Origin of the sequence: Uliginosibacterium sp. H1, assembly GCF_036017065.1 — a bacterium.
GTDB lineage: Bacteria > Pseudomonadota > Gammaproteobacteria > Burkholderiales > Rhodocyclaceae > Uliginosibacterium.
In genome coordinates, this window is the sequence record NZ_JAYXHR010000002.1 from 1,406,633 (window position 1) to 1,460,536 (window position 53,904).

At 66.6% G+C, this 53,904-nt stretch carries 60 protein-coding genes (2 of these 60 only partly in view); 30 read left to right on the forward strand and 30 right to left on the reverse strand.

Annotated elements, in window-relative coordinates:
* Positions 1–869: the 5' portion of a tyrosine--tRNA ligase gene (gene tyrS, locus VVD47_RS16010; protein ID WP_327604489.1), read on the reverse strand. The gene continues 340 nt to the left of window position 1, outside the view; only the first 869 of its 1,209 coding nucleotides appear in the window; its start codon is at positions 867–869; the stop codon falls past the left edge of the window.
* Positions 870–1,023: 154 nt separating this feature from the next.
* Between tyrS and VVD47_RS16015 the strand changes: the two genes are divergently transcribed.
* Together VVD47_RS16015 and VVD47_RS16020 are read left to right on the forward strand one after the other, a co-directional pair.
* Positions 1,024–2,253, forward strand: coding sequence for a M23 family metallopeptidase (locus VVD47_RS16015; protein ID WP_327604490.1), 1,230 nt, complete (start codon positions 1,024–1,026; stop codon positions 2,251–2,253).
* A complete protein-coding gene (locus VVD47_RS16020) occupies positions 2,250–3,344 on the forward strand; it encodes an anhydro-N-acetylmuramic acid kinase (protein WP_327604491.1) in 1,095 nt (364 codons plus the stop codon). The genes VVD47_RS16015 and VVD47_RS16020 overlap by 4 nt, the downstream gene beginning before the upstream one ends.
* A 70-nt stretch (positions 3,345–3,414) precedes the next feature.
* Here VVD47_RS16020 and erpA read toward each other — a convergent pair whose 3' ends face one another.
* From erpA to rpsP, 5 genes are all read right to left on the reverse strand, one after another.
* Positions 3,415–3,786 carry an iron-sulfur cluster insertion protein ErpA gene (gene erpA, locus VVD47_RS16025; RefSeq protein ID WP_443080992.1) on the reverse strand — a complete coding sequence of 124 codons (372 nt, stop codon included), beginning with the start codon at positions 3,784–3,786 and terminating at the stop codon, positions 3,415–3,417.
* Between the two features lie 172 nt (positions 3,787–3,958).
* The gene (gene rplS / locus VVD47_RS16030; RefSeq protein ID WP_327604492.1) at positions 3,959–4,363 is read right to left on the reverse strand and encodes a 50S ribosomal protein L19; all 405 of its coding nucleotides are present in this window, start codon (positions 4,361–4,363) and stop codon (positions 3,959–3,961) included.
* A 95-nt stretch (positions 4,364–4,458) separates the two neighbouring features.
* Entirely contained in the window at positions 4,459–5,283 is an 825-nt protein-coding gene (trmD, locus tag VVD47_RS16035; RefSeq protein WP_443080993.1) for a tRNA (guanosine(37)-N1)-methyltransferase TrmD, read from the reverse strand.
* A complete protein-coding gene (rimM, locus tag VVD47_RS16040; RefSeq protein WP_327604494.1) occupies positions 5,231–5,752 on the reverse strand; it encodes a ribosome maturation factor RimM in 522 nt (173 codons plus the stop codon). Before rimM ends, trmD begins: the two co-directional genes overlap by 53 nt.
* A 34-nt stretch (positions 5,753–5,786) precedes the next feature.
* Positions 5,787–6,044, reverse strand: coding sequence for a 30S ribosomal protein S16 (gene rpsP / locus VVD47_RS16045; protein ID WP_327604495.1), 258 nt, complete (start codon positions 6,042–6,044; stop codon positions 5,787–5,789).
* 170 nt (positions 6,045–6,214) lie between these two features.
* On the opposite strand from rpsP, the gene VVD47_RS16050 reads away from it, so the two are divergent.
* Positions 6,215–7,702: a hypothetical protein gene (locus VVD47_RS16050; protein ID WP_327604496.1), complete on the forward strand. Its 1,488-nt coding sequence runs from the start codon at positions 6,215–6,217 to the stop codon at positions 7,700–7,702.
* On the opposite strand, the gene VVD47_RS16055 is transcribed toward VVD47_RS16050, so the two are convergent.
* Positions 7,690–8,898: a YihY family inner membrane protein gene (locus tag VVD47_RS16055; protein WP_327604497.1), complete on the reverse strand. Its 1,209-nt coding sequence runs from the start codon at positions 8,896–8,898 to the stop codon at positions 7,690–7,692. The genes VVD47_RS16050 and VVD47_RS16055 overlap by 13 nt on opposite strands.
* A 57-nt stretch (positions 8,899–8,955) precedes the next feature.
* On the opposite strand from VVD47_RS16055, the gene wrbA reads away from it, so the two are divergent.
* Genes wrbA through VVD47_RS16070 form a run of 3 tightly spaced genes read left to right on the forward strand, consistent with a single transcriptional unit; the run spans position 8,956 to position 10,354 of the window.
* Positions 8,956–9,570, forward strand: a complete 615-nt coding sequence (wrbA, locus tag VVD47_RS16060) for an NAD(P)H:quinone oxidoreductase (RefSeq protein ID WP_327604498.1) — start codon at positions 8,956–8,958, stop codon at positions 9,568–9,570.
* The gene (locus VVD47_RS16065) at positions 9,567–9,923 is read left to right on the forward strand and encodes a DUF2069 domain-containing protein (RefSeq protein ID WP_327604499.1); all 357 of its coding nucleotides are present in this window, start codon (positions 9,567–9,569) and stop codon (positions 9,921–9,923) included. The genes wrbA and VVD47_RS16065 overlap by 4 nt, the downstream gene beginning before the upstream one ends.
* A complete protein-coding gene (locus tag VVD47_RS16070) occupies positions 9,920–10,354 on the forward strand; it encodes a GNAT family N-acetyltransferase (RefSeq protein ID WP_327604500.1) in 435 nt (144 codons plus the stop codon). The genes VVD47_RS16065 and VVD47_RS16070 overlap by 4 nt, the downstream gene beginning before the upstream one ends.
* An 18-nt stretch (positions 10,355–10,372) precedes the next feature.
* Here VVD47_RS16070 and VVD47_RS16075 read toward each other — a convergent pair whose 3' ends face one another.
* The 7 genes from VVD47_RS16075 to VVD47_RS16105 form a co-directional block, all read right to left on the reverse strand.
* The gene (locus VVD47_RS16075) at positions 10,373–10,714 is read right to left on the reverse strand and encodes a cupin domain-containing protein (RefSeq protein ID WP_327604501.1); all 342 of its coding nucleotides are present in this window, start codon (positions 10,712–10,714) and stop codon (positions 10,373–10,375) included.
* Complete coding sequence (locus VVD47_RS16080) at positions 10,714–12,258, reverse strand: 2-isopropylmalate synthase (protein ID WP_327604502.1); 1,545 nt, start codon at positions 12,256–12,258, stop codon at positions 10,714–10,716. Before VVD47_RS16080 ends, VVD47_RS16075 begins: the two co-directional genes overlap by 1 nt.
* Before the next feature lie 13 nt (positions 12,259–12,271).
* On the reverse strand, positions 12,272–13,042 hold the full coding sequence (gene pssA, locus VVD47_RS16085) for a CDP-diacylglycerol--serine O-phosphatidyltransferase (RefSeq protein ID WP_327604503.1): 771 nt from the start codon (positions 13,040–13,042) through the stop codon (positions 12,272–12,274).
* A gap of 202 nt (positions 13,043–13,244) precedes the next feature.
* Positions 13,245–13,784: a GNAT family N-acetyltransferase gene (locus VVD47_RS16090; RefSeq protein ID WP_327604504.1), complete on the reverse strand. Its 540-nt coding sequence runs from the start codon at positions 13,782–13,784 to the stop codon at positions 13,245–13,247.
* 107 nt (positions 13,785–13,891) lie between these two features.
* Positions 13,892–14,908 (reverse strand): ketol-acid reductoisomerase, encoded by a 1,017-nt coding sequence (ilvC, locus tag VVD47_RS16095; protein ID WP_327604505.1) that lies wholly within the window; start codon positions 14,906–14,908, stop codon positions 13,892–13,894.
* Positions 14,909–14,960: 52 nt separating this feature from the next.
* Entirely contained in the window at positions 14,961–15,452 is a 492-nt protein-coding gene (gene ilvN / locus VVD47_RS16100) for an acetolactate synthase small subunit (RefSeq protein WP_327604506.1), read from the reverse strand.
* A 10-nt stretch (positions 15,453–15,462) separates the two neighbouring features.
* On the reverse strand, positions 15,463–17,172 hold the full coding sequence (locus VVD47_RS16105) for an acetolactate synthase 3 catalytic subunit (RefSeq protein WP_327604507.1): 1,710 nt from the start codon (positions 17,170–17,172) through the stop codon (positions 15,463–15,465).
* Positions 17,173–17,290: 118 nt separating this feature from the next.
* On the opposite strand from VVD47_RS16105, the gene VVD47_RS16110 reads away from it, so the two are divergent.
* From VVD47_RS16110 to VVD47_RS16125, 4 genes are read left to right on the forward strand one after another with little or no spacing between them, the layout of a single operon-like run.
* On the forward strand, positions 17,291–17,857 hold the full coding sequence (locus VVD47_RS16110) for an RNA polymerase sigma factor (protein ID WP_327604659.1): 567 nt from the start codon (positions 17,291–17,293) through the stop codon (positions 17,855–17,857).
* Positions 17,854–18,282: a DUF3619 family protein gene (locus VVD47_RS16115; RefSeq protein ID WP_327604508.1), complete on the forward strand. Its 429-nt coding sequence runs from the start codon at positions 17,854–17,856 to the stop codon at positions 18,280–18,282. Before VVD47_RS16110 ends, VVD47_RS16115 begins: the two co-directional genes overlap by 4 nt.
* Positions 18,249–19,007 (forward strand): DUF3106 domain-containing protein, encoded by a 759-nt coding sequence (locus VVD47_RS16120; protein WP_327604509.1) that lies wholly within the window; start codon positions 18,249–18,251, stop codon positions 19,005–19,007. The genes VVD47_RS16115 and VVD47_RS16120 overlap by 34 nt, the downstream gene beginning before the upstream one ends.
* Entirely contained in the window at positions 19,004–19,486 is a 483-nt protein-coding gene (locus VVD47_RS16125) for an RDD family protein (RefSeq protein ID WP_327604510.1), read from the forward strand. Before VVD47_RS16120 ends, VVD47_RS16125 begins: the two co-directional genes overlap by 4 nt.
* Before the next feature lie 43 nt (positions 19,487–19,529).
* On the opposite strand, the gene lptG is transcribed toward VVD47_RS16125, so the two are convergent.
* Both lptG and lptF read right to left on the reverse strand, forming a co-directional pair.
* Entirely contained in the window at positions 19,530–20,603 is a 1,074-nt protein-coding gene (lptG, locus tag VVD47_RS16130; RefSeq protein ID WP_327604511.1) for an LPS export ABC transporter permease LptG, read from the reverse strand.
* Complete coding sequence (gene lptF / locus VVD47_RS16135; protein ID WP_327604512.1) at positions 20,600–21,697, reverse strand: LPS export ABC transporter permease LptF; 1,098 nt, start codon at positions 21,695–21,697, stop codon at positions 20,600–20,602. Before lptF ends, lptG begins: the two co-directional genes overlap by 4 nt.
* A gap of 87 nt (positions 21,698–21,784) precedes the next feature.
* Here lptF and VVD47_RS16140 point away from each other — a divergent pair, with 87 nt between their 5' ends.
* The 5 genes from VVD47_RS16140 (at position 21,785) to VVD47_RS16160 (ending at position 27,944) form a co-directional block, all read left to right on the forward strand.
* A complete protein-coding gene (locus tag VVD47_RS16140; protein WP_327604513.1) occupies positions 21,785–23,266 on the forward strand; it encodes a leucyl aminopeptidase in 1,482 nt (493 codons plus the stop codon).
* Positions 23,259–23,723: a DNA polymerase III subunit chi gene (locus VVD47_RS16145; RefSeq protein WP_327604514.1), complete on the forward strand. Its 465-nt coding sequence runs from the start codon at positions 23,259–23,261 to the stop codon at positions 23,721–23,723. Before VVD47_RS16140 ends, VVD47_RS16145 begins: the two co-directional genes overlap by 8 nt.
* On the forward strand, positions 23,720–24,541 hold the full coding sequence (locus tag VVD47_RS16150; RefSeq protein ID WP_327604515.1) for a hypothetical protein: 822 nt from the start codon (positions 23,720–23,722) through the stop codon (positions 24,539–24,541). Before VVD47_RS16145 ends, VVD47_RS16150 begins: the two co-directional genes overlap by 4 nt.
* Positions 24,542–24,629: 88 nt before the next feature.
* Positions 24,630–27,452 carry a valine--tRNA ligase gene (locus VVD47_RS16155; protein WP_327604516.1) on the forward strand — a complete coding sequence of 941 codons (2,823 nt, stop codon included), beginning with the start codon at positions 24,630–24,632 and terminating at the stop codon, positions 27,450–27,452.
* Between the two features lie 174 nt (positions 27,453–27,626).
* Complete coding sequence (locus VVD47_RS16160; protein ID WP_327604517.1) at positions 27,627–27,944, forward strand: c-type cytochrome; 318 nt, start codon at positions 27,627–27,629, stop codon at positions 27,942–27,944.
* 59 nt (positions 27,945–28,003) lie between these two features.
* Here VVD47_RS16160 and VVD47_RS16165 read toward each other — a convergent pair whose 3' ends face one another.
* The 6 genes from VVD47_RS16165 to VVD47_RS16190 form a co-directional block, all read right to left on the reverse strand.
* Positions 28,004–28,507, reverse strand: a complete 504-nt coding sequence (locus VVD47_RS16165) for a DNA-deoxyinosine glycosylase (protein WP_327604518.1) — start codon at positions 28,505–28,507, stop codon at positions 28,004–28,006.
* A gap of 10 nt (positions 28,508–28,517) precedes the next feature.
* Positions 28,518–29,423 carry a permease-like cell division protein FtsX gene (gene ftsX / locus VVD47_RS16170; RefSeq protein ID WP_327604519.1) on the reverse strand — a complete coding sequence of 302 codons (906 nt, stop codon included), beginning with the start codon at positions 29,421–29,423 and terminating at the stop codon, positions 28,518–28,520.
* Positions 29,420–30,073 carry a cell division ATP-binding protein FtsE gene (locus VVD47_RS16175; protein ID WP_327604520.1) on the reverse strand — a complete coding sequence of 218 codons (654 nt, stop codon included), beginning with the start codon at positions 30,071–30,073 and terminating at the stop codon, positions 29,420–29,422. The genes ftsX and VVD47_RS16175 overlap by 4 nt, the downstream gene beginning before the upstream one ends.
* A gap of 30 nt (positions 30,074–30,103) precedes the next feature.
* Entirely contained in the window at positions 30,104–30,319 is a 216-nt protein-coding gene (locus VVD47_RS16180; RefSeq protein WP_327604521.1) for a hypothetical protein, read from the reverse strand.
* 62 nt (positions 30,320–30,381) lie between these two features.
* Positions 30,382–31,521 carry an EAL and HDOD domain-containing protein gene (locus VVD47_RS16185; protein ID WP_327604522.1) on the reverse strand — a complete coding sequence of 380 codons (1,140 nt, stop codon included), beginning with the start codon at positions 31,519–31,521 and terminating at the stop codon, positions 30,382–30,384.
* Between the two features lie 45 nt (positions 31,522–31,566).
* Positions 31,567–32,580, reverse strand: a complete 1,014-nt coding sequence (locus tag VVD47_RS16190; RefSeq protein WP_327604523.1) for a CDP-6-deoxy-delta-3,4-glucoseen reductase — start codon at positions 32,578–32,580, stop codon at positions 31,567–31,569.
* Positions 32,581–32,776: 196 nt separating this feature from the next.
* On the opposite strand from VVD47_RS16190, the gene VVD47_RS16195 reads away from it, so the two are divergent.
* From VVD47_RS16195 to VVD47_RS16220, 6 genes are all read left to right on the forward strand, one after another.
* Positions 32,777–33,697, forward strand: coding sequence for an NAD-dependent epimerase/dehydratase family protein (locus VVD47_RS16195; protein ID WP_327604524.1), 921 nt, complete (start codon positions 32,777–32,779; stop codon positions 33,695–33,697).
* Positions 33,698–33,699: 2 nt separating this feature from the next.
* Positions 33,700–34,062, forward strand: coding sequence for a hypothetical protein (locus tag VVD47_RS16200; protein ID WP_327604525.1), 363 nt, complete (start codon positions 33,700–33,702; stop codon positions 34,060–34,062).
* A gap of 46 nt (positions 34,063–34,108) precedes the next feature.
* Positions 34,109–34,549 (forward strand): CopD family protein, encoded by a 441-nt coding sequence (locus VVD47_RS16205; protein WP_327604526.1) that lies wholly within the window; start codon positions 34,109–34,111, stop codon positions 34,547–34,549.
* Positions 34,550–34,655: 106 nt separating this feature from the next.
* The gene (locus tag VVD47_RS16210) at positions 34,656–35,798 is read left to right on the forward strand and encodes a THUMP domain-containing class I SAM-dependent RNA methyltransferase (protein WP_327604527.1); all 1,143 of its coding nucleotides are present in this window, start codon (positions 34,656–34,658) and stop codon (positions 35,796–35,798) included.
* Between the two features lie 151 nt (positions 35,799–35,949).
* Positions 35,950–36,378, forward strand: coding sequence for a hypothetical protein (locus VVD47_RS16215; protein WP_327604528.1), 429 nt, complete (start codon positions 35,950–35,952; stop codon positions 36,376–36,378).
* A gap of 142 nt (positions 36,379–36,520) precedes the next feature.
* The gene (locus VVD47_RS16220; RefSeq protein ID WP_327604529.1) at positions 36,521–38,902 is read left to right on the forward strand and encodes a Tex family protein; all 2,382 of its coding nucleotides are present in this window, start codon (positions 36,521–36,523) and stop codon (positions 38,900–38,902) included.
* 96 nt (positions 38,903–38,998) lie between these two features.
* Here the strand turns inward: VVD47_RS16220 and pelA are convergent, their stop codons facing one another.
* The gene (gene pelA / locus VVD47_RS16225; RefSeq protein ID WP_327604530.1) at positions 38,999–40,177 is read right to left on the reverse strand and encodes a pectate lyase; all 1,179 of its coding nucleotides are present in this window, start codon (positions 40,175–40,177) and stop codon (positions 38,999–39,001) included.
* 222 nt (positions 40,178–40,399) lie between these two features.
* Between pelA and VVD47_RS16230 the strand changes: the two genes are divergently transcribed.
* The gene (locus VVD47_RS16230; protein ID WP_327604531.1) at positions 40,400–41,398 is read left to right on the forward strand and encodes a 2-hydroxyacid dehydrogenase; all 999 of its coding nucleotides are present in this window, start codon (positions 40,400–40,402) and stop codon (positions 41,396–41,398) included.
* Between the two features lie 68 nt (positions 41,399–41,466).
* On the opposite strand, the gene VVD47_RS16235 is transcribed toward VVD47_RS16230, so the two are convergent.
* Together VVD47_RS16235 and VVD47_RS16240 are read right to left on the reverse strand one after the other, a co-directional pair.
* Positions 41,467–42,600, reverse strand: coding sequence for a PilT/PilU family type 4a pilus ATPase (locus tag VVD47_RS16235; protein ID WP_327604532.1), 1,134 nt, complete (start codon positions 42,598–42,600; stop codon positions 41,467–41,469).
* A 78-nt stretch (positions 42,601–42,678) separates the two neighbouring features.
* Positions 42,679–43,728, reverse strand: a complete 1,050-nt coding sequence (locus VVD47_RS16240; RefSeq protein ID WP_327604533.1) for a type IV pilus twitching motility protein PilT — start codon at positions 43,726–43,728, stop codon at positions 42,679–42,681.
* A 115-nt stretch (positions 43,729–43,843) separates the two neighbouring features.
* On the opposite strand from VVD47_RS16240, the gene VVD47_RS16245 reads away from it, so the two are divergent.
* From VVD47_RS16245 to VVD47_RS16280, 8 genes are all read left to right on the forward strand, one after another.
* A complete protein-coding gene (locus VVD47_RS16245; RefSeq protein ID WP_327604534.1) occupies positions 43,844–44,545 on the forward strand; it encodes a YggS family pyridoxal phosphate-dependent enzyme in 702 nt (233 codons plus the stop codon).
* A gap of 94 nt (positions 44,546–44,639) precedes the next feature.
* Positions 44,640–45,464 (forward strand): pyrroline-5-carboxylate reductase, encoded by an 825-nt coding sequence (gene proC / locus VVD47_RS16250; RefSeq protein ID WP_327604535.1) that lies wholly within the window; start codon positions 44,640–44,642, stop codon positions 45,462–45,464.
* Positions 45,465–45,483: 19 nt separating this feature from the next.
* Positions 45,484–46,059 (forward strand): YggT family protein, encoded by a 576-nt coding sequence (locus VVD47_RS16255; protein ID WP_327604536.1) that lies wholly within the window; start codon positions 45,484–45,486, stop codon positions 46,057–46,059.
* Positions 46,056–46,358, forward strand: coding sequence for a DUF167 domain-containing protein (locus tag VVD47_RS16260; protein WP_327604537.1), 303 nt, complete (start codon positions 46,056–46,058; stop codon positions 46,356–46,358). Before VVD47_RS16255 ends, VVD47_RS16260 begins: the two co-directional genes overlap by 4 nt.
* A gap of 88 nt (positions 46,359–46,446) precedes the next feature.
* Complete coding sequence (locus tag VVD47_RS16265) at positions 46,447–46,791, forward strand: YbjQ family protein (protein ID WP_327604538.1); 345 nt, start codon at positions 46,447–46,449, stop codon at positions 46,789–46,791.
* 4 nt (positions 46,792–46,795) lie between these two features.
* Entirely contained in the window at positions 46,796–47,281 is a 486-nt protein-coding gene (locus VVD47_RS16270) for a YbjQ family protein (RefSeq protein WP_327604539.1), read from the forward strand.
* Positions 47,282–47,288: 7 nt separating this feature from the next.
* Positions 47,289–48,140, forward strand: coding sequence for a M48 family metallopeptidase (locus VVD47_RS16275; protein ID WP_327604540.1), 852 nt, complete (start codon positions 47,289–47,291; stop codon positions 48,138–48,140).
* A 12-nt stretch (positions 48,141–48,152) separates the two neighbouring features.
* Complete coding sequence (locus VVD47_RS16280; RefSeq protein ID WP_327604541.1) at positions 48,153–48,632, forward strand: GNAT family N-acetyltransferase; 480 nt, start codon at positions 48,153–48,155, stop codon at positions 48,630–48,632.
* On the opposite strand, the gene VVD47_RS16285 is transcribed toward VVD47_RS16280, so the two are convergent.
* The 5 genes from VVD47_RS16285 to VVD47_RS16305 all read right to left on the reverse strand — a co-directional run.
* The gene (locus VVD47_RS16285; protein WP_327604542.1) at positions 48,596–49,690 is read right to left on the reverse strand and encodes an FIST signal transduction protein; all 1,095 of its coding nucleotides are present in this window, start codon (positions 49,688–49,690) and stop codon (positions 48,596–48,598) included. The genes VVD47_RS16280 and VVD47_RS16285 overlap by 37 nt on opposite strands.
* On the reverse strand, positions 49,687–50,100 hold the full coding sequence (locus tag VVD47_RS16290; protein ID WP_327604543.1) for a PhaM family polyhydroxyalkanoate granule multifunctional regulatory protein: 414 nt from the start codon (positions 50,098–50,100) through the stop codon (positions 49,687–49,689). The genes VVD47_RS16285 and VVD47_RS16290 overlap by 4 nt, the downstream gene beginning before the upstream one ends.
* Before the next feature lie 82 nt (positions 50,101–50,182).
* Positions 50,183–52,099 carry a hybrid sensor histidine kinase/response regulator gene (locus VVD47_RS16295; RefSeq protein ID WP_327604544.1) on the reverse strand — a complete coding sequence of 639 codons (1,917 nt, stop codon included), beginning with the start codon at positions 52,097–52,099 and terminating at the stop codon, positions 50,183–50,185.
* Entirely contained in the window at positions 52,096–53,025 is a 930-nt protein-coding gene (locus VVD47_RS16300) for an ABC transporter substrate-binding protein (protein ID WP_327604545.1), read from the reverse strand. The genes VVD47_RS16295 and VVD47_RS16300 overlap by 4 nt, the downstream gene beginning before the upstream one ends.
* Positions 53,026–53,035: 10 nt before the next feature.
* Positions 53,036–53,904: the 3' portion of a TonB-dependent receptor plug domain-containing protein gene (locus VVD47_RS16305; RefSeq protein ID WP_327604546.1), read on the reverse strand. 1,081 nt of this gene lie beyond the right edge of the window; the window shows 869 of its 1,950 coding nt (coding positions 1,082–1,950); the start codon falls outside the window, past its right edge; the stop codon is at positions 53,036–53,038.

A 53,904-nucleotide genomic window follows, 5' to 3' on the forward strand; every position in this document is an offset into this window, starting at 1 on the left:
TCGCGCGGGTTGCGCCCCGCCGCGATTTCCGCCTTGAAGCCGGCGATCTCGGCGGCCGGGCGGAAGGACAGCAGGTCGTAGTAGCGCCACATCAGCGTGTCCGAGATCGACATCAGCTTGCCGAACATGTCGTTGGCCGGGTCGGTGATGCCGACGTAGTTGCCCAGCGACTTGGACATCTTGTTAACACCGTCCAGACCTTCCAGCAACGGCATGGTCAGGATGGTCTGCGGCACCTGGCCGGCCTGTTGCTGCAGGTGGCGACCGACCAGCAGGTTGAATTTCTGGTCGGTACCGCCCAGCTCGACGTCTGCCTTCAGGGCCACCGAGTCGTAGCCCTGGGCCAGGGGGTACAGGAATTCGTGGATCGCGATCGGTTGGTTGCCGGCGAAACGCTTGGCAAAGTCATCCCGCTCCAGCATGCGCGCCACGGTGTACTGCGAGGCCAGGCGGATCATGCCCGCCGAGCCCAGTTCGTTCATCCAGGTGGAGTTGAAGACCACTTCGGTACGCGCCGGGTCGAGGATCTTGAACACCTGGTCCGCGTAGGTCTGCGCATTGGCCCGCACCTGCTCGGCGGTGAGCGGCGGGCGGGTGGCGTTCTTGCCGGACGGGTCGCCGATCTGCGCGGTGAAATCCCCGATCAGGAACAGCACCTGGTGCCCCAAGTCCTGGAAGTGGCGCAGCTTGTTCATCACGACCGTGTGGCCGAGGTGAAGGTCGGGGGCGGTCGGGTCCATACCGAGCTTGACCCGCAGCGGCTGGCCCTTCTTCAGCTTGTCGACCAGCTCGGACTCGACCAGCAGCTCCTCGCACCCGCGTTTGATGAGGGTCAGGGCTTCGTTACAGTCGCTTACGACTTCAGACATACGGCGTCCTGTGTAACTCACGAATTTTGTTAAACTTTCGCGCCTGCCAGCCGATAGCTGACCGATGCATTCTCAAGAAAAGCCCCGAATTCTAGCCTACCTCCGCAGTGCCTTCAGCGCCGCACACCCGGGCCGCCTGGCTCTGGTGGCAGGCGTGTCGCTGAGCGCCGCGGTGGTGGCCGTCGCCGTGCCGGGCACTGCGCCGACCCCGTTCCAGGTCAATCTGCTCGAGCAGTTGCCGATGCCGGCCATCGAGTACCTGGACGGCATGGACCAGCCCTTTGTGCGTGAAGGTAGCGTCGAGCGCGGCGATACCCTGGCCAGCCTGCTGGCACGTCTCGGCGTACAGGACCAGGACCTGAACCAGTTCGTGGCCGCTCATCCGGAAGCCCGGGCGCTGCTGCGCGCGCTGCGTCCCGGCGTGGCGGTCACCGTTACGACCACCCGTCTTGGCCGTCTGCTGTCGGTCTCGCTGCCGCAAAGCGGCGCGGACGGCCGCCTGCTGATCAGCCGCCAGGCCGGGCAGTTCGTGGTCAGCGATCAGCCGGCGCAACTGGAGTCGCGCGTGCGCATGGCCAGCGGCGAGATCCGTAGTTCGCTGTTCGCGGCGACGGACGGAATCGGCCTGCCGGACAGCGTGGCGACTTCGCTGGCCGACATCTTCGGCGCCAACATCGATTTCCATTCCGACCTGCGCCGTGGCGACCGCTTCAGCGTGGTGTACGAAATGCTCTACCACCAGGGTGCTGCGGTCCGTACGGGCCGCATCCTGGCCGCCGAGTTCGTCAACGACGGTCGTCGTTACAGCGCGGTGTGGTTCGTCGGTGCCGATGGCCGCGGCGAGTACTACAGCGCGGACGGCCGTCCGCTGCGCCAGGGCTTCCTGCGCTCGCCGCTTGAATTCTCGCGCGTGAGCTCCGGCTTCTCGATGCGTTTCCACCCGATCCTCAAGCAGTGGCGCGCTCACCGGGGCGTCGACTATGCCGCCCCCACCGGTACGCGTATCCGTGCCACCGCCGACGGCGTGGTGGACTTCATCGGCCGGCAGAACGGTTACGGCAATTTCATCGTGTTGCGTCACCAGGGCTCCTACACCACCGCCTACGCGCACATGAACGGGTTTGCCAAGGGCCTGCAACGTGGCAGTCGGGTGAGCCAGGGCGAGCTGATCGGCTACGTCGGTTCGACCGGTTGGGCCACCGGGCCGCACCTGCACTACGAATTCCGCGTGAATGGCGAGCAGAAGGACCCGATGCGCGTCGCGCTGCCGCAGTCTGCTCCGCTGATCGGTTCCCAATTGAGCGCTTTCCGCGAGCGTTCCGCCGGTGTCCTGGCCCAGCTTGCGCTGGCCGGCGCGCCGCAAGCCGTCGCTCTCCGCGATTGATCCCTGGCGAGCACTACATCGGCCTGATGTCCGGCACCAGTCTGGACGCGGTCGATGCCGTGCTCGCTGACTTTTCTGCCACACCCCGTCTCGTCGCCAGTCATTCGCTGGCAATTCCACCGTCTCTGCGCGAACGCCTGCTGGCACTGAACGCACCTGCGCATGACGAGCTGCGTGCTGCCATGGAGTCCAGCGTCGCGCTCGCCGACCTCTATGCGGAGGCCGTTCGCGGCTTGCTGGATGTGTCGGGCTTTACGGTGGATCGCATCGCCGCGATCGGCTGTCATGGTCAGACGGTGCGACACCGGCCGGAGGCCGGTTACACCCTGCAGCTGAACCAGCCTGCGCGGCTGGCCGAGCGTAGCGGCATCACCGTGGTGGCGGACTTCCGTAGCCGTGACGTGGCCGCTGGCGGACAAGGCGCGCCGCTCGTGCCGGCTTTCCATGATCGCGTGCTGCGCTCGCCGGACGAATCGCGCGTCATCCTGAATCTCGGCGGCATCGCCAACCTGACGCGACTTGCGCCCGGAGAGCCGGTCCTCGGTTTCGATACCGGACCCGCCAATGCCTTGCTCGACGGCTGGGCCGCCTGCCATCTGGGTCGCCCCTTCGATGCCGATGGCGACTGGGCTGCCGGCGGGCAGGTCGATGCCGCCTTGCTGGAGCGGCTGCTGGCACATCCCTTTTTTGTCGCGCCGGCACCCAAGAGCTGTGGGCGCGAAGAGTTTTCGCTGGACTGGGTGAAGGCGTCGTTGCGTGGCGCAGAGGCGCCGCAGGATGTACAGGCCACGCTGGCGGAATTGACCGCACGTTCGGTCGCGGAAGGAATTCGCCAGGCCGGGCCTTTGCCCGATCGCGTGCTGGTTTGCGGCGGTGGCGCACGCAACGCCGACCTCATGCGCCGTCTGGCTGCTGTGCTGCAACCTGCGGTGGTCACGACGACCGATTCGGTGGGCGTGCCCGGTGCCTGGCTGGAGGCTTTCGCCTTTGCATGGTTGGCGCGGCGCTGTCTGCATGGCGAGGCAGGCAACCTTCCTGCCGTGACGGGCGCGCGCGGACCGCGCGCGTTGGGCGCGATCTACCCGGCCTGAGCGAGATGGAGCACGTGGGTAAACGAAAACGGGGCGCCAGGGCGCCCCGTTCTTTTGCGGCTTCGTCGTCTCAGACGGAGAAGGACGATCCGCAGCCGCAGGTCGTGCTGGCGTTCGGGTTCCGGATCACGAACTGCGAGCCTTCCAGGCCATCGGTGTAGTCGATCTCTGCGCCGACCAGGTACTGGTAGCTCATCGCGTCGATCAGCAACGAGACACCGTTCTTTTCCATCACGGTGTCGTCTTCGTTGGCGATCTCGTCGAAGGTGAAGCCGTACTGGAAGCCGGAGCAGCCACCACCGGACACGAAGACGCGCAGCTTCAGGTCGGGGTTGCCTTCCTCGGCGATCAGTTCGGCCACCTTGCCGGCTGCGCTATCGGTAAACAGCAGCGGGAGCGGCATGGAAGTATCGGCGGTTACGGTTTCGGTCACGGCATTCATAGTGGTAACTCCTTGGACTTGCCTCGGCCAACATCAAAGCACTGGCCAAGGCTAGCGTCAACGCATTGCACAAATTGGACGGCGCTATCGGCACAAAGTTCGCCAGTCGCCCCGACCCTGGCCCCAAACGGCAACGCCCCGCAGAGCGGGGCGTTGCAGGGACCGGTAAGGCTTATTCCTGGGTTTCGGCAGCCGCCGCGGCCGGAGCGCTCTTGGCGCCACGGGCGGTAAGCTTTTCCTTGATACGGGCCGACTTGCCGGAACGCTCGCGCAGGTAGTACAGCTTGGCGCGGCGCACGTCACCACGGCGCTTCACCTCAATGCTGGCAACCAGCGGGGAATAGGTCTGGAAAGTACGTTCCACGCCTTCGCCCGACGAGATCTTGCGGACGATGAAGCTGGAGTTCAGGCCGCGGTTGCGCTTGGCAATCACCACGCCTTCGTAGGCCTGCAGACGTTCGCGGTTACCTTCCTTGACCTTCACCTGGACGATCACGGTGTCGCCGGGTGCGAAGTCGGGGATGGTCTTGCCCAGGCGGGCGATTTCTTCCTGTTCCAGTTGGGCGATCAGGTTCATGTGCGTTACTCCTTCATCAAAGTTTGGCCGGGTAAGCCCCGGACTTGCATGCCGAGCAGGTCGCCACCTGGGTGCATGCGTTTGTCACGCGAAGACTAGCTGCCGCCTTCGCCATTCTCCTGCCTGAACGCGTCAAGCAGTCTTGCTTCTTCCTTCGTCAGCGTCCGGCCTGCCAGCAGGTCCGGGCGCTTCTGCCAGGTTCTTCCCAGTGCCTGCTTCAGGCGCCAGCGGCGGATTTCCGCGTGGTTGCCCGACATCAGCACGGCTGGCACGGCGTCGCCGTCCCAGTCTTCCGGTCGCGTATAGTGCGGACAGTCCAGCAAGCCGGCGACGAAGGAATCCTCCACCGCCGAGTCCGCATCATTCAGTGCGCCCGGCAACAATCTCACCAGCGCATCGATCAGCAGCATGGCCGGCAGCTCGCCGCCGGACACCACGAAATCACCGATCGACACTTCTTCATCCACGCAGCGGTCGATGAGGCGTTGATCCACCCCCTCGTACCGCCCGCACAACAGCACCAGGCCGTCATGCTTCGCCAGTCGCGTCACGCCAGCGTGATCCAGCGGTGCGCCTTGCGGCGACAGATACACCACGCGAGGCGTAGCACCTTCCTGCAACTGCGCTGCCTTCGCCGCGGTGATCGACTGCGCCAGCGGTTCGCCCAGCATCACCATGCCAGGACCGCCACCGTAAGGCCGGTCATCCACCGTGCGATGCGGGTCGCTGGTGAAGTCGCGCGGATTCCAGCAGCGCAGCTTCCACAGGCCGCGCTCATGGGCGCGCCGGGAGATGCCGTGATCGCGGATCGCCGCGAACATCTCCGGGAACAGCGTGATCGCGTCGATGCGCAGGCTCACGGCCGTCCTACCAGTCCAGTTCCCACTCGACGACGATGCGCCGGCCGGCGATATCGACATCTTTCACATACGCGCCGACGAAGGGGATCAGGCGTTCCTGCCTGTTCTCGCCTTCACCGGCCACGATTTCCATCACGGCATGCGCGCCGGTTTCCACCAGGCTTGCCACCGTCCCCAGGGATTCTCCCTTGGGATTCTCGACGTTCAGGCCAACGAGATCGGCCCAGTAATACTCGTCCTTGTCCGGCGCTGGCAGGGCTTCACGCGGTGCGGCCACGTACTGGCCGGTCAGGGCCTCGGCGCCGTTGCGGTCTTCGATGCCATCGAAGGCCACCACCAGTCCCTTGCCATGCGCACGGCAGCCGCGCAGCTTGTGCGCCTGCCAGCCTGATGCCTCGGTCGCGGAATCGTCCGCTGAGAGCCACCAGATCGGCATCTTCCGCCAGGACAGCGGGTCGTCCCCGAAGGGATGAACCTTTACCCAGCCCTGAATGCCGAAAGGGGCGACGATGCGCCCCAGAACAATCATTGCCGGCTTGTACTGCTCAGATCGCGACTGCAGCTCAGGCCGCAGCGGCGCTCTTGGCTTGTTGCTTGACCAGACGCTCGACCGTCGGGGAGAGCTTGGCGCCGTTCTGTTGCCAGTAGCTCAGACGTTCGGCGTTCACCGACAGCGTGACTTCGGCGCCAGCGGCGACCGGGTTGTAGAAACCCACGCGCTCGATGAAGCGGCCGTCACGACGGTTGCGCGAATCAGCGGCGACGATGTTGTAGAACGGACGCTTCTTAGCGCCGCCACGAGCGAGACGAATGACAACCATGTCAGTATCCTGAGTCGGAATACGAAAAGCCCAGCATTCTATCGGGGGAGGACGTCAATAGCAAGCCTCCTTGAAAACCCGTCCCGGTGGCTGCCGGACGGGCTGCGCAGAATCGGGCGCATGAAATAGAATCGGCCCTCGACCCCCACCCCCATACCCCAAGCGCCCCCATGTCAGTCACCTCCACCAGGAATGATGTCGTCGGCGACGTCATCGACTGGCTTACCTCGCAGCCCACGCCCGACCTCGATGCCGAGTCGCGGGCGCTTGCTGCCAAGCTGGCGGCGCTGGCCACGCCAGGGGTGACCAGCGCGCAGTTCCATCGCTGTATCGAACTCTTCTACAGCCGGGCCTTGCAACTGTCCGGCGAAGTGCGGCGCGAGTTGCGCACCGAGAAGCTCCCGCTTGAAACGGATCGCCTGCAATCGGTCCGTCTCCTCGCCGATTCGTTGTTCCGCGTCGCGGTGGGTTTCGTCCGCGTCCTGTCGGACGCACGCCAGGGGGCGATCCGCAGCCAGCGCCGCCTGAACGAGACGGCTTCCGCGCGTGCCCTGCGCATCCTCACCGAACATTTCCTCGTCATCAATCTGGCGGGGACCGAGCCGGCTCCCGAGATGTGGGCGACGGCTTACCAGCTCTACCTGCTGTCGCGCATGGAGGCGGACCCCAGCCTGCCCCCGGGCAGCCCCGCCGAAACCGCGTTGTTCGCCTACAAGCGCCTGCTGGCGCTGCCGACCGTGGCGCCGCGCAGCCTGTCGCCGGCCGAGCTGGACTGGGCGGCGGAATATCTCACCCGCATAAGCGGCCAGGCGCACGTGCAGGCCGAAAAGCCGCAGTCGCTGGAAGGCGGCTGGTACTGGATCGATCCGGACGAAGGCGCCGAGCCGCAAGCGTGTTCGCGTCGCGAGCCGCCTTCGCGCAACGGCCTGTTGTTCTTCTCCACGCAGCCACTGGCCCGTCGTGCCGCGGAAGCGCTGGCTCGCCACGAAGGTGGGCGCGGCGGCCCGGAGCTGGAGCCGAGCGAACTGTATCCGGGCGTGCAGCCGGTTTCGCTGTTGCAGCGCCTGCGCCAGCGCTGGTCGGCGCCGGCCAAGCGCGAGCAGCCGCGCCGTCGGCAGGAGTATGAAGTCGACGTGTGCGTCGGCCTGCAGGCGATCTGGGAAGTGCTGCGCGGCCGTCGCGACCCGGCCGAGGTGATGTCGCACTGGAAGGTGCAGAACGAAAGCCCGGGCGGTATCGCCATCCTGCATGTCAGCGGCTTGACCGGCGGCATCATGGCGGGCTCGGTGCTGTGCCTGCGTGCGTCGCCGGGCGAGGCCTGGAGCCTGTGCCTGGTGCGCTGGATGCGCACCGACAAGCCTGGCCATGTGGAGCTGGGCCTGCAGATCGTGTCCAAGGGCGCGATCCCCGTGCAGGTCGGTTTCCGTGGCAACGACCGGCAGAACCCGATGGTGGATGCGCTGGTGCTGCCGGTGCTGCCGGCCTTGCGCAAGCACCAGGCGGTGCTCGCTCCGTCCGGCACGTACACCTCGCGCCGCTTCCTGCTGATCTCGGATGTCGACCGGCTCTACGTCGCGCAGGGACGCCTGCTCAGCCTGGACATGCAGACCTCCAGCGTCGAGCTGTTCCAGTTCGAGATCGATCCCTACCCGATCTGAGCTTCGTCGAGCTGGACCACCGGGACGTCCAGCGCGCCGCGCAGGCGCAGTACGAGCGGATCGTCGAGCATGTCGCGCGGCTCCGCCTCCAGCAGGAAGTAACTCGTCAGTTCTCCCAGCGTGAGGCGGTCCCCCGCCGCGCACAGCAGCCAGTCGCCGTCCTCGGTGCGGGTGGCGACCCCGCCTTCGGCAAGCCGCAACAGCATGCCTTCCACGCTGCCCACCGTCTGGCCACAGGCAGTGGCGAGCGCATCCAGCGTGGACGTCTTGCCGGCATGCTGGGCACGGGTCAGCGCGCGTACCAGCAGGAGCCCGGCGCGGAAACGTCCCAGCGGCGTGTCCGGCAGCAGGCGGCGGCGCGCCAGGAAGTCCGGCAGGCTGGCGGCCACGGTGGCGCCGAGCAGGATTGCGCACCATGAGGCATACAACCACAGCAGGAAGATCGGCAGGACCGAGAAGGTGCCGTAGATCAGCGTGAAGTTGGGCAGGCGCGCGAGATACAGGCCGAACAGGCGCTGGACCAGCATCGTGCCCAGGCCCGCGATCAGGCCGCCGGCGATGCTGTGCCAGAGGTTGAGGCGCCGGTTCGGCACCGCGTGGAAGAGGTAGGCAAACAGCGCCGACATCAGGCCGGCCGTGCCGAGGGTGAATGCGAAGCCGCGCACCCAGCTGGGCCCGTCGATGGCGCCGACCGAGGCCTTCACCACGTACACCATGGCGAACACGCCGAGCGCGAACACCAGTGGTCCCAGCGTCAGCACCACCCAGTAGGTCGGCAGGGTCACGTACCAGCGGCGTGGCTGCGGAATGTTCCAGATGGCATTGAGCGTGCGGTCCACCGTCTGCAGCAGCATGACCGCGGTGATCAGCAACAGCGCGGTGCCGAGCACGGTCAGGTTCGAGGCCTTCTGGCTGAACTGCAGCGCATAGGTGGTGATGACCTTGCCGGCGCGGTCGGGCAGCAGGTTGCGCACGAGGAAGTTGCGCGCCTCCACGCCGATGCTGGAGAAGCCGTCGAACTGGCTGGTCACCAGCAGCACCACCGTCACCAGCGGCACCAGCGACAGCAGCGTGGTGAACGTCAGGCTGCCGGCGATCTGCATGCCGCGCGTGTCGCGGAAACGCGCCAGCACCATCTGCACGAATTCGAGGACGGTGTGTTGGCGCCAATGCTGGGCACGCGCAGACAGGTTCATGAACGGCGGGGCAAGTAGAATGGCCGCCTATTCTACTGGCCGGGGCGCGTCCCACCGATGCAGGCAAATACGCAGGACATCCTTGTTCTCTACTACAGCCACCGGGGCTCGGTGCGGGCGCTGGCCGAACAGGTGGCGCGTGGCATCGACAGCGTGCGGGGCGCGGCGGCGCGGGTGCGCACGGTGCCGCGCGTGTCGACGGTGTGTGAAGCGGTGGAAGAGGACATTCCCGCCGACGGCCCGCCCTATGTCGAATTGCGTGACCTCGAAGAATGCGTCGGCCTCGCGCTGGGCTCGCCGACGCGCTTCGGCAACATGGCCTCGGCCATGAAGTACTTTCTGGACGGCACGGCCAGCCAGTGGTTGGCCGGGGCGCTGGCGGGCAAGCCGGCCTGCGTGTTCACGTCCACCTCGTCCATGCACGGCGGGCAGGAAACCACCTTGCTGTCGATGATGCTGCCCTTGTTCCACCACGGCATGCTGGTGATGGGCCTGCCCTATACGGAGCCCGGCCTCAACGCCACGCGCAGCGGGGGTACCCCCTACGGCGCCAGTCATCTCGCCGGCATTTCATCCGACCCCCTGCTCACCGAGGACGAGCGCGCACTGGCTTTTGCGCAGGGCAAGCGCCTGGCCGAAGTGGCTTTGCGCCTGGCCACGGAGTCCGCATGAGGCCGGCTTCATGGCAGTGGTTCGGCGTGGGTTGCCTGCTCGCACTCATTGCGCTCGGCGTGGCCTGGGAAATGTGGCTGGCGCCCTTGAAGCCCGGCGGCACCTGGTGGGTGTTGAAAGTCCTGCCGCTGCTCGCTGCCTTGCGCGGCATGCTGCATGGCCGCCGCTATACCTTCCAGTGGATGAGTCTTGCGGTGTGGCTGTACTTCACCGAAGGTATCGTGCGTGCGACCAGCGACAGCGGTGTATCGACGACACTGGGCTGGGCGCAGACCGTCCTGTCGGTCGGCCTCTTCGTGGCGTGTGCGGTGTATGCGAAGCGCACGGCACCGTCGAGGCAGGTGCAGGCATGACCGAGGTACGCCACGCGACCGGAGACGACCTCGCCGCAGTGCTGGAGCTGTACGACGACTACGATCGTGCACCGGAGCCACGGCCCGCCGACGGTGACGCGCTGCGCATCCTGAGCGCTCTCCGGGCGCAAGGGGCCTTGCTGGTGGCGGAGCATGACGGCTGTATCGTCGGTTCCTTCAGCCTGTATCTGTGCGCCAGCCTGGCGCATGGCGGCAGACCCTTTGCGGTGGTCGAGAACGTCATCGTCTCCGCGCCCGCGCGCCGCACCGGCGTGGGCCGCACGATGATGCGTCATGCGCAGGAGATGGCGCGCGCGGCGGGATGCTACAAGCTCATGCTGTGCACCGGCAGGGCAGAGAACGTCGGTTTCTACGAGGCCTGCGGATTCCGCAACGACAAGTTCGGCTTGCAGATGCGTTTCGCCGCATGACGTCCGCAAGGCGACGTCTCAGGCCGGCTTACGGTCGCCGTTGACTGCGGGCTGGGAAACGACCAGGAAGCGCACGTCGTCCTGCCCGCGATTGAAGAACTGGTGCGGCACGCCGGCAGGTATCGCGAGGCTGTCGCCCGCCTGCAGTGCGAACTCCCTGCCTTCCACCTCGATGACGGCCTTGCCGGCCAGCACGTAGAAGCACTGTTGCGTGTGGACGTGGGTGTGCCGCGTTTCGCTCTTGCCGGGCGGCACGCGCTCTTCGATCACTGACAGCGCTGCATCCTTGAGCAGGTGCCAGCCATCGCAGCCATCACCCCACAGATAGTGATCGGCGTTTGCCCGCGAGCGGATTTCCATCAGGGCGTTTCGCCCTGTGGATCCACACGCAGCGTGTTGGTATGCAGCTTGTTCAGCGCGTTGAGGTAGGCCTTGGCGGAGGCGACGATGATGTCGGTATCCGCGCCCTGGCCATTCACCACGCGACTACCCTTGGCGAGACGCACGGTGACTTCGCCTTGCGCATCGGTGCCGGTGGTGATGGCATTCACCGAGTACAGCAGCAATTGCGCGTCGCTTTGCGCGACCTTCTCGATGGCACGGAAGCTGGCGTCGACAGGGCCGGAGCCGGTGGACTCGGTGCGATGTTCCTTGCCGGCGATGTTCAGCGTGAGCGCGGCCTGTGGCGCCTCGCCGGTTTCGGAATGCACGCGCGAGGCGACCAGCTTGAAGTGCTCGTCCTCGGGCGTCACGGTCTCGTCCGACATCAGCGCATGCAGGTCTTCGTCGAAGATTTCCTGCTTTTTGTCGGCGAGTTCCTTGAAGCGCGCGAAGGCGGCGTTGAGCTGTTCTTCCGATTCGATGCCGATGCCGATTTCCTGCAGACGCGCGCGAAAGGCGTTGCGCCCCGACAGCTTGCCCAGCGTCAGGCGGTTGGCGGTCCAGCCCACGTCCTCGGCGCGCATGATCTCGTAGGTTTCGCGGTGCTTCAGCACGCCATCCTGGTGAATGCCGGACTCATGCGCGAAGGCGTTGGCGCCGACGATGGCCTTGTTGGGCTGCACCGGGTAGCCGGTGATCTGCGACACCAGTTTGGAGGCCGGCACGATCTGCGTAGTGTCGATGCGGGTGTGCACCGGGAAGAGATCGCCGCGCGTGCGCACCGCCATCACCACTTCTTCCATCGACGCATTGCCCGCGCGCTCGCCCAGTCCGTTCACCGTGCATTCCACCTGGCGCGCGCCGGCCATTACGGCGGCCAGCGAGTTGGCGACGGCGAGACCGAGGTCGTTGTGGCAATGCACCGACCACACCACCTTGTCGGCATTGGGCACGCGGGCGATCAGCGAACGGATCAGTTCGGCGAACTGCTCCGGCGTGTTGTAGCCCACGGTGTCGGGCACGTTGATGGTCTTCGCGCCGGCGGCGATGACGCGCTCGAAGACGCGGCACAGGAAGTCCACTTCCGAGCGGCCGGCGTCCTCGGCGGAGAACTCCACGTCGTCGGTGTACGCACGCGCCCAGCCGATGGCGCGCACGGCCTGCTCGACCACCTGGTCGGGCGCCATGCGCAGCTTCTTCTCCATGTGGATCGGGCTGGTGGCGATGAAGGTGTGGATGCGGCCGGATTTTGCCGGTGTGATCGCCTCGCCGGCACGGCGGATGTCGTTCTCGTTGGCGCGGGCCAGCGAACACACGGTGGAGTCCTGCACTGCCTCCGCCACCGCGCGCACCGCCTCGAAGTCGCCGTTGGAGGCGGCTGCGAAGCCGGCCTCGATGACGTCGACGCGCATGCGTTCGAGCTGCCGCGCGATGCGTACCTTCTCCTCACGCGTCATCGACGCGCCGGGGCTCTGCTCGCCGTCGCGCAGCGTGGTGTCGAAGATGACGAGACGATCGGTCATGGCGGAGCTCCGCTCAGGACGCGCTGGCCGGGCGCCGCTTGCGCAGCAGGCGCCACACGTACATCACGTAACCGGACAGGGCGTAGCAGATGAACAGTGCGAACAGCACGCCGGGTGGGTAGCTGCTCAGCACGATGAGGGCGACGACGAACAGCAGGGCGACCGCGAAGGGCACGCTGCGGCGCAGGTTGATGCTCTTGCCGCTGTAGAAGAACACGTTGCTCACCATGCTGACGCCGGCGAACACGGTGATGGCACAGGCGAAGTAACGCACGTCGGGCCCGGCGATCTCGTTGTCCAGCATCAGCCACACGAAGCCGGCCACCAGCGCCGCGGCGGCGGGGCTGGGCAGGCCCTGGAAGAAGCGCTTGTCGACGACGGCGATGTTGGTGTTGAAACGGGCCAGGCGCAGGGCGGCGGCGGCGCAATAGACGAAGGCACAGATCCAGCCCAGCTTGCCGAGGTCGCGCATCGCCCATTCATAGACGACCAGAGAGGGGGCGGCGCCGAAGGACACCATGTCGGCCAGCGAGTCGTACTCCGCACCGAACTGGCTCTGCGTGTTGGTCAGGCGCGCGACGCGGCCGTCCAGGCTATCGAGCACCATCGCGATGAAGATCGCGACCACCGCGTGCTCGTAGCGGCCGTTCATGGCCTGCACGATGGCGTAGAAGCCGCAGAAAAGGCAGCCGGTGGTGAAGAGATTGGGCAGGATGTAGATGCCGCGGCGGCGCTTCTCCAGCGCGTGCGTGTCGGCGGGCAGCGGATCGTTCTCGAAATCCAAGGCGCATTGCTCCTGTGGGTGTGGCGCGATCGCAATCGCAATCGACATGACGGCAATCGAAGGCATTCAGCCCGGTCGAATGGTAGCAAGGCGGTCCTGCCAACGGGTGAGGCAGCACAAAGTAAGTCCTGTTCCCGTCGCGGTTATCGCATGGCGTCTGGTCTCGGCTTAGCACATCAGGGGCGCCGCGGCCAGGCAAGCACTACGTGGCTACGGGATCGTCCCGCAGCAGTCCGTACAGCACGGTGTCGTCGAGTTCGCCGAAGTGGAGATGGGCGCACCGCAGGGTGTCTTCGTGGCGGAAACCCGCTTTGCGCATGACCTGGCCGGAAGCCGGATTGGCGGCGCGGTGCCGGCCGGTGATGCGGATCAGCCCGCCGTCGCCCAGCGCCCAGCGGCACACCGCCTGCAGTGCTTCGGTCGCGATGCCGAGCCCGTGATGCGCCTCGCCCAGCCAGTAGCCGATCTCCGCCTGATGGCCTGCCACCATGCGATGCAGCCCCATGACGCCGACCAGTCGCTGCGGGTGGCGGATGGCCCAGACCAGGTCGCTGCCCCTTTCCCGCAAGACAGGATGGGTCGAGATCCATGCCGCTGCGGCACCGACCGGATAGGGGTGAGGCACTGCGACGGTCATGCGTGCGATGGCGAAGGACGACGCCATGCGGGTGACATCGTCCGCATCGGCGAGTGTCAGCTCATCGAGGCGCAAGCGCGAGGTGTACAGGACGGGGAGTTGCATGCGGTTTCTCCGGTGGTGAGACACACAGGCAAGGCGGGAAAGCGGAGGCAAACAAAAAGGCCGCCTTGCGGGCGGCCTTTTCAATGGCGCGAAGCCGCGCGTACTGCTTAGTTCTTGGACTGGTCGACCAGCTTGTTCTTGGAGATCCACGGCATCATCGCGCGCAGCTGCGAACCGACCTGCTCGATCGGGTGGGCAGCGGTCAGGCGGCGGCGGGCGGTCATGCTCGGGTAGTTGGTCTTGCCTTCCTGGATGAACATCTTGGCGTATTCACCGGTCTGGATGCGCTTCAACGCGGCGCGCATGGCTTCCTTGGACTGGGCGTTGATGACTTCCGGGCCGGTCACGTACTCGCCGTACTCGGCGTTGTTCGAGATCGAGTAGTTCATGTTGGCGATGCCGCCCTCGTACATCAGGTCGACGATCAGCTTCAGCTCGTGCAGGCACTCGAAGTAGGCCATCTCGGGGGCATAGCCGGCTTCCACCAGCACTTCGAAGCCGGCCTTCACCAGCTCGACGGCGCCGCCGCACAGCACGGCCTGTTCGCCAAACAGGTCGGTCTCGGTTTCTTCACGGAAATCGGTCTCGATCACGCCACCCTTGGTGCCGCCGTTGGCAGCCGCGTAGGACAGGGCGACGTCCTTGGCCTTGCCGGACTTGTCCTGGTAGATGGCGATCAGGGACGGCACGCCGCCACCCTTCAGGTACTCGGAGCGCACCGTGTGGCCGGGGCCCTTCGGGGCGACCATGATCACGTCGAGGTCGGCGCGCGGGATGACCTGGTTGTAGTGGATGTTGAAGCCGTGGGCGAAGGCCAGGGTGGCGCCTTGCTTGATGTTCGGCTCGACGTTGTTCTTGTACACCTCGGGGATGTTCTCGTCGGGCAGCAGGATCATGACGACGTCGGCAGCCTTCACCGCGTCATTCACCTCGGCAACCTTGATGCCGGCGGCTTCGACCTTGGACCAGGACGCGCCGCCCTTGCGCAGACCGACGACGACGTTGACGCCGCTGTCGCGCAGGTTCTGGGCGTGGGCGTGGCCTTGCGAGCCGTAGCCGATGATGGCGACCTGCTTGCCCTTGATTAGGGAGAGGTCGGCGTCCTTGTCGTAATAGACTTTCATGAGAGTTCCTTTGTTTCGAGGGAGTCGAAGCGCGCCGCGCGGCGCCGCTCCGTCAGACTTTGAGAATACGGTCGCCGCGGCCGATGCCCGATACGCCGGTGCGTACGGTTTCGAGGATCAGTTCGCGGTCGATGGCGCTGATGAAGGAGTCGAGTTTGTCCTGCGAGCCGGTGAGCTCCACGACGTAGCTGGAATCGGTGACGTCGATGATGCGGCCGCGGAAGATATCCACCATGCGCTTCATCTCCTCGCGGTCCTTGCCCACGGCGCGCACCTTGATGAGCATCAGCTCGCGCTCGATGTGGGCGGCTTCCGAGAGGTCCACCACCTTCACCACCTCGATCAGCTTGTTGAGCTGCTTGGTGATTTGCTCGACCACGTCGTCCGATCCGGAGGTGACGATGGTCATGCGCGACATCGACGGATCTTCGGTCGGTGCCACGGTCAGCGATTCAATGTTGTAGCCGCGTGCCGAGAACAGGCCCGAGACGCGGGAGAGGGCGCCGGCTTCGTTTTCCAGCAGCAGGGAAATGACGTGTCGCATGGTCGGTCGCTTACAGGTCTTCGGAACCCAGGATCATCTCGGTGAGGCCCTTGCCGCCTTGCACCATCGGGTAGACGTTCTCGGTCGGGTCGACCTGGAAGTCGAGGAAGACCAAGTCGTTCTTGTGCTTGGTGTACACCTCGCGCAGCACCGGTTCGACGTCCGAAGGCTTCGTCACCTGGATGCCGATGTGGCCATAGGCTTCGGCCAGCTTGGCGAAGTCGGGCAGCGAATCCATGTAGGACTCGGAGTAGCGGTTGCCGTGGAAGAACTGCTGCCACTGGCGAACCATGCCCAGGTAGCGGTTGTTCAGGCTCAGCACCTTGATCGGCAGGCGGAACTGCTTGCAGGTGGACAGTTCCTGGATGCACATCTGGATGGAGCCTTCGCCGGTGATGACGGCGACCGGCTTGTCCGGGTGCGCAAGCTGCACGCCCATCGCGGCCGGCAGGCCGAAGCCCATGGTGCCCAGGCCACCGGAGTTGATCCAGCGGCGCGGTTCGTCGAAGTGGTAGTACTGCGCGGCCCACATCTGGTGCTGGCCGACGTCGGAACACACGAAGGCATCGCCGCTGGTGACCTCCCACAGCTTCTGCACGACGAACTGCGGTTTGATGACCTCGTCCGAGTTCTTGTAGACCATGCACTGCTTGCTGCGCCACTCGTCGATCTGGCGCCACCAGGCCGAAGTGTTCTCGGGGTTCGGCTTCTCGCCGGCCTCGATCAGGCGCGCCAGTTCTTCCAGCACTTCCTTCACGTCGCCGACGATGGGCACGTCCACCTTCACCCGCTTGGAGATGGAGGACGGGTCGATGTCGATGTGGATGATCTTGCGCGGCTCGGCCTGGAAGTGCTTCGGGTCGCCGATCACGCGGTCGTCGAAGCGCGCGCCCACGGCCAGCAGCACGTCGCAGTAGTGCATGGCCATGTTGGCTTCGTAGGTGCCATGCATGCCCAGCATGCCGACGAACTGCTTGTCGGAGGCGGGGTAGCCGCCCAGGCCCATCAGCGTGTTGGTGACCGGGAAGCCGAGCTGGCGGGCCAGCTTGGTCACTTGCTTGGCGGCGTCGGACAGGATCACGCCGCCGCCGGTGTAGATCATCGGGCGCTTGGCTTCCAGCAGCAGCTGGGCCGCCTTGCGGATCTGGCCGCTGTGACCCTTGACCACCGGGTTGTACGAGCGCAGCGAAACTTCCTGCGGGTAGCTGTACTCGGCGCGCTGGGCGGTGATGTCCTTGGGGATATCCACCAGCACCGGGCCGGGGCGGCCGGTTTTCGCGATGTAGAACGCCTTCTTGATCGCCGGGGCGATGTCGCGGATGTCCTTCACCAGGATGTTGTGCTTGACGCATGGGCGCGTGATGCCCACCGTGTCGACTTCCTGGAAGGCATCCAGGCCGATGGCGGCAGTCGGCACCTGGCCGCTGATGATCACCATCGGGATCGAGTCCATGTAGGCGGTCGCGATGCCGGTCACGGCATTGGTCGCGCCGGGACCGGAGGTCACCAGCGCAACGCCCACCTTGTCGGTGCTGCGCGCATAGCCGTCGGCGGCGTGGACTGCAGCCTGCTCGTGACGGACGAGGACGTGGCGAACCTGTTCCTGCTTGAACAGTTCGTCATAAATGAACAGTACAGCGCCACCCGGATAACCGAAAAGGTACTCGACCTTTTCTTCCTGGAGACACCTGACTACAATCTCGGCACCCGTCAAGACCATTGCTGCACCTAGGCAAAACCCCCCAATAAGGAACCCGCTACCTTACCGGCGCCACAGATTCCGGTCAAGGCAACGGGGCGCAACAACGCATAACTACGCGCTCAATACGGGGTAGATCCTGGCATCACGCAGCGAACTCTCGGACTTTCTCGCTTCCGTCGAACGGCGCGCCTTCCGTCAGGCGCAGTACGCCGTGCGCGACGAAGAGGCCGCGCTCGACATCGTGCAGGACGCGATGCTCAAGCTGGCCGAGAAGTACAGTGGCCGGCCCGCCGAAGAGCTGCCGCTGCTGTTCCAGCGCATCCTCCAGAACGCCATCCGCGACTGGTTCCGCCGCAGCAAGGTGCGCAGCATGTGGACCACGCTGCTGTCCGCCTTCGGCGTCGGCGAGGATGGCGAAGAATTCGATCCGCTCGAAACTCTGGAAAGTGCCGACGAGTCGAAGCACGAGCCCGATCCCCGCACCCACCTCGAGCGCAGCCAGGTGCTGGCGCTGATCGAGCGGGAGATCGAAAGATTGCCGGCACGTCAACGTGAGGCCTTCCTGATGCGTTACTGGGAAGAAATGGACATCGCGGAAACCGCCGCGGCGATGGGATGCTCGGAAGGCAGTGTCAAGACGCACTGCTCGCGCGCCACCCATACGCTGGCGGCCGCCTTGCGTGCCAAAGGGATAACACTATGAACCAGCCAGCCCCCCAAGATGACCTGCACTTGCTGTCCGAAGCCGCCGAGCGCGAGTTCGGCCTGAAGCTGCGCAACAAGCTCAATGCCGGACTGAACGGCCTGGACACCGCGACGGCCCAGCGCCTGCAATCGGCCCGCCAGGTTGCGCTGGCGCGTCATGCCGTGGTTGCTGAATCGCGCTTTTCGCTGGCCGGCGCCGGTCGCGGCTTGCTGACCCTGGGCATGGAATACGGCGGTGGCCTGGCGCTGTCGCTGGCCCTGCTGGTGGCCGTGGCGGGCACCGACTACTGGATGGGACTGGAACGCAATACCGAAATGGCCGAGGTCGACAGCCAGCTACTGGTAGACGATCTGCCTATCGATGCCTATCTGGACAAGGGATTCGACGCATGGCTACGCATGTCCGAGCCCGACGCCAGCTGATCCTCGCCGGCCTGGCCGGCATCGTCGCCCTGGCGGTGGCCGCCACGGTCTGGCTGGGACAGCGCAAGCCCGTCACGCCTCCCCAGACCTATACCGACGTGGTGTTGCCGGCCGCAGAGGCTGGCGACGTGGCGGCGCTCGCGACGCTCAGATGGAAGCAGCTGTCGGCCGCCCAGCGCGCGAGCCTGGCCCCGCTTGCCAAGGAGTGGGACCGCCTTGGCGACGATCGTCGCGAAAAATGGCTGGTGATCGCCGCGCGCTACGACCGCCTGACGCCCGTCGAGCAGCAGCGCATGCAGGACCGCATGCGCGAATGGACGCGCCTGAGCGCGGTGGAGCGTGAGAAAGCCCGCGGCCAGTACCGGAAGCTGCAGACCGTTTCGCCGCAGGCCCGCCGCGAACTCCGCCAGAAGTGGGAGGAATATTCGGCCCTGTCGCCGGAGGACAAGGCGAAGCTGAAGACGGCACGCGCCGCGCCCAGCCAGCCCCGCCAGACGACAACCGCACCGGTACTGTCGATCACCGCGCCCACCGTGCAGGTGCCGATGGCCATGCTGGTGGTACCGCAGGGCGTCCGTCCGCAGGCAGCGCGCCCGGCGCCGACCGCCAGTGAGCCGCAGCAGGCGCTGCCGCAGTCCGAGCCCGGTGTGGCGCCTGCGGATATCATGCCGGCTCCCTCACAGCCGGACAGCGGATTTCTTCCGACCGATCCTCACCAGCAATGAACGCCGTTTCAGCAGTCGCCGGTGCGCCGCAGCGCCCGGTGGTTGAACTCGCCTCCCTGCGCCGTCGCATCACCTGCCTGATCTACGAATCCCTGCCCGCTTTCGGTGTGCTGGTGGTTGGTGGCCTGGCGCCGCAAGTGGCGCTTTCCATCGGCTTCAAGTGGGCTGCCCCCGGCTGGGCGCTGTGGTTGCACGTATTCGTGCTGATGGGGATCTACTTCGTCGCGGTGTGGCGTCACAACGGCCAGTCGCTGGCGATGCAGACCTGGAGCCTGCAGATCGTGGATGCTGCCAGCGGCAAGCCGGCGTCCATGAAGCAACTCGTGCTGCGCTACGTCTATGCGTGGCCGTCGCTGCTGCTATTGCTGTCCGGTGTCGGATTGATCTGGACTGCCTGGGTGGATCGCGATCGCCAGTTTCCGCATGACCGCTGGGCGGGAACCTGCATCGTGCTGGTTCCCCGCCTCAAACCCGAGTAGTTAGTGCCGAGTAGTCAGCACCGAGCAGGCAGCGCGCCGGTACTCAGCGCCGTTCCGCTTTCCAGATCAGGGCTGCGGCCGCCAGCATGAACAGGATGCTCGGCGCGGACGCGCTCCACCACGGCGACCAGTTGTTGATGATGCCCAGGTTGCCGAACAGGCCATTGAGCAGGTGGAAGCCCATGCCCAGCATCACGCCGATGAGCAGGCGGCCGCCGATGTTGCCGCTGCGCTGGTTGCCCAGTGCGAAGGGCAGGGCCAGGGCCATCATGATCAGCGACGCAAACGGGTAGATCACCTTTTTCCAGAGCGCGACCGCGTAACGGCCGGCACGCTGGTTGTTGTCCAGCATGTGCTTCACGTAGGGATACAGCGAGCGGATCGCCATGCGCTCCGGTGTCACCATCGCCACGCTGACCATTTCCGGCGTCAGCTCCGAGGCCCAGCTCAACTCCGGCTGTACGTTGCGTTCCGTGTGGTCGGGCAGGAAGATGATCTGCGTGGCATCGAACAGGCGCCAGCCGGTGCCGAAGGTGAACTCGCCACGCTCTGCGCTGGCCAGCGAGATCAAGCGGTGTTCACGGTCGAACTCGTAGAGGCGGACACCTTCCAGTTGGCCGTTCGGCTGGGCCCTGCGGATGTTGATGAACAGCGCACCGTCGCGCATCCAGGTGCCGGTGATAAAATCCTGTTTCAGCGTGCTTTGCGTGCTCATCAACCGCCAGCGCTGGGCGGCCCGCTCCAGTGGTGGCACGATCAGCTCGCCGAGGATCAGCGTCAGCAGCACGAGGAGGGTGCCGGTCTTCAACAGGCTGCCCAGCAGGCGTTGCAGTGACACGCCGGAGCTGCGCATCACGGTGATCTCGGAATTACGCGCAAGGATGGTCAGGCCCAGCAGGGTGCCGATCAGCGCCGCGATCGGCATCACTTCGTAGGCGCGTCCCGGCAGCGTCAGCAGCACATAGATGATGACGTGCTTGAGCCGGTAAGTGCCGCGTCCCAGTTCGTCCAGCTCCGCCAGGAAGTCGAAGATGGCGAACAGCGCCAGGAAGGCCAGCAGCACGAGGGCGATCGAGCCGAGCACCTCGCGCCGCAGGTAGGCGTTCAGCGTCCTCATGCCGGACCCCCGCGTCGCAGCCAGCTGAACCAGCGGCGGTTGGGGTTGGTACGGCGCCACATCAGCACGCTGAACAGCGCCAGCATCGGCAGGTGGATGCTGGCCATCGCCGTTGCGAAGCCGGCGCGTCCCTGGCCGACCCAGGCCTGGCCGATGCCGATGAGGTTGATGTAGACGGTGAACAGCAGGATTGCGAAGACCAGACTGTAGGCGCGCCCACCGCGCGGGTTCACGAAAGACAGCGGGATCGCCAGCAGGGCCAGGATCGCCGCCGACACCGGCAGGCTGATCCGCCGCAGCAGCTCACCCAGATTCTGCTCGGTCGGCAGCGTGACCAGCTGGGCGCTGGTGGCGGTCTTGGTGGACAGCGCCACGCGCTCCACTTCCTTGGGCTCGATGCGCAGCGCATAGCTGGCGAAGTTCATCACCCGGAAATCCTGGCGGCCCGGCTCGCCCTCGTAGCGACGGCCGTTTTCCAGCACCATGAAGCGGTCGCCGTTCTTCGCCAGTTCGATGCGTCCGCTCGCGGCCACCGTGACGTTGTGCTTGCCTTCGCGCGCGGTCACCACGAACACGTTGCGGACGCGGCCCTCGTCGCCTGCCACCGATTCCACGTAGAACACGCGTTGCGCACTGGCGATCTCGCGGAACACGCCGGGCGTCACCCGCGATACTTCTTCGCGTGCTTCCAGCTCCTTGCGGTATTCCGCCGCCTTCTTCTGCGCCCAGGGCGACACGTACAGCGACAATGCACCGATCACCACCACGATGGGAACCGCGAAACGTAGCACCGGCGCGATCCACGCCGTCAGTGGCTGGCCGGAGGCGAACCACACCACCATTTCGGATTCGCGCCAGTTGCGCGCCAGCGTCAGCAGGATGGCGACGAACACCGACAGCGACAGCGAGATCGGCATCCAGTTGAGCGAGGTGAAGCCGATCAGCGCCAGCACGGCGTCTGCCGGCACCTGCCCGCCCGCCGCCTGGCTGAGGAAGCGGATCAGCACCACGGTGACCATGATGAAGGACAGGCCCACGAACAACGCCGCCGCAGTGGACACGAACTCACGCAGGGCGGCGCGGTGGAAGATCATCTAGGTTGGGCTTTTTTGACGGCGCCAAGGGCCTGCGGAGATAATCCACCCTTGGCGTTCAATGACTTGCGGACAGGGAAAAACGCGATGGAATTTAGCATAAAAGCTTCGACCCCCGAGAAACTCAAGACGGCCTGCCTGGTACTGCCCATCGCGGGCGGCGAACTGGGCGCGCAGGGCAAGGCGGTGGATGCCGCCGCTGGCGGCGCGCTGGCCAAGCTGGCGAAGCGCGACCTCGACGAGAAGGCGGGCAGCCTGCTGGCGGTGCCCTTGCTGCCCGGCGTAGCGGCCGAACGGGTGCTGCTGGTGAGCCTGGGCAAGCGTGACGAGATCAGCGAGAAGACGCTTCGCGCTGCCTTCGGGACAGTGGGCAAGTGGCTCGCCTCCAACAAGGCGGACAGCGCTGCCCTGTGTGCCACCGACTGCCTTGCAGGGGATCTGGCTCTGCCCGTGGTGTTGCGCAGCGCTGCCCTGCTGATCGGTGACGCCGACTACCGTTTCGATGCGCCGCGTGCCAAGAGGGAGCCGCGCAAGACCGGTGCCGCGAAGCTGGAAGTGCTGCTGGTCGGCAAGAGCGACCGCGCCGCGGCCGCCGCGCTGGCGCAGGGCGCCGCCATCGCCAGCGGCATGGCGCTGGCCAAGGATCTGGGCAACCTGCCGGCCAACTACTGCACGCCGTCCTACCTTGCCGACACCGCCAGAAAACTGGGCAAGCAGTACAAGTTCAAGGTGGAGGTCTTCGACAAGGCGGCGATCGCCAAGCTGGGCATGGGCTCCTTCCTGTCGGTGGCAGCCGGTTCGGTCGAGCCGCCGCGCTTCATCGTCATGGACTATAAGGGTGGCAAGGCCAAGGACGCACCCATCGTGCTGGTCGGCAAGGGCATCACCTTCGACACCGGCGGCATTTCGCTGAAGCCGGGCGAGGGCATGGACGAGATGAAGTTCGACATGTGCGGCGCGGCTTCGGTGCTGGGCACCTTCAAGGCGATTGCCGAGATGCAGTTGCCGCTCAACGTCGTGGGCCTGATTCCCACCACCGAGAACATGCCGTCCGGCCAGGCCACCAAGCCCGGCGACGTGGTGACTTCCATGTCCGGCCTGACCATCGAGGTGCTGAATACCGATGCCGAAGGCCGCCTCATCCTGTGCGACGCGCTGACCTACGCCGAGCGTTTCAAGCCGGCCGCGGTGATCGACATCGCCACCCTGACCGGCGCCTGCATCATCGCGCTGGGGCATCAGGTGTCCGGCCTGATGGCCAATGACGACATGCTGGCGCGTGAGCTGATGGACGTCGGCCTCGCCACCGGCGACCGCGCCTGGCAGATGCCGCTGTTCGACGAGTACCAGGACCAGTTGAAGAGCAACTTCGCCGACATGGCCAACATCGGCGGCCGCCCGGCGGGTTCGATCACCGCCGCGGCCTTCCTGTCGCGCTTCACCAAGGCTTACAAGTGGGCCCACCTGGACATCGCCGGAACGGCCTGGAAGAGCGGCGCGGAAAAGGGCGCTACCGGCCGCCCGGTGCCGCTGCTGACGCACTTCCTGATCCAGCGCGCGGGTGCCTGAGGCCATCGTGAGCGAAACGACGGGCGTGACCGAGGTCAAGTTCTATCACAACGCACCGGACCGCCTCGCCGCGGCCGCGGTCATCCTCACCAAGGCGCGCCGGCAGGGGCGCAAGGTGGTGGTGTACGCGCCGGACGACGCCGAGGCGCGGCGTTTCGATGCGCTGCTGTGGACCACGCCTGCCCTCTCTTTCCTGCCGCACGTAGGCCAGCACTCAAAGCTCGCGGCGCGCACGCCGATAGTCTTCGCACGTACGCTGGACAAGCTTCCTCACGCGGACGTGCTGATGAATCTCGGCGGCGACCTGCCCGGCGGTTTTTCGCAGTTCGCCATGCTCGTCGAGGTGGTGGGGCGCAGCGATGCCGAACGGCAGCCCGCCCGGCGGCGCTGGCAGTCCTACAAGGAACAGGGCTACGCTGTGACCGGGCACGATCTTTCCAACCTGGGCGAATCATGATGATTGGCGGCAAACCCGATGACGGCTTCGATCCGGCCCTGCTTTCCAAGGCCGATGCCCTCATCCGCCGCAACCGTCCGGATGGCGTCAGTTCCGACGCCGAAGAGCTGCCCATGCTCACCGAAGCCGTCGACGACCTGCCGGAATTGAACGACGAGGTGGCGGTTGCCGTGGCGCCCGTCGCCGCGCCGGTGCGCCTGACCTCCACGCAACGCAGCGACATCCCGGTGCTCACCGAGCCGACGGTGGCGCCCGTCGTGTCCCATGGCGAGCCCTCGGTGATGGATCTGGAGTCGGACGAAGTCGAGGACATCGACCTGCCGACCTCGGATTCCGCGCGTGCCCCGGTCGTCATCGGCATCAGCCACGACCAGGTGGAAGTGCTGATCCGCGAGGCCATGGCGCAGGCCCGCCAGGAAGTGCTGCAGGAGCACGACCAGGTGGTGCAGGACGCCGTGGAGCGCGCCCGTGCCGAGGCCCGGCTGCTGCAGGCGCGTGCCGTGCAGGCTGCCATCGAGCAGGGACGCGAGGAGGCGCTGGCCAGCCAGACCGACTACCTCCGTGCCGTGCACGCCGAGGCGGTGCAGAACGCCGTGGCGCAGATGAGCGAGCAGCTCATCGAGCTGGACGCCTTCATCTCGCAGTCCATGGAAGACTGGGTGTCGCGCGAGCTGCCGCAGATCATCGACAAGCAGTTCGACAGCATGGTGGAGCGCGTCCGCGCGGAAACCACCGCCCACATGCGCGCCACGCTGCTGCCGGAAATCTCCGAGAAGCTCTCCAGCCTGCTCGACAAGACCCGTCCCGGCGTCCGCTGAAGCCTTTCCGCAAGGCGCCGACCGCGGTTGTCGCGGGCTGGCCGGTATAATCGCGGGTTCCCGAAAAATCTTTCCCGCCCCCCTGAACATGGAACTCGCCAAGAGCTTCGAGCCGGCCGACATCGAGCGCCGCTGGTACCCGCAATGGGAGCAGAGCGGCTACTTCGCCGCCGGCCTCGACCAGAGCAAGCCCGCCGACCAGTCCTTCTGCATCCTGCTGCCGCCGCCCAATGTCACCGGCACGCTGCACATGGGGCATGGCTTCAACCAGACCATCATGGATGCGCTGACCCGCTACCACCGCATGCGTGGCCAGAACACGCTGTGGCAACCGGGGACGGACCACGCCGGCATCGCCACGCAGATCGTGGTGGAGCGTCAGCTGGATGCCAAGGGCATCAGCCGCCACGACCTCGGCCGCGAGAAGTTCATCGAGAAGGTGTGGGAATGGAAGGAGTACTCCGGCAGCACCATCACGCGCCAGATGCGCCGCCTGGGCACCTCGCCCGACTGGTCGCGCGAGCGCTTCACGATGGATGCCGGCCTGTCGAAGATCGTCACCGAAACCTTCGTGCGCCTCTACAACGAGGGCCTGATCTACCGCGGCAAGCGCCTGGTGAACTGGGACCCGGTGCTGGGCACGGCGGTGTCGGACCTGGAAGTGGTGAGCGAGGAAGAGGACGGCTTCCTGTGGCACCTGAAGTACCCGCTCGCCGATGGCTCGGGCCACCTCACCGTGGCGACGACGCGGCCGGAGACCATGCTCGGCGACACCGCCGTCATGGTGCACCCGGAAGACGAGCGCTATGCGCACCTGATCGGCAAGAAGGTGGCGCTGCCGCTGTGCGGCCGCGAAATTCCGGTCATTGCCGACGAGTACGTGGACCGTGAATTCGGTACCGGCGTCGTCAAGGTGACGCCTGCGCATGACTTCAACGACTACGCCGTCGGCCAGCGTCACGGCCTGCCGATGATCTCGGTGCTGACGCTGGACGCGAAGATCAGCGTCGAGGCGCCGGAGAAGTACCGCGGCCTGGATCGTTTCGAGGCGCGCAAGCAGATCGTGGCCGACTTCGAGGCGCTGGGCCTGCTCGGCGATGTGAAGCCGCACAAGCTGCAGGTGCCGCGCGGCGACCGTACCAACGTGGTCATCGAGCCGATGCTCACCGACCAGTGGTTCGTCGCGGTGAACAAACCGGGCGCGGATGGCAAGAGCATCGGCCAGAAGGCGCTGGAAGTCGTCGAGTCCGGCGAAGTGAAGTTCGTACCCGAGAACTGGGTGAACACCTATTACTCGTGGATGCGCAATCTGCAGGACTGGTGTATCTCGCGCCAGCTGTGGTGGGGGCACCAGATTCCGGCGTGGTACGGCACGGAAGGTCAGTGCTGGGTCGCGCACAGTGAGGACGAAGCGAAGCAGCTGGCAGGCAAGGATGGCTACACCGGTGCGCTGACGCGCGACAACGACGTGCTGGATACCTGGTACTCGTCGGCGCTGTGGCCGTTCTCGACGCTGGACTGGACGCCGGAGTGGCCCGCGAAGAGCAATCCGGCGATGGATCTCTACCTGCCGTCATCCGTGCTGGTCACCGGCTTCGACATCATCTTCTTCTGGGTCGCCCGGATGATCATGATGACCAGGCATCTCACCGGCAAGATCCCGTTCAAGCACGTCTACGTGCACGGCCTGATCCGCGATGCGGAAGGCCAGAAGATGAGCAAGTCCAAGGGCAATGTGTTGGACCCGATCGACCTCATCGACGGCATCGCGCTGGACGACCTGGTCGCCAAGCGGACCACCGGGCTGATGAACCCGAAGGATGCCGCGAAGATCGAGAAGAAGACCCGCAAGGAGTACCCGGATGGCATTCCGGGCTTCGGGACGGATGCGCTGCGCTTCACCTTCGCCTCGCTGGCTTCGCCCGGCCGCGACATCAAGTTCGACATGCAGCGCTGCGAGGGCTATCGCAACTTCTGCAACAAGCTGTGGAACGCCACCCGCTTCGTGCTGATGAACTGCGAGGGCAAGGACTGCGGGCTGGAGAACCACAAGCAGAGCGACTGCAATGGGGGCTACCTGGACTTCAGTTTCGCCGACCGCTGGATCGTCAGCCGCCTGCAGCGCGTGGAAGGCGAGGTTGCCCGTCACTTCGAGGAGTACCGCCTGGACCTGGCCGCCCGCGCGGTCTACGAACTGGTGTGGGACGAGTACTGCGACTGGTATCTCGAACTCGCCAAGGTGCAGGTCAACAACGGTACGGAAGCGCAGCAGCGCGCCACGCGCCGCACCCTGGTGCGCGTGCTGGAAACCATCCTGCGCCTCGCGCATCCGCTGATCCCCTTCATCACCGAAGAGCTGTGGCAGACGGTGGCGGTGGTGGCCGATCGCAAGAAGACGGATTTCATCGGTACCGCCAGCTACCCGACCATCGAACTCAGCCGCATCGATGAACTGGCCGAAGGCCGCATCGCGCAGCTGAAGGAGATGATCAACGCCTGCCGCAGCCTGCGCGCCGAGATGGGCCTGTCGCCGGCGCAGAAGGTGCCGCTGATCGTGGCCGGCGACGACGAGACCGTGAAGCTGTACGGCCCCTATCTCGCCGCGCTCGCCAAGTTGTCGGAAGTGGTGGCGGCTGGCAGTGAGCTGCCGCAGTCGCCGGCGCCGGTGCAGGTGGTGGGCGACTTCCGCCTGATGCTGAAGATCGAGGTCGACGTCGCCGCCGAGCGCGAGCGCATCGGCAAGGAAATTGCGCGCCTGGAGGGCGAGATCGCCAAGGCCAACGCCAAGCTGTCCAACGAGAGCTTCGTGGCGCGCGCGCCGGCCGCGGTGGTGGATCAGGAGAAGAAGCGGATGGCGGATTTCGGCGCGACGCTGGAGAAGCTGCGGGAGCAGTTGCAACGCCTCGGTTGAGGTATCGCAAGCCAAGGGCTACGGCCGACCTGCATTGCATTGCATTGCATTGCATTGCATTGCGGCGGCCGTAGCATCTGGTAACGATTCGATGCAGATGTACGGCCGCGCTGTCGCGATACTGGGCCAGTCGTCCAGCCGGACGCACATGAAGGAAGGAATATGAACGCGAGCGTGAAAGCCAGGGTCTTGCCGGTTGTGCTCCTGTTGTGCGCGACGGCCGCCGTGCCGGCGCAGGCCAACCCGGGCCTTGCCAAGACCTACGGCTGCGATGGTTGCCACTTGCCGGACCGCGCGGTGATCGGCCCGTCCTGGCAGCAGATCTCGCAACGCTATGCGGGCCAGAAGGATGCGGCCGCGAAGCTGCAGGCGAAGGTCAGGGCCGGCGGTTCTGGCGCCTGGGGCAAGAATTTCCCGATGCCGCCCAACCCCAACGTGCCGGATGCCGACCTCAAGAGGCTGGTGGACTGGGCCCTGGCGGGCGGCAAGTAGGCTAGCCCGCAGCGCAGGACCCGACAACGGGGCCCCGGACATGGGGCCCCGTTGTTCGTTCACCGCAGCAGTGGCGCCAGTGCGTCCCGCCAGATCGCCTGCTTCTGCGCCAGCGAGCGGCCGGCATGGGCGGGGCTGGTGGAGGGCAGGCGCTGCATCGTCAATCCGGGCCTCAGCGCTGCCGTCCAGATGCGGCGGCGGAAGCAGGTCTCGGCAAAACTGCCGTTGAAGAACACGTGGCCGATTGCCGGGTGGGCCGCGAAGAAGGTGGCGAAGTCGTTGGGTTCCGCCGTGTCGGGCGAGATGGCGGTGTCCAGGCTGCCCTGGCGTTCGCATTGCGCCAGCACGTCCCACACGGCGATGCCGGCATCCTTCAGCCGCTCGATGCGCTCGGCATAGGGCAGGGCGGGCGCCGCGCCGCACAGCTCACCCATGATCGACCAGAAGGCATTGCGCGGGTGGGCGTAATACTGCGTGGCAGCCAGCGAGGCTTCGCCCGGCATGCTGCCGAGGATCAGCAGGCGCGCATCCGCGCGGGCAATGGGCGGAAAAGCGACCAGCACCGGTGCGTGCTCAGTCGGCCGGCCCGTCGTGCAGGTGGCGGCGCACCGATAGTGCCGCGCCCAGCCAGCCCAGCAGGGTGGCGGTGACGAGCAGCACCAGCACCTCCGGCAGGTGCGGCCCACCGATGTCCAGCACGATGCTGTAGCGCTGGGCGAGGCCTTCCAGTCGTGGTGCGACCAGTCGCAGCAGGCCTGCGACGATGCCCCAGGCCAGCAGCCCGCCGAGCAGCCCCTGCAGGGCGCCGAAATACAGGAAGGGGCGGCGCACGAAGTCGCGGGTGGCGCCGAGCAGCAGCAGCACGGCGATCTCGTGGCGCTGGGTCAGGATCTGCAGGCGGATGGTGTTGAAGGTGACGATCACCAGCGCGGCCGCGAAGATGCCGCCGAGCAGCAGCATGGCGCTGCGGCCGAGGTCGATCAGTGCATGCAGGCGCTCCACCCAGCCTGAATCCAGTTGCAGGTGGGCGATCTGCGGCGCGGCGGCGTAGTCGCGTCGCAGCGCTTCGAAGGCGTCGGGATTCTCGCTGTGCGGCTCGACGACGAAGGCGTCGGGCAGCGGGTTGTCGGTGAGCAGGCCGGTGACTTCGGCAAAGCCGCCGCGCTGTGCAAGCTGCTTCAGCGCAGCGTCGCGGGGCACGAAGCGCAGTGCCGCGATGCGTGTGTCGGCGCGCAGGCGGGCCTCCAGCGCGCGGGTCTGTTCGGGTGTGGCGTCGAGCTTGAGGAACAGGCTGATCTCCGGCTGGCCGGACACGCCGCGGGCCAGCCCGGCGAGGTTGTCGATCAGCACGTAGCCGAGTGCCGGCAGGGTCAGCGCGATGGCGATGACGATGGCGGACAGCAGGGTGGACAGCGGCTTGCCGGCAAGACGACGGCTGGCCTGGCCGAGGGCCATGCGTTGGACATGCAGCGCGCTCATGACAGCAGCTTTCCGCGCGCCAGTTCGATGCGGCGCGCGCCATAGGGCGAGAACAGGGTGTCGTCGTGGGTGGCGAGGATCAGCGTCACGCCGGCGGCGTGGAAGTCGCGGAAGATCGCCGCGATCTCGCGGGCGTAGGCCGGGTCGAGGTGGGCGGTCGGTTCGTCGGCAATCAGGATGCTGGGCCGGTTGACGATGGCACGGGCGATCGCGGCGCGTTGTTGCTCGCCACCGGACAGGGTGACCGGCATGGCACGTTCTTGCTCCAGCATGCCGACACGTTCCAGTGCGGCGCGCACGCGCTTGCTGGCGTCCTTCGGGCGTTCGCCCGTGACCAGCAGCGGCAGCATCACGTTGTCGAACACCGTGCGGTCCAGCAGCAGGCGGTGCTCCTGCATCACCAGGCCGAGGCTGCGGCGCAGGTAGGGCAACTGGGAGGCTTTCAGGCGCCCGATGTCCTGCCCGTTGACCGACACCGTGCCACTGGTGGGTGTTTCAAGTCCGGCGATGAGCTTGAGCAGGGTGCTCTTGCCGGCGCCCGAATGGCCGGCCAGCACCAGCAGCTCGCCGTGGCGGATTTCGGTGGTGACTCCCGACAGGGCGTCCTGCCCGCCGGGATAGCGTTTGGTGACGGTGTCGAATCGGATCATGGCGGCGATTATCGCATCGCCGCGTGACGACTACCTGCGCCCGCGCAGCATCGGCAGCACCCAGATGACGAACGCCAGCCCGAGGATCAGCAACGGCCGGATCCGTTCGTAGCCCGCCTGCACGTCGAAGGCGCGCGACAGCAGCTCGAAGTTGGCGAGCATCAGGGCGCAGGCGACGATCTGTAGCCAGAAGCGAGGGGGGCTGGAGGGCTGTGGCATGCGGGCGACGTAGGATGCAAAGGCCATAGTTGCCTGTCATCCTGACGTCACCCTGACAGCTGCCCGCAGGGGGCAGGCCGGGCGGAGCCTCAGTCGAAGCCCAGTGCGTCTGCGAAGGCCACGGCCTGCATCAGGGCCGCGCTGACCTGGGCCGGCGTCAGCCCCAGGCTTTCGGCCTGGGCGCGCAGCTTGTCGGGCGAGAAGCCCTCGCTGGCGATGGCCAGCTGCAGCAAGGCGGCGTAGGGGCCCTCGTTGCGGAGCAGGGCGTCGGTGATGGCCTCGGGCAGGGTCATCTGCTCCAGCACGCCGTCGAGATCTGCGCCCAGCAGCACATTGAGCAGCGAGAAGGCGCCGGTGATGAAGAGGTTGTCCAGCTCACGCTTGTCGACGTACTGGGCGCCGAGGATTTCCATGAAGCGGCCGCGCGCGATGGCCGCCTGCATGACCGCCGGGGCGATCGGGTCGCGGCTGGCCGACACCAGCAGCAGGGACAGCCACTTGTTCAGCTTGTCCATGCCGAGGATGGTGACCGCGTGCTTGAAGGACTGCACCTCGGCCATCAGGCCGAAGCCGGCGGAGTTGATGTACTTGAGCAGCTTGAATGACAGCGTGACGTCCTGCTTCAGGGCGGCTTCGATCTGCGACAGTTCGGCTTCGTTGCGCACCAGGTTCAGCAGCCGCACGATCTGTGCGTGCGAGGGCTGCATTTCCTTGGCCTGGGGGACGCCCTTGAGGAAAAACCAGCCGGCGGCACCGAGGTAGCCGTTGGCGATGGCGGCGTCGAAGCCCGCCACGTCGCTGACACCCCAGGCGAGGTTAAGCCCCGGGCTGGGCGCGGCCTTGGGCACGCGCATCACGTCGGAGAGCACGAAGCGGCAGTCGACGCCCGCCGGCCATTGGGCGCCGGGCTGGAACCAGGTGAGGTTCAGCGGCACGCCGGCCTGGTTCAACTGGCTGATCAACTCCTGGGTCTGGGCGTATTGCAGGGCCTGCGCCGGAATCTCGACCAGCGCGTTGTCCGGCCGCTGCCATTGCAGCAGGTCGGTGGTGGGCACCAGCTTGGCCAGGCTGAGGAACACCGAGTGGCGGCCCGGCCAGTAGTCGCTGAGTTCGTGCAGGGCTTCCACCGCCACCGGGATGCTGGGGGCGTGGACGATGAGCCGGTTGGCGGTGATCGCGCGTTGCTTGTTGACGACGGGTTCGCGGGTGATCAGGACATCGGCACTCATCGAAGCGGCTTCCTTGTTCTGGCGTGTTCTTGCGTTATCGGCGCGTCACGGCAAGGCGTCCATGGCAAAGGTGAAGGCGTCGGCGAAGAAGGCATCTTCCGGCAGCCCGCAGCGTGCGAAATCGCTACGTGCCGCCTCGATCATCGCCGGCGCGCCACAGGCATAGACCTCCACGCCCGACATGTCGGGCAGGTCGGCCATCACCGCCTGGTGCACCAGTCCGGTACGCCCCGACCAGTCCGCGGGGGGCTCGCCAGATATAACGGGCACGTAGCGGAAATCTGGAATCTCTCGCGACCACTGGTGGGCCAGCCCCGCCATGTAGAGGCCGTGACTGTCGCGGGAGCCCCAGTACAGCGTGACCGGGCGCTTGATGCCGCGCGCGCGCATGTCCTCGACGATGGCCTTGACCGGCGCGAAGCCGGTGCCGCCGGCCAGGAAGACGACCGGCCTGGCCGATTCGCGCAGGAAGAAACCGCCCAGCGGCCCCTCGAAGCGCAGGATGTCGCGCTCCTTCATCTTGCCGAACACGTGCTCGGTGAAGAAGCCGCCATCCACCTTGCGGATGTGCAGCTCGATGCTGTCGGCACCCGGTGCGTTGGCGATCGAGAAGCTGCGACGGCGGCCGTCGGCCAGCAGGAAGTCGATGTACTGCCCGGCGAGATAGCGGAACACGTCGTTGGCCGGTAGTTTCAGGTTGATCACCATCACGTCGCCGGCGGCCAGATGCAGGGCCGTCACGCGGCAGGGCAGCTTGCGCAACGGAATGTCGCCGCTGCGACGCACGTCGCGGCATTCGATCTGCATGTCGCTGCGCGCCTGGGCGCAGCACAGCAGGGCCAGCCCCTTGTCGCGGTCGGCCTCGGTCAGCGTGGACAGCGGCGCGCGGCCATGATCGAACTCGCCCTCGATGACCCGCGCCTTGCAGGAGCCGCAGGCCCCGTCCCGGCAGCCGTAGGGCACCAGCAGTTCAGCGTCGAGGGCGGCCTGCAGCAGGGAGGTCTGGTCGTCGGCCTTGAACTGGTGGCCGCTGGGCTGGAGGGTGATCTGGTGCGACATGTCGGGGTCCGGTCAAACGGCGCGGCGGGGCCGCGTGGGATAATCGGCGGATGGAAAGGCGTCAAATGAGTCGTCAAATGCGTCGTCAGACGAGTCGTCGGAATCAGTGTGGGTCAGGATCTGCCGGGGTGCTTGTACCTGGATCAACAAGCGGGTGGACCGGTCCGGACCATTTTCGATCAGTACGCGATCAATGATGGCAGTCACTCCGACCAGGCGCCTGAAAAAGCGGCGCATCCTCATCATCGGCGCCGGCGACGTGGTCAAACGTGCCCTGCCGGTGCTCGTGCGCCGGTTTCGCGTCTATGCGCTGGCGCGCAGCGCCGAAGCGGCGGACGACCTGCGCCAGCGTGGCGTCGTTCCGCTGGCAGGTGACCTCGACGTACCCGGCAGCCTGCGCCGGCTGGCCGGGGTCGGCCACTGGCTGATCCACGCCGCGCCACCGCGCGAAGACCGTGCCGGCGACCCCCGCACACGCCACCTGATGGCCGCGCTGGGCAGGGGCGCGAGTCTAGCACGCAGGTGGGTATACATCAGTACATCAGGGGTTTACGGTGATTGTGGCGGCCAGCCCGTGGCCGAGAGTCGGCCCTTGCGGCCGGCCACGGCCCGGGCGAAACGGCGGGTGGTGGCGGAGGCGACCCTGCGTCGCGCGGCCATCGCCGGCCACGCCCGCCTGAGCATCCTGCGGGCGCCCGGCATCTACGCGGCGGAACGCCTGTCGCTGGCGCGACTCGAACGCGGCGACCCGGTGCTGGACCGGCAGGAGGACGTGATCACCAACCATGTCCATGCCGACGATCTGGCCCACGCCCTGCTGGCCGCCCTGCGGCTGGGCAAAGGGGGGCGCGCATGGAACATCACCGACGATGACGAACTGCCGATGGGTGACTACTACGACATCATGGCCGACACCTTCGACCTGCCGCGGCCACCGCGGGCCAGCCGTGCCGAGTGCGCCACGCGGCTGACGCCGATGATGATGACCTTCATGGGCGAATCGCGCCGCCTGCTCAACGGGCGGATGAAGCGCGAACTGAAGCTGCGCCTGCGCTACCCGCATGTCATCGACGGCTTGCGGGCGATTCGCCAGCAATGGCAACGGGAAGGACGCTGAGCATGGCCATCGACTGGATTGCAGCCGCCAAGCTGGTGCCGTGGAGCGATGTGATCTCCAGCGCGCCGCAGCTTGCCAAGGGTGCCCGCAAGCTGTGGGAGCGCGTCGGCAAACGCGAGAGCGCGCCGCCGCCGGCCGCGGATGCGCCAGCGGCCGATCCGCTCGCCGTGCTGCGCGATCGCGTCGCGCAGCTGGAGGCGGAGGCCGCCACCTCTTCCGAACTCATCCGCTCGCTGGCCGAGCAGAACGCCAAGCTGGTGCAGGTGTTGCACGGCCTGCGGCGCTGGGTGAAGTTGCTCGGCGCCGTCAGCGCGCTGCTCGTCATTACCGTTGCCTGGCTGCTGTGGCGCGTGCCGTTGGCCTGAGCGCGACAGCCTCCATCGATCCAATCCTTCCCTGTCGGGAGTCGGCATGTTCCTGTGGCTGAAAGCCTTTCACATCTTCTTCGTCATCTCCTGGTTTGCAGGCCTGTTCTACCTGCCACGCATCTTCGTGAACCTGGCCATGGTGCCGGCGGATTCCACGGCCGAGCGCGAGCGCCTGCTGGGCATGGCCGTGCGCCTCAAGCGCTTCATGATTCCGTTGATGCTCGGCACCTGGATCTTCGGCGTGGCGATGATCCTGTACTCCGGCAGCGAGGGCATCAGCGTGTGGATGAAGCAGGGCTGGCTGCATGCCAAGCTGCTCATCGTGCTGTTGCTGACCGCCTACGACGGCTACTGCAAGAAGCTGCTGAGGGATTTCCAGGGCGGTCGCAACACGCGTAGCGACAAGTGGTACCGCGTGTACAACGAGGTGCCCGCCGTGGCCCTGATCCTGGTCGTGTGGCTGGTGGTCGTGAAGCCGTTCTGAGCATTTTCCTGGCGCCACCCGCGCGCCTGTCCTCGCCTGTCCTTTTCGCGTGCCCGCGTGCTTCCTGTCGTGCGGCTGCGCGAAGGGTGGATAATTCCGACCCATCATGAGCAATCAATACTTTTCCCCCTGTCCCCGCGGGCTCGAAGCCCTGCTCGTCGACGAACTCACCCGCCTCGGCGCGAGCGACGTGGAGCAGGTGCCGGGCGGCGTGGCCTTCAGTGGCGACTGGCCGCTGTGCTGGCGCGTGAACCTGGAGAGCCGCATCGCCACCCGCGTGCTGTGGCGCGTGGGACAGACGCGCTATCGCAGCGAGGAAGAGATCTACAAGCTGGCGTACGCGACGACCTGGGCCAAGTGGTTCACGCCGGACGAGACGATCCGCATCTACCTGACGGCCATCCGCTCGCCGCTGAAGAGCCTCAACTTCGCCACGCTGCGCATCAAGGACGGCCTGTGCGATCACTTCCGCACCGTGACCGGCAAGCGACCGAGCGTGGACACGGAAGCGCCCGACGTCCGTGTGCAGGCCTTCATCACCGCCGACACCTGCACGCTGTACATCGACACCTCCGGCGAGCCGCTCTACAAGCGCGGCTTCAAGCGCGCCAAGGTGGAAGCGCCGCTGAAGGAGAACCTCGCGGCTGGCATCCTCAAGCTCAGCGGCTGGCAGCCCGATGAACCCTTGCTGGATCCGATGTGCGGCAGCGGCAGCTTCCTCATCGAAGCGGCGCAGATCGCGCTGGACATCGCCCCGGGGTCGGGCCGCAGCTTCGGCTTCGAGAAGCTGAAGAGCTGCGACGCTGCGGAATGGCAGCGTCTGCGCGGCAAGGTGCTGCAACGCCGCCAGCCGAACCGGCAACTGGAGATCTTCGGCTCCGACATCGATCCGCGCCAGGTGGCCGCCAGCGAGTCCAACCTGGCGGCGGCGGGTCTCGCCGGGCTGGTGCAGCTGATGGATGCCGATGTCCTGGACCTGGAGGCGCCCGCGCCCGAAGGCGTGTGGGTCACCAACCCGCCCTACGGCGTGCGCCTGTCCACCGGCGAGGAACTGGCCGAGTGGTACCCCAAGCTGGGGGATGCGCTGAAGCGTCGCTTCGCCGGCTGGCGCGCCTATTTCCTCACGGCGGATCTCGACATCGCCAAGCGCATCGGCCTCAAGGCCAGCAAGCGCACACCGCTGTTCAACAGTGACCTGGAATGCCGCCTGTTCGAATACAAGCTGGTGGCCGGGCAGAACCGCGACTAGCTTCCGGCGTCCTACACCGCAGTTCTTTTTCTCCTACACGCAATTCGTCCGCCGCCGACAAGGCGGCGAATGGCGCCTACATAGACTCGCCTCAACGGTTTTCGACGAATGACGACGGAAACCGCTGACGGCAACCTCTCTGGAGAAGAACATGAACATGCAGACCATTCGCCACGGCAAGGGCCTTGTGGCAGCCTTTTTCCTGACCATCGCCGCGCTGCTGACGGGCTGCGGATCGAGTGGTGACGCGGACCCCGCAGGCGTATTGCAGGATTCCATCACCATCACCGAACTGACCGCGACCGACACCGGCCGGGTGGGCGACGAATACTCCTTCAACGTGAAGGTCGCCGTCACGGGTGGCATTCCGGCCAACCAGATCACCTACACCTGGGAGCAGACCCAGGGCACGGCCGTCGTGGTCACCCAGACCAACGGCGACTACCAGTCCAACATCAAGTTCCGGCCGCTCGTTCCGGGCGACATCACCTTCCGCGTGGTCGCCCGCACGCAGAGCGGCAAGACCTCGAACCAGGCCAAGACGGTTACCGTGAATCCGGCCGTGGTGTCGTCGATGTAGTACCCACGACCGGTATCTGCGCGAACGCGTCCTGCTTGCAGGGCGCGTTTTTTGTTGACCTGCCGACGGCCGCGCAGCCTTGCCGGCCACCGTGCGCCTTGGCATAGTCCGGCTTCCCCGTTTCACCCCCCCCCGCACCCGGATGTTGCCTCCCATCGAATCCCGCCTTGCCGCCGACATCGGTGCGCAGATCCGCCAGGTCGTCGCTGCCATCGAACTGCTCGACGACGGCGCCACCGTTCCCTTCATCGCCCGCTATCGCAAGGAAGTCACTGGCGGACTGGATGACACGCAACTGCGCCTGCTCGAGGAAAGGCTGGGCTACCTGCGCGACCTGGAGGCCCGGCGCGCCACGGTGCTCGCCAGCATCGAGGAGCAGGGCAAGCTGACACCCCTGCTGCGAGGCGAGATCGAGAACGCCGACACCAAGCAGCGGCTGGAAGACCTGTACCTGCCCTACAAGCAGAAGCGCCGCACCAAGGCGCAGATCGCGCGCGAGGCAGGCATCGCGCCGCTGGCCGACGCCTTGCTCGGCGATCCGATGCTGAAGCCGGAGGACGAGGCGGCGAAGTTCCTGAATGCCGAGGCCGGCTTCGCCGACGCCAAGGCGGTGCTGGACGGCGCACGCCAGATCCTGATCGAGCGCTTCGCCGAGGACGCCGGGCTGGTCGGCGCATTGCGCGAGTACGTGCAGGCGCACGGCGTGGTGCAGGCCGTCGTGGCCGAGGGCAAGGACAAGGATGCCGAGGCGGCGCGCTTCCGCGATTACTTCGCCTACCGTGAGCCGCTGTCGGCGATTCCCTCGCACCGGGCGCTTGCCCTGTTCCGCGGTCGCAACGAGGAGGTGCTGCGCCTGAAGCTGGTGCTGGATTCCGACCCCGAGGACGGTAGCCGCAGCCCCGAGCCGAACGCCTGCGAGCGCCGCATCATGTCGCACGCCGGCATCCGCGACCAGGGACGCGCCGCCGACCGCTGGCTGGTGGACACCGCGCGCTGGACCTGGAGCGTGAAACTCGGCCTGCATATCGAACTCGACCTGCTGGGCGAGTTGCGCGAGCGTGCGGAGGAAGAAGCCATCCGCGTCTTCGCGCGCAACCTGAAGGACCTGCTGCTCGCCGCGCCGGCCGGCCCGCGTGCCACCCTGGGGCTGGACCCCGGCCTGCGCACGGGGGTGAAGGTGGCGGTGGTGGATGCCACCGGCAAGCTGCTGGAGACGACCACGATCTACCCGCACGAGCCGCGTCGCGACTGGGACGGTGCCCTGCATGCCCTGTCGCAACTGGTGGGCCGCCACCAGGTGCAGCTCGTGGCCATCGGCAACGGCACCGCGAGTCGCGAAACCGACAGGCTGGCGGTCGAGCTCATCAAGCGGCTGCCGGAGGCTCGGCTCAGCAAGATCGTCGTGTCGGAGGCGGGGGCGTCCGTGTATTCCGCGTCCGAACTCGCCGCGAAGGAGTTCCCGCAACTGGACGTCAGCCTGCGCGGGGCGGTGTCCATCGCCCGCCGTCTGCAGGACCCGCTGGCCGAGCTGGTGAAGATCGACCCCAAGTCCATCGGCGTCGGCCAGTACCAGCATGACCTCAACCAGACCCGGCTGGCGCGCGCGCTGGACGCGGTGGTGGAGGACTGCGTCAATGCCGTCGGGGTGGACGTCAACATGGCCTCGGCCGCGTTGCTTGCGCGCATCTCCGGGCTGAACGCCACGCTGGCCCAGAACATCGTGGCCTACCGCGATGCGCATGGCGCCTTCCGCGATCGCCGCGCGTTGCGCGAGGTGCCGCGCCTGGGCGACAAGACCTTCGAACAGTGCGCCGGCTTCCTGCGCGTGATGGACGGCGACAATCCGCTCGATGCCTCGGCGGTGCACCCGGAGGCCTACCCGGTCGTCGAACGCATCCTTGCCGACGTGCAGAAGAACGTGCGTGCCTTGCTGGGAGACTCCACGCTGCTGCGTGGCCTGGCGCCGGACAGGTACATCGACGAGCGCTTCGGCCTGCCGACCGTGCAGGACATCCTGCGCGAACTGGACAAGCCGGGCCGTGACCCGCGCCCGGAGTTCAGGACGGCGTCATTCCGCGACGGCGTGGAGGATCTCAAGGACCTTCAGCCCGGCATGCTGCTGGAGGGCGTCGTCACCAACGTGACGAACTTCGGTGCCTTCGTCGACATCGGTGTGCACCAGGACGGTCTGGTGCATGTGTCCGCGCTCGCCAACCGCTTCGTGAAGAACCCCGCCGAGGTTGTGAAGGCCGGCGACATCGTGAAGGTGAAAGTGGTGGAGGTCGACGTCGCGCGCAAGCGCATCGCACTGACCATGCGCCTTGCCGATGAAGTGCGCCCCGCGACCAACAATCCGTCGGCGGATCGTCAGGCGCGGAGCGGGCAGCCCGCTTCCGCCCCGTCACGCGCCCGCCGTGACGACGTGCGCAAGGGGGGCGACAGGAGCGGCGAGCGCAATGCAGGCAAGGGCGGTATGGGCAACAGCGCCATGGCCGACGCCCTGGCCAAGCTCAAGCAGCGCTGACCCACGCTGAGCTAGCGAGGCGTCCCTGTCCGTTGCTGTTCGTGCCTGTCCCGGCCGCTGGCCGGGACAGGAACATGGGCGGGGGTACGTACGCGCTTAGCGGCCCATGCGCTTCTTCCACGCCGGGTATTCCGTCTCGATCAGCGGCGTCGGCCAGGTGCCGTACCAGTTGTAGCCGGTACGACGTTCGTGATGCACGTCGGCATAGGTCGCCGCGCGCGTGCCGTCGCGGTTGGCGAGCACCACGCTGCTGTCCTTCAGGTCGTAGAAGCGCGCCCACAGCGGCGGTGCCTTCGGGTCCGCGACCAGGCGACGGTCCGTCGTGGCGGTGTGCCAGGTGTACTTCACCGGCGGGTCGATCGGCACGGTCTCGATCTTTACGCCGGTCAGCTTGACGCGGTCGAACCAGCTCATGGCGCCGTCGATGGCGCGCACCACCTCGGGCGAGGGCGAGGGAATGCTCATCAGGTAACGCACCACCTCCACCGACTCCCAGGAGATGATCGAGGGCAGTTCGAAGGTGCGGCCCTGCGCAGGTTGCAGGGTCTGCGGATCGTACTGGCCGGCCCAGCCGGTAGGCTGGCCGTTCTGCACGATCTGCAGCTTCAGGATGCAGGCGTCGCCCCGTTCGCGTGCGGCCTTGGCGCGCGCGCGGTCGGCAGCGGATACCGAGGTGAAGGGTGCGCTGCCGTTCTCCATCTTGCGCAGCATGCGCAGGATGCCCGAGGTCACCTCGTCGGCCATCGTGATGTAGGGGTGATAGGTCTCCGAGCCCGGCACCGTGTGCGGCCAGCCGCCGCATTGCTTGTGCTGCATGCCCAGCGTGTAGTTGAAGCCCTTCATCGCGGCGTCGCGGTAGCGCGTATTGCCGGTCTGGTCGTAGACCGCGAAGAGGTACTCGATCTGCGAGTACACGTTGCGGTTGTCGAAGCTCGCCTTCGGGTTGCCCTTCTCCTTGCGGATGCCGTCCATCTCGGACGCGGACAGGATGCGCGTGGCATCCTGGTTCTCGATCCATCCGCCCACGTCACGCTGGTAGAGCAGCACATTCTCGGCGATGCCGATGATCTGCGTCGGCTCGTACTTGGCGTACTTGTCGCCGTAGCGGTTGCGCCAGTGGTGGATGGCGTCCTCGAAGCCGTCGAGCGGAATCGCCTCGTAGTGGCGGGTGAGTTGCGCGGCCGGTGCTGCGGCCACCGGCGCGGCAGCCGGGGGCGCACTGGCGCAACCGGCTGAGATGATCGTGGCACACAGAATGCCGATGCCCTGTCTCATGTCTTCCTCCTGTGATGGGACGGGTCATCGTAGGAAGCGGTCTCGGGCGCTGTCTTGTAATTAGTCGCCATCGAAGACGCCGGCATGAGCAGGCGCAAATGGAGAAGGTGCGCACCTTGCATCGCCCGCCGATGGCGACTACCGACCCGGTTACGGACGTTGCGGCGCGAGGCGTCCAGGTTCAGTATCCGGTGATCCTGCCATCTGCATCACGGAGCCGTCATGCGCATCGCCGTTTTCGACACACACCCCTATGACGAACGTTCGCTGCTCGCCGCGAATGCCCGCTTTGGCCACACCCTGGAATTCTTCGAGGAGCGTCTGTACGAGAAGACGGTGGAACTGGCTCAGGGCTTCGACGCGGTCTGTCCGTTCGTGAACTGCCGCCTGACCGATGCGGTGCTGACACGCCTCAAGGATCTGGGCGTAGGCATCGTGGCCCTGCGCGCCGCCGGCTTCAACGGCATCGACGTCGACGCGGCAGCGCGGCTGGGCGTGAAGGTCGCCCGCGTGCCGGCCTATTCGCCCGAGGCGGTGGCGGAACACACCTTCGCGCTGCTGCTCACGCTGGTGCGCAAGACGCACCGCGCCTTCAACCGGGTACGCGACAACAACTTCTCGCTCAACGGGCTGGACGGCTTCACGCTGCATGGCCGCACGATCGGCGTCATGGGGGCGGGACGAATCGGCCAGGCCGCCATGCGCATCGCCAAGGGCTTCGGGCTCAAGGTGCTGGCCTACGACCCGTACGAGAACCCGGCCCTCGCCGCGGAGATGGGCTTCGAGTACCGCACGCTGGAACAGCTGCTGCGCGACTCGGACATCCTGTCGCTGCACCTGCCGCTGACGCTGCAGAGTTATCACCTGATCAACGCGCAATCCCTGCGCTATGCACGGCGTGGCGTGATTATCCTCAACACCAGCCGCGGCGGACTCATCGACACGCCGGCGCTCATCGAGGCCCTCAAGGTCGGCCAGGTCGGCGGCGTCGGGCTGGATGTGTACGAAATGGAGGAGGGCGTGTTCTTCAACGACCTGTCGGGCTCGCTGCTACCCGACGACACGCTGGCGCGGTTGATGACATTCCCCAACGTGCTGATCACTTCCCACCAGGGCTTCCTGACGCACGAAGCGCTCACCGCGATCGCGCAGACGACGCTGGGCAACGTGTCGTCCTTCGAGAAGGGCGAAGAGCTGGTGAACGAAGTCAAACCCGGCTAGGCGTCCGGCGCGATCCAGCAAAAAGGGCCATGCATCGCATGGCCCTTCGTGTTCTTGCGGGACGCGTCTCAGATGATGTCGAGGTTCTGCGTGCCGGCCAGCAAGTCCTTGTCCACCAGCTTGCTGTTGAGCTTGATCTGCAGGCGCAGGTCGTTGACCGAATCGGCGTTGCGCAACGCGTCCTCGTAAGTGATGAGGTTGGCCTCGAAGAGGTCGAACAGCGCCTGGTCGAAGGTCTGCATGCCCAGCTCGCGCGAGCGCTTCATCACTTCCTTGATCTCGTGCACCTCGCCCTTGAAGATCAGGTCGGCGATCAGCGGTGAGTTGAGCAGGATTTCCACCGCCGGCACGCGGCCCTTGCGGTCCTTCACCGGCAGCAGGCGCTGGGAGATCAGCGAGCGCAGGTTCAGCGACAGGTCCATCAGCAGTTGCGGGCGGCGTTCTTCCGGGAAGAAGTTGATGATCCGGTCGATGGCCTGGTTGGCGCTGTTGGCGTGCAGGGTGGCGAGGCAGAGGTGGCCGGTTTCGGCGAAGGCGATGGCGTGGTCCATCGTTTCGCGGTCGCGGATTTCACCCATCAGGATCACGTCCGGCGCCTGCCGCAGCGTGTTCTTCAGGCCGGCTTCCCAGCTGTCGGTGTCCAGGCCCACTTCGCGCTGCGTGACCACGCAGTTCTTGTGGGCGTGGATGAATTCGATCGGGTCTTCCAGCGTGATGATGTGGCCGTAGCTGTGCTCGTTGCGGTAGTCCAGCATGGCCGCCAGCGAGGTCGTCTTGCCGGTGCCGGTGCCGCCGACGAAGATCACCAGGCCGCGCTTGGACATGCCGATGTCCTTGATGACCGGCGGCAGGCCCAGTTCCTCGATGGTGGGAATCTTCTGCGCGATGGTCCGGCACACGATGCCGATGCGACCCTGCTGCACGAAGGCATTGGTCCGGAAGCGACCGATGCCGGAGGGCGAGATCGCGAAGTTGCACTCCTTGGTGGCTTCGAACTCGGCGGCCTGGCGGTCGTTCATGATCGCCCGCGCCAGTTCGGCGGTGTGCTGCGGCGACAGGATCTGGTTCGATTGCGGCACCACCTTGCCGTCGATCTTGATGGCGGGCGGGAAGCCGGCGGTGACGAAAAGGTCGGAGCCTTTCTTGGTCACCATCAGCTTCAGCAGGTCATGCATGAACTTGATTGCCTGGTCGCGTTCCATGATCGGTCCTCGATGGGCGCCGCGCGGTCGGGCGACGCCTTGGGGTAGTGCAGGTTGGGTGCCGTCGGTGGCAGGGGCTTACATGCCGCCGGGGAACAGGTCCTTGTTCACCGCCATCGGGCGGGCAGCGGACGGGGAAATCTGGTTGCGCTTCACCAGGTCCTGCAGGCACTGGTCCAGCGTCTGCATGCCGTACTGGCCACCGGTCTGGATGGAAGAGTACATCTGCGCGACCTTGGCTTCACGGATCAGGTTACGAATGGCCGGCGTGCCGATCATGATCTCGTGCGCCGCCACGCGGCCGGTGCCGTCCTTGGTCTTCAGCAGCGTTTGCGAGATGACCGCGCGCAGCGATTCGGACAGCATCGCGCGGATCATTTCCTTTTCCTCGGCGGGGAAGACGTCGACGATACGGTCGATGGTCTTGGCCGCCGAGCTGGTGTGCAGGGTGCCGAACACGAGGTGGCCCGTCTCGGCGGCGGTCATGGCGAGGCGGATGGTCTCCAGGTCGCGCAACTCGCCCACCAGGATCACGTCCGGGTCTTCCCGCAGCGCGCTGCGCAGCGCGTTGTTGAAGGACAGGGTGTCGCGCGCCACTTCTCGCTGGTTGATCAGGCAACGCTTGGAATCGTGCACGAACTCGATCGGGTCCTCGACGGTGAGGATGTGGCCGTACTGGTTCTCGTTGACGTAGTCGATCATCGCCGCCAGCGTGGTCGACTTGCCCGAGCCGGTCGGGCCGGTGACCAGCACGATGCCGCGCGGCTGGTCGGAGATTTCCTTGAATATCTTCGGGCAGTTCAGGTCTTCCAGCGACAGCACCTTGGACGGAATGGTCCGGAACACCGCACCGGCGCCGCGGTTCTGGTTGAAGGCATTGACGCGGAAGCGAGCCAGGTTGGGCACCGCGAAGGAGAAGTCGCACTCGAAGAACTCTTCGTACTGCTTGCGCTGCCCGTCGTTCATGATGTCGTACACCATGGCGTGCACGTCCTTGTGCTCCAGCGGCGGCAGGTTGATGCGGCGCACGTCGCCATTGACGCGGATCATCGGCGGCAGGCCGGCCGACAGGTGCAGGTCCGAGGCTTTGTTCTTGACGGAGAAGGCGAGCAGTTCGGTGATGTCCATGTCGGGCCAGGGCTCCCTGAGGGCGTTGGAGAGGGCTGCCGCCCGCGGCAAGGGGCCGGGGACGCGCTGCTATACTTTTCGACGAAACACAGCAGAAGTTGAACGAAACGATTATATGACGGGCATCGCAGCCAACCTGCAAACGGTGCGCGCGCGCATCGCGCGGGAGGTTCAGGCGGTCGAACCGCCGGTGCAGGCGGTCAGCCTGCTGGCGGTTTCCAAGACCTTCCCGGTGGAGGCGATACGCGAGGCCGCAGCAGCCGGCCAGCGGGCCTTCGGTGAAAGCTACGTGCAGGAGGCGGCGCCGAAGATCGAGGCCCTCGGCGAGCTTGGCCTGGAGTGGCATTTCATCGGCCCCCTGCAGGCCAACAAGACGCGTGGGGTAGCCGCGGCTTTCCAGTGGGTGCACGGGGTCGAACGCCTGCGCATCGCACAGCGCTTGTCCGAGCAGCGCGACGTCCATCTGCCGCCCTTGCAGGTCTGCCTGCAGGTCAATGTCAGTGGCGAGCAGAGCAAGAGTGGCGTGACGCCGGAAGAGCTGCCCGAGCTGGTGCAGGCGGTGGCCGCGCTGCCTCGCCTGCAGTTGCGAGGGCTGATGACGATTCCGGAGGCCAGCGACGATGACGCGCTGGTGCGCAGCCGCTTCGCCCGCCTGCGTGCCCTGCGTGATGAACTGAACCAGCGTTTCGGCCTGGAGATGGATACCCTGTCCATGGGCATGAGCGGCGACCTCGAACTGGCGATCGCCGAAGGCGCCACCATCGTGCGCGTCGGCACCGCGATCTTCGGCAACCGCGAGGCCGATCCTGCTGCCTGATCCTTCTGCGTCGAGTGCGGCTTTTGCCCGCTGACAGCTTCCCCTGTACCTTCCGCCTTTACCCTTCCATCCTCGTTCTGCGTTCCTCCGGCACATGAAAATCACCTTCCTCGGCGGCGGCAACATGGCCTCCGCGCTCATCGGCGGTCTCATCAAGCAAGGCCATTCGCCCGGCGACATCCAGGTCGTGGAGCGCGAGCCCGACGGACAGCGCCGGTTGACGGAGCAGTTCGGCGTGCGCTGCTTCGGCCAGCTGGACGAGGCTGCGCTGGCCTGCGAGGTGCTGGTGCTGGCCGTGAAGCCGCAGCAGATGCGCGAAGCGCTGGCGCCGCTGGTGGGCCAGCTCAAGCAGCAGCTCCTGCTCAGCGTCGCTGCCGGTTTGCGTCTGGGTGACATCGCGGCCTGGCTGGGGGGTTACACCCGCCTCGTGCGCAGCATGCCCAACACCCCGGCACTGATCGGTCGCGGCATCACCGGCCTGTATGCGTACCCCGACGTCGATGCCACCGGCCGCGCTGCCGCGCAGCAGGTGCTGGCGGCCGTGGGCCGGTGCGAATGGGTGGCCGACGAGTCGCTGATGGATGCGGTGACGGCCGTGTCCGGCAGCGGCCCGGCCTACGTGTTCCGCTTCATCGAGGCGCTGGCGGCCGCGGGGGCTGCGGAGGGCCTGCCCGCGGACGTGGCCCAGCGCCTGGCGATCGAGACTTTCGCCGGCGCCGCGCTGCTGGCGGCAGGCAGCCCGGAGAGTCCTGCCACCTTGCGCGAGCGCGTCACCTCCAAGGGCGGCACGACGGCCGCGGCGCTGGAGAGCATGAACGCTGCCGGCATAGAGGGACTGATCGCCGCCGCAGTGAAGGCTGCCCGCCTGCGCGGGGCAGAACTCGGCGACTCGCTGGCCGGCAACGGCAAGAGCGCCTGAGCGCGACATAGGGGGACACATGCTTTCCGGCATCCTGAGCATCATTCTAGAAACCGTCGGCGGCTTCATTTCCATGATGCTGCTGGTGCGTACCGCCATGCGCTGGATGCGCATGTCCTTCGTCAGCCAGGTTGGCCAGTTCGTGCTGGCCACCACCAACTGGATCGTGCTGCCGGCCCAGCGCGTCCTGCCCAGCGTCGGCAAGCTGGACACCTGCTCGCTGGTGCCTGCCTGGCTGATCGAATCGCTGCTGGTGGCCATCAGCGTGTTGCTGACGGCAGGCGGCTTCGGCAATCCGGCCACCGCGCTGGTCGGCGTGCTGGCAATCGGCGCGCTGGAGTTGGTGAAGGTGGCGTTGTACCTGCTGATGGGGGTCGTGATCATCAGCGCCGTGCTGTCCTGGGTGAATCCCTATTCGCCGCTGGCGCCGACGCTCAACCAGCTCACCCGGCCGCTGCTGGCGCCGTTCCGGCGCGTGATCCCGCCTGTCGGTGGCGTGGATCTCTCGCCCCTGGTGCTGCTGCTGGTGGTGCAGATCGCGCTGTTCGTGCTGCAGGGCATTCGCGCCGGCTTCACGCCGCTGCTGTTCCAGTGAACTGGCTGCGCCGGGGCGCGGACGGCGGGCTGACCATCAGCCTGCACGTGCAACCCGGCGCCAGGCGCAGCGAGATCGTCGGGCTGCATGGCGACGCGCTGAAGGTCCGGCTCGCCGCGCCACCGGTGGACGGGCGCGCCAACGAGTGCCTGATCGAATTCCTCGCCGCGTTCTGCGGCGTGCCACGCCGCCAGGTCCGCATCCTGTCCGGCGAGACTTCACGCCACAAGCTGCTGCGCGTCGACGATGCCGACGAGGCCACCGCGCAGCGCCTGCGCGACGCCGCCGGCCCGGCCTGACTGCGCTTTCGGGCAGGTGCGTCAACGCCAGCGGGCCGCACTGCCCTACACTGCCTTCCACCTGTCATTACGGGTGGGAGCCCAGTTCATGCCGCCAACCTATACCAGCGGATCCGACATCCTGCTGTCCAATCTCGAAATCGTGCCGGGACGTCGCATCAGGACGCATCTCGGCGTCGTGCAGGGCAGTACCGTCCGGGCCAAGCACGTCGGCAAGGATCTGCTGTCGGGCCTCAAGAACATCGTCGGCGGCGAGCTCAAGGCCTACACCGAGCTGATGCAGGAGGCCCGCGAAGAAGCTAGCCGCCGCATGGTGGAACAGGCCGAATCGCTGGGTGCCAACGCCGTGCTCAACATCCGCTACTCCACCACGTCGATCACCGCCGGCGCTGCCGAAATCCTCGCCTACGGCACGGCCGTGATGCTGGAGTGAGCACATGGAAGGGTTGCTCCACGTCCTGTTCCAGTTCGCGGACCTCGTCGTCTTCGCCGTGCTGCTGGCGCTGGGCTACACGATCGGCCGCGCACGCGAGCTGAGCCACTTCAAGTCGATCCGTCGGCGCGAGAAGGAGTACGCCGGCCGCGTCGCGAGTTTTGCCAGCCGCTATCCGCCCTCGCCGCAGCAGCCGCAGGACTGCGTGCTGGTCAGCGGTTGCGTGGTGGTGGGGTCCGACTACTTCAAGCAGTTCGTCTCCGGCCTGCGCAGCTTCTTCGGCGGCCGCATGCGTGCGTATGAAAGCCTGCTCGACCGCGCCCGTCGCGAGGCCGTGCTGCGCATGAAGGAGGAAGCACTGCGCCAGGGCTGCACGCTGATCTTCAACGTGAAGATCGAGAGCACCAACATCACCGGTGGCAACCGGGGTGCCCTGCCGGCCGTCGAGGCCTTTGCCTACGGTACCGCGCTGCGCCCGCCGCGGGGCTGATGCGTCCATGCGCTACGAGCATCGTCAGCCCGTCGAAGACCGGCACACCGACGACATCCACCCGCTGCATGAATTCGCCTGGCTGCTGATCGGCAGCCTGGTGCTGCTTGCTGCCGGCGTCGTCCTGGCCGGCTGGTTCGCGGGCGAAATCGCGGCACGCCTGCCTTTCCACTACGAGCGGGACTATGCGGCACCGCTCACCCGTCACTGGGAGGAGGCGCGGCTGGCCCCTCCCGCCTACGCCAGCCGGGACGCCCTGCGGCAACTCGGCACCCGCGTGGCACGTGACATGGGAATGCCGGCGGACATGTCGGTCAGCATCCACTACCTGGATGAGGATGTCCCGAACGCCATGGCGACGCTGGGCGGCAACGTCTTCGTGTGGCGCGGACTCATCGCGCGGCTGAAGAGCGAAGATGCGCTGGCTTTCGTGCTCGCCCACGAACTGGCCCACGTCCAGCTCCGCCATCCGATCACCGGGCTGGGGCGTGGCGTCGCAATCGGGACGCTCACGTCGGTAGTGTCCGCCGGCCTGGGCGGCAGTCTGGGCGCGGACGGCATGGGGCGGGCGAGCACCTTGCCCTTGCTCGACTACAGTCGTGAGCAGGAACGGGCGGCCGACGCCGCCGCCCTGCAGGCCGTGGCCCGGCACTACGGCCACCTGGGCGGCGCGGCAGAGGTCTTCGCGCTGTTTGCCAGCCTCCAGCCCGCCGGTGACGAGGCGCCGGCCTGGCTGCGGACCCATCCGCACACCGCGGAGCGGGCCGCCTTTGTAACGGCACAGGCCCGGGATCTGGGTGTTCCTGCGCAAGGCACGCCCACCCCGCTGCAAGCGGCCTTGCAGCTCAAGGGCCTCTGAGCGGACCGTCACATGCAGCTCATTCCGGTCATGGATGGCGTGCTGCAGCTACCGGAGGTCTTCCGCTCCCCTTTCCTGCGCCGGCTCTGCGAAACCACGCTCGCCCTGCAGCGTGGCACCGGCGCCGGTGCGCCATGGCTCGGCTACCTGGCGGAGGAGGGCGGTGAGATCGTCGGGAGCTGTGCCTTCAAGGGGCCGCCCGCGAAGGGGCGGGTCGAGATCGCTTTCGTGACCTTCGACGGCAATACCGGTGGCGGCCTGGCGACCCGCATGGCGCAGGAGCTCATCGCGATGGCGCAACGGGAGGTGCCGGGCATCCAAGTCACTGCACGTACCCTGCCGCAGGCCGGGCCGTCGACGCGCATCCTGCAGAAGCTTGGCTTCCGCCAGGAAGCCACCGGCGCATTCGCCCGGCAGGGCGCCTCATGGGAATGGGTGCTGCCGGCAGCGGTGGCTCAGAAGAACAGCGTCAGCGCGCCGGTAAAACCGTAGAGCCGGTTGCCGACGATCTCGCCGCCAGCGAAGAAACCGGCCACTGGAAGGTTGCCGAAAGCGTCGCCGATCATTTCCACCTCGCTGTCGTCGCGCTCGAACATCGCGCCGCCGCGGCCTGCGCAACTGATGTACAGGCCGGCGGCGGGCACGCCCGGGCAGGCCTCGCGCAGTTCCTGCAGCATGCGGCGGAGGTCTTCGCGGGCGCTGTGCTCGTCACGGCGGACGAACACCAGGTGCTGGCCGGCCTCGATCCCGTCGTTGATCGCCAGCGCGCCTTTCTGCAGGTCGATGCCGACCACGCTGCGTACGGCGTAGTGGCGACGGTCTTCGCTGGAAGACGCCAGCCCGACCAGCAGGCTGCGGCTGGCACGGCGCAGGTCGGCGCCGAGCAGGGGGCCCGCGGCTTCGCGGTAGACGTCCAGCGCCGGACGACCGTCGATCCTGTCGATGATGTGTTCGTGCGCTGCGGTGACCCGCCAGCTGCCCGGCAGCGGCGCGTAGCCCTGGCTCATGGCCGTCAGCACGCGGATGCGTGAGTCGAACGCCACCCCCGACATGCCGCCGGTAAGCGGTTCGTCGCCCGCGAACTGCCAGGCCGTGCCGCGCGCGCTGGCAAGGCCGCCAGCGAGCGTGCCCGCGCGGATCTTGGTGGCCATGTCCTGCACCAGCTCGCTCATGTCGGGCGTGGCCGGGTCGGCATGCACCACCGCGCCATAGGCGGCGAAATCGCGTGACAGCGGGGCGCGACCGGAGAACACGCGGTAGCTGTCCTCCGGCATCTGGCCGATGAGTACCGACAGGCCGGGCGAGTCGATCTGCGCCTGACCGCGGCCGATCACGCCGACGCCGGTGGAGCCCACCCAGTTGTCGATGCCGGTTTGCGCGCGCAGGCGCCCCAGGATGTCGCGGGCGGCGTGGGCGTACTGGTCGGCGATGTACAGGAATCCCAGGTTGGCCTGCGGCGCGAGCGGCCCTTCGAGCTGGGCGAGGACTTCCTCGACGGCTTCGCGCCAGTCTGCCGAGAAGGCGATTGCGCTGGCGAAGCGGCTGCTCATGCCTTGCGGTTGCCGCGGCGCGGCCTGGTGGCGGGGGTGTCGTCCTCCGGCGGCGCGTCTTCCGCGGTGGCATCGGTCGCGGGCGGGGTCATGCCGGCGAACGGCCAGGTCCACAGCGCCGGATTGGCGAAAGGATTGACCGGCGGCTCGCCAGTGGTGGCGTCGGGCTGGCTCATGGCGCGTACGGCGGCCAGCGTGGCCCGTTGTACTTCCAGGCCCTGCACCGTCATCTGCAGCATCGACAGGTTCATCTTCAGCCAGCCTTCGACGGCTCTCAGGTCGGTGATGCGGCGATCCAGTTCATCCACGTCCAGCGTAGGGGTCACCATGCCGGGCAGGCCGAAGCCCATGTTGCCCCACATGCGGCGAAGGAATTCGAGGGGATCGCCGGGGTTGTTGTCGCTGCTCATCGTGGTGATTCCTTGTGAAGCGCCGGCGTGGCCGGATGCTGCAGGGTCGGGGTGGGGCCGGGGGTCAGGCGTGCAGCGCGCATCATACGCCGCGCGTGTCGTCCCGCCAGGCGAGCAGGTGGATGATCATCGCGCGCAACTTGGCGGGGCGTACCGGCTTGTGCAGCAGCGGGATGCCGTAGTCGATGGCGCGCCGCAGGGTCTCGGGGCCGGTGTCGCCGGACAGCAGCAGGGCGGGGACGGTACGACGGTAGCGCGCCCGCACGGCGTTGATCAGGGTGAGGCCGTCGTACTCGCCGGGCAGGCGGAAGTCGCTGACGAGGATCTGCGGCTCCACTTCGGCCTCGTTGAAGGCGTCCAGCAAGGCATCCAGCCCGTCGGCGGCGACCACGTAGCAGCCCCAGGCGCGCAGCAGGCCGGCCAGGCTCTGCTGGGCCAGCGCGTCGTCGTCCACCACACCGACCACGCAACCCAGCAATTCGTGATCCGGCTGCAGGGCATGCTCACGCGTCGCGACCGGGCTGGCCACCGGGATGTCGACCCAGAAGGTCGAACCGCGACCGGGTAGGGAGTGCAGGCCGATGTCATGGCCCATCAGCAGGGCGAGGCGGCGGACGATGGCGAGCCCGAGTCCCAGGCCCTTGCTGCGGTCGCGCGCCGGGTTATCGAGCTGCACGAACTCCTGGAAGATGGATTCCTGCGCCTCCGGCGGAATGCCGATGCCGGAGTCGCGGACTTCCAGGCGCACCGTGTCGCCGCGCTTGCGAGCCACCAGCAGCACAGAGCCGCGCGCGGTGTAGCGCAGTGCATTGCCCACCAGGTTCAGGATGATGCGCTCGAGCAGCAGCGGGTCGCTGTGGACCCACAGTTCGGTGGGACGCACGCGCAGGCGCAGTCCCTTTTCGCCGGCGGTCTGCTGGTAATCGGTGTTGATACGCTGGAACAGCGGAGTCAGCGAGGTCGGCTGCGGGTTGGCGCTGACCACGCCGGCATCCAGCTTGGAAATGTCGAGCAGGCCGTTGAGGAGGTTCTCCATCGCTTCGGCGGACGCCGCGATGCGTTCGATCAGCGCGCGGTTCTGCTCGTTGTGTTCCTTGCGCGCAAGGTCGGCGATGAACAGCCCGAGCGCGTGCATGGGCTGGCGCAGGTCGTGCGAGGCGGCGGCGAGGAAGCGGCTCTTGGCGAGGTTGGCGCGCTCGGCTTCGTCGGTGCGCTGGCGCAGCTGGTCGGTCGCCTCGGAGACGCGCTGCTCCAGTTCGTCGCGCGCCACCGCCAGGCTCGCGGCCATGTCGTTCACGCCTTCGGCGAGCCGGCGCAACGACCCCCCGCCCGTCACCGGCACGCGGGTGGCCAGCAGGCCGCGGCCGATGTCGGTGACTGCCTGCGCAATGCCGCGGATCGGTCCGCTGACCGACTGGCTCATCAGCGCGGCGAGCAGCACGCTGGCTGCCAGCACCACCGCCAGCGTGCCCAATGCCGCCAGCATCTGGGAGCGCTTGCGGCTTTGCAGTTGTTCCAGCGAGACCAGCACCACCACTTCGCCCAGCGTTGCATTGCCGGCTGGCCGCTCGCTGGTGAGGATGTAGGGGTCGTCCTCGACGGCCGGCGTGCGCACGACGGGTTCGACGATGCGCAGCATGTCGCTGCCTACCTGCTCCACCCGCGCGGTGCCGAAGCTGCGGTCGGAGGCGTGGGCCTGCAGGCCGGACACGGCCATCAGGGTGCGTGCGCTGTCGAAGATCGCCACGCCCTGCAGGTCGTTGTTGGCCATCGTGGAGGCGGCCAGCCGGTCCAGCACTTCGCGGTTGCCGGCGAAGAGACCGTACTCGGACGCCGAGGCCAGTTGCCGCGCCAGCGCGGTGCCGCGCTGGACGAGGGCATCTTCCAGGTCGGACAGGCGCGAGAAAGTGAGCAGCAGGGTCAGCAGGATGCCCAGCGCCAGGGTGGGCACCAGGGCCACGAACAGCACCCGCGTGCGGATGTCCCAGCGCAGGTTCATGGCGTGCGCTCCAGGCGTTCCAGTTTTTCCTTGATGTTGGCTTCGCTGTCGAGCTGGTAGCCCAGGGAACGGGCCACGTGCGCATTGACGCCCACCAGGAAGTGACGCGGATACTGCGGCGCCGGCAAGGCACCACCACTCAGCACGCTGCGGGCGATCTCGCCGCTCTGCGTGCCGAGCTGGGCGGGCGTCGAGTACAGCGCCAGCATGGCCCCGGCTTTCACGTAGCTCTGCGAGAAGCCGACCACGGCGACGCGCATGCGGTAGGCCGACAAGAGGATGTTCGGGATGGTGCTGGAGTTGAACACCGAGCCGTCCGGCGTGGCCAGCAGGACGCCGCTGTCGGTGAACATGCGCTGCAGCGCGGGGACGATGTCGAACTCGGTGTTGACGTTTTCCTGCTGTGCCTTGAGTTTGCGCTCGCGCGCGACCTGCACCAGGCGGGTGACACTGTCACGGCTGTCCCGGCCGGCGAGCAGGCCGACCTTTTCCTGATCCGGAATGGCGACGCGCAACAGGTCCACGTAGCGCGCCGGAGGCTGGTCGACGAACACTGCCGAGATGCGCCGTGTGTCGGCTGCCGGTCGGGCGCCGATGATGCGGTCGAAGCTGGTCTTCGGCAGCAGCGAGAGCAACAGGGGGGTGCGGACATCGCGGGCCGCCATCTGCTGGGCTGCGCGACTGCCGACAGCGATGACCAGCTGCACTTCGGGCAGCGGCTTGTTGCCCAGCTGCTCGCCGTCGTAGACCTGTACGTCCAGGCCGGCATCGCGACGCAGTTCGGCGCGCAGGGCTTCGGCAAATTCCTGATAGGCCTGCGAAGGCTCCGACAACACCAGCGCGACACTCCCCGCCGCCTCGGCCGCCGTCACGGCAAGGCAGGCAAACAACGCCAGGAGGAGGGAGAGCCGGCGAGCGAGGCGCATGACGGCGGGTTCAGAACTCCACGCTGAGGCCGCCGAAGAAGCGGCGGTCGAAGTAATAGCGGGGCTTGAACTCCTGGTTGTCGGGGCCGAGGTTCTGCCCCACCAGGAAGACTTCGGACTTGCTGCCGGCGAGGCGGAATTCGTAGCCGAGGCGCACGTCCAGGCGGTGGTAGCTGTCCAGCTGGGCGTCGGTGTTCTGGCCCCAGCGCATCGCGTTGTAGTGGTAGAAGCTGGCCGAGGTGTTGATGCTCCACGGCCAGCGATGGCTGGCCGTCAGCACGGTTGCGATGTGCGGCGCCGAATCGGCCATGTTGTCGTCGGAGCTGTGGATGTTCATGTAGTTCTGGCCCAGCGATACCCAGGTGGTGGGGCGTGGTCGCCACATCAACTGGTACTCGATGCCGCGCATGTGCGCGCTGGTCGAGTTCGCGAAGCTGTAGATCAGGTTGGTGCTGGTATCGATCTGCGTGCCCGGCGGAAGTTGTGCGCGTGTCTCGCGGATCAGCTTGTCGACCTTCTCGTCATAGGCGCGTATGTCGATGAGCGTGTGGTATGCCTGCGACTCCCACACGTAGCCCAGCTCGACCGCGGTGATGCGCTCCGGGTCGAGATCGCCGGCGGGCCGGTAACGCCAGCGCAGCAAGCGGTTGTCATAGACGACGCGCAGGTCCGACATTTCTTCGTATGGCGTGGGGGAGCGGTAACCGCGGCTCCAGGCAAAGCGCAAGGTCTGGTCTGCAGCGGGATGGTAATTGACCGCTACCCGGGGGGACGCCTTTGTGCCCGAAAGAGAAGTGTTCTCCACCATCAGCCCCAGGTTCAGCAGCCAGCGTGCGGTGGCGCGCCATTCGAGGTTGCCGAAGGCGCGCAGGTGGTCCA

Excerpts from the sequence above, each read along its gene's own strand:
- erpA (WP_443080992.1), bottom strand. The coding sequence starts at position 3,786 with ATGAATGCCGTGACCGAAACCGTAACCGCCGATACTTCCATGCCGCTC.
- rplS (WP_327604492.1), bottom strand. The coding sequence starts at position 4,363 with ATGAACCTGATCGCCCAACTGGAACAGGAAGAAATCGCCCGCCTGGGC.
- trmD (WP_443080993.1), bottom strand. The coding sequence starts at position 5,283 with ATGTCGATATCGCCGGCCGGCGCATCGTCGTCGAGTGGGAACTGGACT.
- rimM (WP_327604494.1), bottom strand. The coding sequence starts at position 5,752 with ATGATTGTTCTGGGGCGCATCGTCGCCCCTTTCGGCATTCAGGGCTGG.
- rpsP (WP_327604495.1), bottom strand. The coding sequence starts at position 6,044 with ATGGTTGTCATTCGTCTCGCTCGTGGCGGCGCTAAGAAGCGTCCGTTC.
- VVD47_RS16050 (WP_327604496.1), top strand. The coding sequence starts at position 6,215 with ATGTCAGTCACCTCCACCAGGAATGATGTCGTCGGCGACGTCATCGAC.
- VVD47_RS16055 (WP_327604497.1), bottom strand. The coding sequence starts at position 8,898 with ATGAACCTGTCTGCGCGTGCCCAGCATTGGCGCCAACACACCGTCCTC.
- wrbA (WP_327604498.1), top strand. The coding sequence starts at position 8,956 with ATGCAGGCAAATACGCAGGACATCCTTGTTCTCTACTACAGCCACCGG.
- VVD47_RS16065 (WP_327604499.1), top strand. The coding sequence starts at position 9,567 with ATGAGGCCGGCTTCATGGCAGTGGTTCGGCGTGGGTTGCCTGCTCGCA.
- VVD47_RS16070 (WP_327604500.1), top strand. The coding sequence starts at position 9,920 with ATGACCGAGGTACGCCACGCGACCGGAGACGACCTCGCCGCAGTGCTG.
- VVD47_RS16075 (WP_327604501.1), bottom strand. The coding sequence starts at position 10,714 with ATGGAAATCCGCTCGCGGGCAAACGCCGATCACTATCTGTGGGGTGAT.
- VVD47_RS16080 (WP_327604502.1), bottom strand. The coding sequence starts at position 12,258 with ATGACCGATCGTCTCGTCATCTTCGACACCACGCTGCGCGACGGCGAG.
- VVD47_RS16090 (WP_327604504.1), bottom strand. The coding sequence starts at position 13,784 with ATGCAACTCCCCGTCCTGTACACCTCGCGCTTGCGCCTCGATGAGCTG.
- ilvC (WP_327604505.1), bottom strand. The coding sequence starts at position 14,908 with ATGAAAGTCTATTACGACAAGGACGCCGACCTCTCCCTAATCAAGGGC.
- ilvN (WP_327604506.1), bottom strand. The coding sequence starts at position 15,452 with ATGCGACACGTCATTTCCCTGCTGCTGGAAAACGAAGCCGGCGCCCTC.
- VVD47_RS16105 (WP_327604507.1), bottom strand. The coding sequence starts at position 17,172 with ATGGTCTTGACGGGTGCCGAGATTGTAGTCAGGTGTCTCCAGGAAGAA.
- VVD47_RS16115 (WP_327604508.1), top strand. The coding sequence starts at position 17,854 with ATGAACCAGCCAGCCCCCCAAGATGACCTGCACTTGCTGTCCGAAGCC.
- VVD47_RS16120 (WP_327604509.1), top strand. The coding sequence starts at position 18,249 with ATGGCTACGCATGTCCGAGCCCGACGCCAGCTGATCCTCGCCGGCCTG.
- VVD47_RS16125 (WP_327604510.1), top strand. The coding sequence starts at position 19,004 with ATGAACGCCGTTTCAGCAGTCGCCGGTGCGCCGCAGCGCCCGGTGGTT.
- lptG (WP_327604511.1), bottom strand. The coding sequence starts at position 20,603 with ATGAGGACGCTGAACGCCTACCTGCGGCGCGAGGTGCTCGGCTCGATC.
- lptF (WP_327604512.1), bottom strand. The coding sequence starts at position 21,697 with ATGATCTTCCACCGCGCCGCCCTGCGTGAGTTCGTGTCCACTGCGGCG.
- VVD47_RS16140 (WP_327604513.1), top strand. The coding sequence starts at position 21,785 with ATGGAATTTAGCATAAAAGCTTCGACCCCCGAGAAACTCAAGACGGCC.
- VVD47_RS16150 (WP_327604515.1), top strand. The coding sequence starts at position 23,720 with ATGATGATTGGCGGCAAACCCGATGACGGCTTCGATCCGGCCCTGCTT.
- VVD47_RS16155 (WP_327604516.1), top strand. The coding sequence starts at position 24,630 with ATGGAACTCGCCAAGAGCTTCGAGCCGGCCGACATCGAGCGCCGCTGG.
- ftsX (WP_327604519.1), bottom strand. The coding sequence starts at position 29,423 with ATGAGCGCGCTGCATGTCCAACGCATGGCCCTCGGCCAGGCCAGCCGT.
- VVD47_RS16175 (WP_327604520.1), bottom strand. The coding sequence starts at position 30,073 with ATGATCCGATTCGACACCGTCACCAAACGCTATCCCGGCGGGCAGGAC.
- VVD47_RS16180 (WP_327604521.1), bottom strand. The coding sequence starts at position 30,319 with ATGGCCTTTGCATCCTACGTCGCCCGCATGCCACAGCCCTCCAGCCCC.
- VVD47_RS16185 (WP_327604522.1), bottom strand. The coding sequence starts at position 31,521 with ATGAGTGCCGATGTCCTGATCACCCGCGAACCCGTCGTCAACAAGCAA.
- VVD47_RS16190 (WP_327604523.1), bottom strand. The coding sequence starts at position 32,580 with ATGTCGCACCAGATCACCCTCCAGCCCAGCGGCCACCAGTTCAAGGCC.
- VVD47_RS16195 (WP_327604524.1), top strand. The coding sequence starts at position 32,777 with ATGGCAGTCACTCCGACCAGGCGCCTGAAAAAGCGGCGCATCCTCATC.
- VVD47_RS16200 (WP_327604525.1), top strand. The coding sequence starts at position 33,700 with ATGGCCATCGACTGGATTGCAGCCGCCAAGCTGGTGCCGTGGAGCGAT.
- VVD47_RS16205 (WP_327604526.1), top strand. The coding sequence starts at position 34,109 with ATGTTCCTGTGGCTGAAAGCCTTTCACATCTTCTTCGTCATCTCCTGG.
- VVD47_RS16210 (WP_327604527.1), top strand. The coding sequence starts at position 34,656 with ATGAGCAATCAATACTTTTCCCCCTGTCCCCGCGGGCTCGAAGCCCTG.
- VVD47_RS16215 (WP_327604528.1), top strand. The coding sequence starts at position 35,950 with ATGAACATGCAGACCATTCGCCACGGCAAGGGCCTTGTGGCAGCCTTT.
- VVD47_RS16220 (WP_327604529.1), top strand. The coding sequence starts at position 36,521 with ATGTTGCCTCCCATCGAATCCCGCCTTGCCGCCGACATCGGTGCGCAG.
- pelA (WP_327604530.1), bottom strand. The coding sequence starts at position 40,177 with ATGAGACAGGGCATCGGCATTCTGTGTGCCACGATCATCTCAGCCGGT.
- VVD47_RS16230 (WP_327604531.1), top strand. The coding sequence starts at position 40,400 with ATGCGCATCGCCGTTTTCGACACACACCCCTATGACGAACGTTCGCTG.
- VVD47_RS16235 (WP_327604532.1), bottom strand. The coding sequence starts at position 42,600 with ATGGAACGCGACCAGGCAATCAAGTTCATGCATGACCTGCTGAAGCTG.
- VVD47_RS16240 (WP_327604533.1), bottom strand. The coding sequence starts at position 43,728 with ATGGACATCACCGAACTGCTCGCCTTCTCCGTCAAGAACAAAGCCTCG.
- VVD47_RS16245 (WP_327604534.1), top strand. The coding sequence starts at position 43,844 with ATGACGGGCATCGCAGCCAACCTGCAAACGGTGCGCGCGCGCATCGCG.
- proC (WP_327604535.1), top strand. The coding sequence starts at position 44,640 with ATGAAAATCACCTTCCTCGGCGGCGGCAACATGGCCTCCGCGCTCATC.
- VVD47_RS16255 (WP_327604536.1), top strand. The coding sequence starts at position 45,484 with ATGCTTTCCGGCATCCTGAGCATCATTCTAGAAACCGTCGGCGGCTTC.
- VVD47_RS16265 (WP_327604538.1), top strand. The coding sequence starts at position 46,447 with ATGCCGCCAACCTATACCAGCGGATCCGACATCCTGCTGTCCAATCTC.
- VVD47_RS16270 (WP_327604539.1), top strand. The coding sequence starts at position 46,796 with ATGGAAGGGTTGCTCCACGTCCTGTTCCAGTTCGCGGACCTCGTCGTC.
- VVD47_RS16275 (WP_327604540.1), top strand. The coding sequence starts at position 47,289 with ATGCGCTACGAGCATCGTCAGCCCGTCGAAGACCGGCACACCGACGAC.
- VVD47_RS16280 (WP_327604541.1), top strand. The coding sequence starts at position 48,153 with ATGCAGCTCATTCCGGTCATGGATGGCGTGCTGCAGCTACCGGAGGTC.
- VVD47_RS16285 (WP_327604542.1), bottom strand. The coding sequence starts at position 49,690 with ATGAGCAGCCGCTTCGCCAGCGCAATCGCCTTCTCGGCAGACTGGCGC.
- VVD47_RS16290 (WP_327604543.1), bottom strand. The coding sequence starts at position 50,100 with ATGAGCAGCGACAACAACCCCGGCGATCCCCTCGAATTCCTTCGCCGC.
- VVD47_RS16295 (WP_327604544.1), bottom strand. The coding sequence starts at position 52,099 with ATGAACCTGCGCTGGGACATCCGCACGCGGGTGCTGTTCGTGGCCCTG.
- VVD47_RS16300 (WP_327604545.1), bottom strand. The coding sequence starts at position 53,025 with ATGCGCCTCGCTCGCCGGCTCTCCCTCCTCCTGGCGTTGTTTGCCTGC.